General features: G+C 50.8%; 48 protein-coding genes, 2 tRNA genes, 1 other RNA gene and 3 pseudogenes (1 of these 54 running past the window's edge). 8 read left to right on the top strand and 46 right to left on the bottom strand.

All coding sequences use genetic code 11. From position 1 onward, the window contains the following. The 5 genes from lpxA to NT002_08290 all read right to left on the bottom strand — a co-directional run. Positions 1-243, bottom strand: the start of a protein-coding gene (lpxA, locus tag NT002_08310) for an acyl-ACP--UDP-N-acetylglucosamine O-acyltransferase (GenBank protein ID MCX6829267.1). Its footprint begins 531 nt before the window's first position; 243 of the gene's 774 nt are visible here — the first part of the coding sequence; its start codon is at positions 241-243; its stop codon lies off the left edge, out of view. Continuing rightward, complete coding sequence (locus NT002_08305; protein MCX6829266.1) at positions 240-1,631, bottom strand: bifunctional UDP-3-O-[3-hydroxymyristoyl] N-acetylglucosamine deacetylase/3-hydroxyacyl-ACP dehydratase; 1,392 nt, start codon at positions 1,629-1,631, stop codon at positions 240-242. Before NT002_08305 ends, lpxA begins: the two co-directional genes overlap by 4 nt. Positions 1,632-1,707: 76 nt before the next feature. Further along, positions 1,708-1,959, bottom strand: coding sequence for a hypothetical protein (locus NT002_08300; protein ID MCX6829265.1), 252 nt, complete (start codon positions 1,957-1,959; stop codon positions 1,708-1,710). A 1-nt stretch (position 1,960) separates the two neighbouring features. Next, positions 1,961-2,473: a hypothetical protein gene (locus tag NT002_08295; GenBank protein MCX6829264.1), complete on the bottom strand. Its 513-nt coding sequence runs from the start codon at positions 2,471-2,473 to the stop codon at positions 1,961-1,963. A gap of 204 nt (positions 2,474-2,677) precedes the next feature. Beyond that, on the bottom strand, positions 2,678-3,448 hold the full coding sequence (locus tag NT002_08290; GenBank protein ID MCX6829263.1) for a radical SAM protein: 771 nt from the start codon (positions 3,446-3,448) through the stop codon (positions 2,678-2,680). Between the two features lie 128 nt (positions 3,449-3,576). Here NT002_08290 and NT002_08285 point away from each other — a divergent pair, with 128 nt between their 5' ends. Then, positions 3,577-3,786 (top strand): DUF5668 domain-containing protein, encoded by a 210-nt coding sequence (locus tag NT002_08285; protein ID MCX6829262.1) that lies wholly within the window; start codon positions 3,577-3,579, stop codon positions 3,784-3,786. After that, positions 3,783-4,553, top strand: a complete 771-nt coding sequence (locus tag NT002_08280; GenBank protein MCX6829261.1) for a type II CAAX endopeptidase family protein — start codon at positions 3,783-3,785, stop codon at positions 4,551-4,553. Before NT002_08285 ends, NT002_08280 begins: the two co-directional genes overlap by 4 nt. On the opposite strand, the gene NT002_08275 is transcribed toward NT002_08280, so the two are convergent. From NT002_08275 to NT002_08210, 14 genes and pseudogenes are all read right to left on the bottom strand, one after another. Beyond that, positions 4,528-6,804: an FG-GAP-like repeat-containing protein gene (locus tag NT002_08275; GenBank protein ID MCX6829260.1), complete on the bottom strand. Its 2,277-nt coding sequence runs from the start codon at positions 6,802-6,804 to the stop codon at positions 4,528-4,530. The genes NT002_08280 and NT002_08275 overlap by 26 nt on opposite strands. 26 nt (positions 6,805-6,830) lie before the next feature. Continuing rightward, positions 6,831-9,587, bottom strand: coding sequence for a T9SS type A sorting domain-containing protein (locus NT002_08270; GenBank protein MCX6829259.1), 2,757 nt, complete (start codon positions 9,585-9,587; stop codon positions 6,831-6,833). A gap of 670 nt (positions 9,588-10,257) precedes the next feature. Further along, positions 10,258-11,568, bottom strand: coding sequence for an HDOD domain-containing protein (locus NT002_08265; GenBank protein MCX6829258.1), 1,311 nt, complete (start codon positions 11,566-11,568; stop codon positions 10,258-10,260). Positions 11,569-11,632: 64 nt separating this feature from the next. Beyond that, positions 11,633-12,844: a ribonuclease H-like domain-containing protein gene (locus tag NT002_08260; protein ID MCX6829257.1), complete on the bottom strand. Its 1,212-nt coding sequence runs from the start codon at positions 12,842-12,844 to the stop codon at positions 11,633-11,635. After that, positions 12,831-13,763 (bottom strand): HEAT repeat domain-containing protein, encoded by a 933-nt coding sequence (locus NT002_08255; GenBank protein MCX6829256.1) that lies wholly within the window; start codon positions 13,761-13,763, stop codon positions 12,831-12,833. Before NT002_08255 ends, NT002_08260 begins: the two co-directional genes overlap by 14 nt. Before the next feature lie 19 nt (positions 13,764-13,782). After that, positions 13,783-15,780: a hypothetical protein gene (locus NT002_08250; GenBank protein MCX6829255.1), complete on the bottom strand. Its 1,998-nt coding sequence runs from the start codon at positions 15,778-15,780 to the stop codon at positions 13,783-13,785. Positions 15,781-15,842: 62 nt separating this feature from the next. Further along, positions 15,843-16,616 carry a class I SAM-dependent methyltransferase gene (locus NT002_08245; protein ID MCX6829254.1) on the bottom strand — a complete coding sequence of 258 codons (774 nt, stop codon included), beginning with the start codon at positions 16,614-16,616 and terminating at the stop codon, positions 15,843-15,845. Then, positions 16,613-17,293: a methyltransferase domain-containing protein gene (locus NT002_08240; protein MCX6829253.1), complete on the bottom strand. Its 681-nt coding sequence runs from the start codon at positions 17,291-17,293 to the stop codon at positions 16,613-16,615. The genes NT002_08245 and NT002_08240 overlap by 4 nt, the downstream gene beginning before the upstream one ends. Beyond that, positions 17,274-18,449, bottom strand: coding sequence for a glycosyltransferase (locus NT002_08235; protein MCX6829252.1), 1,176 nt, complete (start codon positions 18,447-18,449; stop codon positions 17,274-17,276). Before NT002_08235 ends, NT002_08240 begins: the two co-directional genes overlap by 20 nt. Beyond that, positions 18,415-19,464, bottom strand: coding sequence for a glycosyltransferase (locus NT002_08230; protein MCX6829251.1), 1,050 nt, complete (start codon positions 19,462-19,464; stop codon positions 18,415-18,417). The genes NT002_08235 and NT002_08230 overlap by 35 nt, the downstream gene beginning before the upstream one ends. After that, entirely contained in the window at positions 19,457-21,526 is a 2,070-nt protein-coding gene (locus tag NT002_08225) for a DUF2723 domain-containing protein (GenBank protein ID MCX6829250.1), read from the bottom strand. Before NT002_08225 ends, NT002_08230 begins: the two co-directional genes overlap by 8 nt. 554 nt (positions 21,527-22,080) lie before the next feature. Further along, positions 22,081-22,185, bottom strand: a pseudogene (locus NT002_08220) (prepilin-type N-terminal cleavage/methylation domain-containing protein). 648 nt (positions 22,186-22,833) lie between these two features. After that, positions 22,834-22,968: pseudogene (locus NT002_08215) on the bottom strand (prepilin-type N-terminal cleavage/methylation domain-containing protein). A 173-nt stretch (positions 22,969-23,141) separates the two neighbouring features. After that, positions 23,142-24,512 (bottom strand): sigma-54 dependent transcriptional regulator, encoded by a 1,371-nt coding sequence (locus NT002_08210; GenBank protein ID MCX6829249.1) that lies wholly within the window; start codon positions 24,510-24,512, stop codon positions 23,142-23,144. Between the two features lie 178 nt (positions 24,513-24,690). Here NT002_08210 and NT002_08205 point away from each other — a divergent pair, with 178 nt between their 5' ends. Together NT002_08205 and NT002_08200 are read left to right on the top strand one after the other, a co-directional pair. Further along, the gene (locus NT002_08205) at positions 24,691-25,482 is read left to right on the top strand and encodes a DUF169 domain-containing protein (protein ID MCX6829248.1); all 792 of its coding nucleotides are present in this window, start codon (positions 24,691-24,693) and stop codon (positions 25,480-25,482) included. Next, positions 25,472-26,467 (top strand): hypothetical protein, encoded by a 996-nt coding sequence (locus NT002_08200; GenBank protein MCX6829247.1) that lies wholly within the window; start codon positions 25,472-25,474, stop codon positions 26,465-26,467. Before NT002_08205 ends, NT002_08200 begins: the two co-directional genes overlap by 11 nt. A gap of 9 nt (positions 26,468-26,476) precedes the next feature. On the opposite strand, the gene NT002_08195 is transcribed toward NT002_08200, so the two are convergent. Continuing rightward, complete coding sequence (locus NT002_08195; GenBank protein MCX6829246.1) at positions 26,477-26,866, bottom strand: hypothetical protein; 390 nt, start codon at positions 26,864-26,866, stop codon at positions 26,477-26,479. A gap of 188 nt (positions 26,867-27,054) precedes the next feature. On the opposite strand from NT002_08195, the gene NT002_08190 reads away from it, so the two are divergent. The 3 genes from NT002_08190 (at position 27,055) to NT002_08180 (ending at position 28,421) form a co-directional block, all read left to right on the top strand. Continuing rightward, a complete protein-coding gene (locus NT002_08190) occupies positions 27,055-27,210 on the top strand; it encodes a DUF5668 domain-containing protein (protein MCX6829245.1) in 156 nt (51 codons plus the stop codon). Further along, positions 27,210-27,593, top strand: a complete 384-nt coding sequence (locus NT002_08185) for a BlaI/MecI/CopY family transcriptional regulator (GenBank protein MCX6829244.1) — start codon at positions 27,210-27,212, stop codon at positions 27,591-27,593. The genes NT002_08190 and NT002_08185 overlap by 1 nt, the downstream gene beginning before the upstream one ends. Before the next feature lie 81 nt (positions 27,594-27,674). Continuing rightward, positions 27,675-28,421, top strand: a complete 747-nt coding sequence (locus NT002_08180) for a zinc ribbon domain-containing protein (protein MCX6829243.1) — start codon at positions 27,675-27,677, stop codon at positions 28,419-28,421. A gap of 5 nt (positions 28,422-28,426) precedes the next feature. Here the strand turns inward: NT002_08180 and mce are convergent, their stop codons facing one another. From mce to NT002_08090, 18 genes and pseudogenes are all read right to left on the bottom strand, one after another. After that, the gene (gene mce / locus NT002_08175) at positions 28,427-28,837 is read right to left on the bottom strand and encodes a methylmalonyl-CoA epimerase (GenBank protein ID MCX6829242.1); all 411 of its coding nucleotides are present in this window, start codon (positions 28,835-28,837) and stop codon (positions 28,427-28,429) included. 12 nt (positions 28,838-28,849) lie between these two features. Next, positions 28,850-29,353: a hypothetical protein gene (locus tag NT002_08170; protein MCX6829241.1), complete on the bottom strand. Its 504-nt coding sequence runs from the start codon at positions 29,351-29,353 to the stop codon at positions 28,850-28,852. Next, entirely contained in the window at positions 29,340-30,908 is a 1,569-nt protein-coding gene (locus NT002_08165; GenBank protein ID MCX6829240.1) for a methylmalonyl-CoA mutase family protein, read from the bottom strand. Before NT002_08165 ends, NT002_08170 begins: the two co-directional genes overlap by 14 nt. Further along, the gene (locus NT002_08160) at positions 30,909-31,427 is read right to left on the bottom strand and encodes a biotin/lipoyl-binding protein (protein MCX6829239.1); all 519 of its coding nucleotides are present in this window, start codon (positions 31,425-31,427) and stop codon (positions 30,909-30,911) included. 4 nt (positions 31,428-31,431) lie between these two features. Then, complete coding sequence (gene accC, locus NT002_08155) at positions 31,432-32,961, bottom strand: acetyl-CoA carboxylase biotin carboxylase subunit (GenBank protein MCX6829238.1); 1,530 nt, start codon at positions 32,959-32,961, stop codon at positions 31,432-31,434. Between the two features lie 9 nt (positions 32,962-32,970). Further along, on the bottom strand, positions 32,971-34,521 hold the full coding sequence (locus NT002_08150) for an acyl-CoA carboxylase subunit beta (protein MCX6829237.1): 1,551 nt from the start codon (positions 34,519-34,521) through the stop codon (positions 32,971-32,973). Positions 34,522-34,571: 50 nt separating this feature from the next. Beyond that, positions 34,572-35,405 (bottom strand): MBL fold metallo-hydrolase, encoded by an 834-nt coding sequence (locus NT002_08145; protein ID MCX6829236.1) that lies wholly within the window; start codon positions 35,403-35,405, stop codon positions 34,572-34,574. Between the two features lie 2 nt (positions 35,406-35,407). After that, positions 35,408-36,553 carry an acyl-CoA dehydrogenase family protein gene (locus NT002_08140; protein MCX6829235.1) on the bottom strand — a complete coding sequence of 382 codons (1,146 nt, stop codon included), beginning with the start codon at positions 36,551-36,553 and terminating at the stop codon, positions 35,408-35,410. 60 nt (positions 36,554-36,613) lie between these two features. Further along, a complete protein-coding gene (locus tag NT002_08135; GenBank protein ID MCX6829234.1) occupies positions 36,614-37,033 on the bottom strand; it encodes a cobalamin B12-binding domain-containing protein in 420 nt (139 codons plus the stop codon). Positions 37,034-37,121: 88 nt separating this feature from the next. Continuing rightward, a pseudogene (locus NT002_08130) lies at positions 37,122-38,699 on the bottom strand (methylmalonyl-CoA mutase family protein). A 193-nt stretch (positions 38,700-38,892) separates the two neighbouring features. Then, on the bottom strand, positions 38,893-39,846 hold the full coding sequence (gene meaB / locus NT002_08125) for a methylmalonyl Co-A mutase-associated GTPase MeaB (GenBank protein MCX6829233.1): 954 nt from the start codon (positions 39,844-39,846) through the stop codon (positions 38,893-38,895). 8 nt (positions 39,847-39,854) lie between these two features. Continuing rightward, positions 39,855-41,600 (bottom strand): single-stranded-DNA-specific exonuclease RecJ, encoded by a 1,746-nt coding sequence (gene recJ / locus NT002_08120; GenBank protein MCX6829232.1) that lies wholly within the window; start codon positions 41,598-41,600, stop codon positions 39,855-39,857. 22 nt (positions 41,601-41,622) lie between these two features. Next, an RNA gene (gene rnpB / locus NT002_08115) (RNase P RNA component class A) lies at positions 41,623-42,007 on the bottom strand. 44 nt (positions 42,008-42,051) lie between these two features. Further along, positions 42,052-43,518 carry an IMP dehydrogenase gene (gene guaB / locus NT002_08110; protein MCX6829231.1) on the bottom strand — a complete coding sequence of 489 codons (1,467 nt, stop codon included), beginning with the start codon at positions 43,516-43,518 and terminating at the stop codon, positions 42,052-42,054. 9 nt (positions 43,519-43,527) lie between these two features. Continuing rightward, positions 43,528-44,244, bottom strand: a complete 717-nt coding sequence (locus tag NT002_08105; GenBank protein MCX6829230.1) for a C4-type zinc ribbon domain-containing protein — start codon at positions 44,242-44,244, stop codon at positions 43,528-43,530. A 178-nt stretch (positions 44,245-44,422) separates the two neighbouring features. Next, positions 44,423-44,496 (bottom strand) — tRNA-Val (locus NT002_08100). A gap of 29 nt (positions 44,497-44,525) precedes the next feature. Continuing rightward, positions 44,526-44,599: transfer RNA gene (locus tag NT002_08095), tRNA-Ile, on the bottom strand. Positions 44,600-44,721: 122 nt separating this feature from the next. Next, positions 44,722-45,714, bottom strand: a complete 993-nt coding sequence (locus NT002_08090) for a 50S ribosome-binding GTPase (protein ID MCX6829229.1) — start codon at positions 45,712-45,714, stop codon at positions 44,722-44,724. A 557-nt stretch (positions 45,715-46,271) separates the two neighbouring features. Here NT002_08090 and NT002_08085 point away from each other — a divergent pair. Then, positions 46,272-48,512, top strand: coding sequence for a hypothetical protein (locus NT002_08085; protein MCX6829228.1), 2,241 nt, complete (start codon positions 46,272-46,274; stop codon positions 48,510-48,512). A 77-nt stretch (positions 48,513-48,589) separates the two neighbouring features. On the opposite strand, the gene NT002_08080 is transcribed toward NT002_08085, so the two are convergent. From NT002_08080 to NT002_08045, 8 genes are all read right to left on the bottom strand, one after another. Next, positions 48,590-49,741, bottom strand: a complete 1,152-nt coding sequence (locus tag NT002_08080) for a DegT/DnrJ/EryC1/StrS family aminotransferase (protein ID MCX6829227.1) — start codon at positions 49,739-49,741, stop codon at positions 48,590-48,592. A 1-nt stretch (position 49,742) separates the two neighbouring features. Beyond that, a complete protein-coding gene (locus tag NT002_08075; GenBank protein MCX6829226.1) occupies positions 49,743-50,825 on the bottom strand; it encodes a glycosyltransferase in 1,083 nt (360 codons plus the stop codon). An 85-nt stretch (positions 50,826-50,910) separates the two neighbouring features. Then, positions 50,911-52,455: a hypothetical protein gene (locus tag NT002_08070; GenBank protein MCX6829225.1), complete on the bottom strand. Its 1,545-nt coding sequence runs from the start codon at positions 52,453-52,455 to the stop codon at positions 50,911-50,913. A gap of 1 nt (position 52,456) precedes the next feature. Beyond that, a complete protein-coding gene (gene wecB / locus NT002_08065) occupies positions 52,457-53,551 on the bottom strand; it encodes a UDP-N-acetylglucosamine 2-epimerase (non-hydrolyzing) (protein ID MCX6829224.1) in 1,095 nt (364 codons plus the stop codon). A 48-nt stretch (positions 53,552-53,599) separates the two neighbouring features. Continuing rightward, positions 53,600-54,700, bottom strand: coding sequence for a DegT/DnrJ/EryC1/StrS family aminotransferase (locus NT002_08060; GenBank protein MCX6829223.1), 1,101 nt, complete (start codon positions 54,698-54,700; stop codon positions 53,600-53,602). Between the two features lie 19 nt (positions 54,701-54,719). Then, the gene (locus NT002_08055) at positions 54,720-55,478 is read right to left on the bottom strand and encodes a DapH/DapD/GlmU-related protein (protein ID MCX6829222.1); all 759 of its coding nucleotides are present in this window, start codon (positions 55,476-55,478) and stop codon (positions 54,720-54,722) included. A gap of 104 nt (positions 55,479-55,582) precedes the next feature. Continuing rightward, the gene (locus NT002_08050; GenBank protein MCX6829221.1) at positions 55,583-56,773 is read right to left on the bottom strand and encodes a Wzz/FepE/Etk N-terminal domain-containing protein; all 1,191 of its coding nucleotides are present in this window, start codon (positions 56,771-56,773) and stop codon (positions 55,583-55,585) included. Positions 56,774-56,777: 4 nt separating this feature from the next. Next, positions 56,778-57,671 (bottom strand): SLBB domain-containing protein (locus tag NT002_08045; protein ID MCX6829220.1); only part of this gene is annotated, 894 nt, incomplete at its 5' end.

Genomic DNA, 57,671 nt, shown 5'->3' with positions numbered 1-57,671 from the left:
AACCAGACGCGTTTTCTCGTCCTTGAATTTCAAATCCTGCGGGACCGACCCCAGAACCGCCCCATGGAACAACGTGACATTGTCGCGCAATTCGGTATAGCGCGCCACCAGGCAATTGCTCCCAATAGTTACATTATTTCCGATTATGGCTTCTGCTTCAACAATGCTATAGGGACCGATTTTGACATTTTCGCTAAGAATAGCCTTCTGGTCAACAATGGCGGTATGGTGAATCTGGTTCATCGGTCAAGAACCATGGCCATTAATTCCGCCTCGGCCACCAACACATCCCCGACAAAACCTTTGCCCTGCATTTTACAGGTGTTGCGGCGAAAAACCTTCATCTCCAACTCGAAGCGGAGAGTATCGCCCGGCCTGACCGGCCGGCGGAATTTTACCTTGTCAATCGATATGAAATAGACCAGCTTTTTCTCCGGCTCCGGAACTGCTTTAAGAAGAAGAATGCCGCCCGCCTGCGCCATCGCCTCAAGAATCATGACCCCCGGCATGATTGGATGGCCGGGGAAATGCCCCTGGAAAAACGGCTCGTTGATAGTGACATTCTTGATGGCCACAACCCTCTTCTCCGGCTCCATATCAAGCACTTTGTCTATTAGAAGGAACGGATAGCGGTGCGGCATGATCCGCATGATTCCATCAATATCGATCAGGGGCTCCCTGTTGGCTTTCTGATATTTGCTGGCAATTTTCTTCTTCTCATACAGCGCCCGAATCTTTTTCACCAGCGCTACATTGGCTTTGTGCCCGGAACGGGCCGCCAGAATATGCCCTTTAATCGGCACCCCGATTAAAAACAGGTCGCCGATAAGGTCCAGCGCTTTGTGACGCACCGGCTCATTATAGAAACGAAGCGGAATATCGTTGATGATCCCCGTCTTACCGACAAAAGCATCATCTTTCAAATTCAATACCTTGCGAATCCGGTCAACCTCAATCTGCCCCAAATCGGAATCATAAATGACAATGGCGTTGTTGAGACCGCCCCCCTTGATCAATCCCTGATTCTTAAGCATCTCCACTTCCGAAAGGAAACAGAATGTCCGGGCCGGAGCGAATTCCGTCACGAATTCGGTGTCAAGATCAATCAGCGTCGTATATTGCGTACCTAAGGCCGGGCTCTTATAATCAATCATAAATGTAATTCGGAACGTATCCGACGGCGTGACCACAATATCTATCGAACGATCCGGCTCGGAATAAGAAAGGGTGGTGTCAATTTCGAGATATTGACGGGCGGCATCCTGGGTTTCGATACCCGCCTCAAGAATTTTCTGCACAAAGGGAAGGGAGGAGCCATCGCCCACCGGCGGCTCATTGGAATCCAGTTCAATATCAAGATTATCCAGCTGAAGCCCCGAGAGCGCGGCCAGAACATGCTCCACTGTGTAGACCTTGGCATCGCCGTTGGCCAGCGTGGTTCCGCGGGCGATATCCACGACATGATCAATATCGGCCACGACCGAGGGACGGCCGGGAAGGTCGGCGCGGATAAATTTTACGCCGCTATCCGGGGGAGCAGGCTTAAAGGTAATTCGAGACAGGTTGCCGGTATGGAGACCGATACCTTCAAAAGAAATTGGGCTTTTTATTGTTCTTTGCTTCTCAAACATAACTTGCCTTATAGGACGGGATTATACGAATTATATCCCTGCAATTCAAGAGGAAAATGCTAACATCTTTATAGCCTTAGAGTTCCTTCAGATTTTTCATTTTCCTGAATCTCCGAAAAAGCTCAACATATTCCTTGACCATCATTTCCTCTGCCTCCGAAATTCCCTCCATTATCGGAATGCCAATTTTCAGCAACGCCCGAACCATATCGGCCATTGTTCGTTCGTGCTTCTCCGAGAGATCCTTCACTCTTTCCTTAAGCTCATAGGAGACATAGATATTTAGGCAATGCTCCCCCTTGGTTTTGTCCGGCATTTCGGCTTTCATTTCATGCTCCTTTGATATGACATTTCTGATGACCGATCAGCGCCTGCGGCCCCTTGACCGCCAATTTATATTTCGATTGGAGAATTCCAATAACACCTCTCCAGGTTTCCTCTTTCCGTTTAGTTCTTATGAGATTGTCTATTTCTGCCTGGAAAGGGGAGTGGCAGAGAGGACATTCTTTTTCCTGAAGAATCTCTATTTCAAACTCCTTTCGGACAAACTCCCCCAGTTCTTTTTTTAGTTTCACTACCACCCGACGCTGCAATCCTTCCACCCATTTGAGCGGCTTGCCCAACTCCCCGGCTATCTGAGTGCAGGACTCTCCCTGAAAATAAAACCGCTCAATAAATTTTCTCTCCGGGGCCGTCAGACGTGACAGCGCGGCCCGAACCGCCCTGTTTATCCGCTGATTGTATGGTGGACTGGCGCTGTCTGATAATAGAATCTCGCGGTGTTTCGGATCCACCCCGATATCGACAATCCAATTCTGAAAGACAATTTTCCTCTTCGGCACAGGCGCTCCTTTTTGCCAAAAAGGAAACTAAATTCCGCGCAGAATCTACCATATCAGCATCGCGCAATTTTGGTGCGATTTACAGGGGGACGAGTCACATGTGTCACATTGGCCAGCGGCACGCCCATACATGCTTCCGCAGAAATATCAATGGGGAGTGAAAGTTCTCCGGGGAATTTTGACCACCCAAGAATTTTGGAAAAATCAGAATATCCTGACAGGAATTCCCACCCGCTTTTCCGCCTTTGCCTTTATCTCTTGCAGACCGTTCCTATCAATCTGCATCAGGCTCCTGTCAGCCGCCGGACGGTCAAGCGAATAGATATGGCATTCCAGTGGTTTTATCTCGCCAATCTTCTCAATCCAGCTATCGATAGAACGCTTATCAAAGTTTCCACGCTCCCCTCCCGCAAAAAGTGATTGAATAATGATACTCTCAAGTTGCTTCAATCCCGATACTATTTTCTCAAGCGATATCCCTTCACGCGGGCAGTTGAATCTCCGGAAAGTCGCCTCGTCGCCGGTATCAAGTTTCATAAAACGGGCATCGAGCAGCGCCAGCCCCTCGCGGACTTCCGGTTTATATACTAATGCTGAGTTGGAAAGTATGGCCAGCTTGATTTCCGGATTGATTTCATTTTTCAGCTTTCTTACTTCCCTGACAATATTCAAAAAATCGGGGTGAAGCGTCGGCTCGCCGTTGCCCGAAAAAGTGATATAAGAAACGGAGGGATAATCGTCGTATGCCTCTTTCAACGCTGCCACAACCTCCTCGGCTCCCGGCATGTCGGTACCATCGGAATCAACAACATGCCCCATTCCGCCGGTAAATCCATATTGGCAATAGGCGCAATTGAATGGGCAGGCCTTATAGCCGGTCGGAAGAATATTCAGCCCCAGCGATGAGCCCAGTCTCCGGGAGTTTACCGGGCCATAGATTATGGTCTTCTTGAGTTTAAGCGGCTCACCTTTCAATATTTAGTTCCTTTTTTTCTTTTTTAATCCAAACTTTTCAATAAATTTACCATAAATGATTATAAAGTCAATTTGGCAATACTGTTTTGAGCCGAATCCTATAATCATTTAGCAGGAGGATTGGAAAGATGAACGACATTAATAGAGATTCAAAAGAGGATCGTTCCGGATTGCTCATTTCCGGCTCGATTCTGACCGGACTCGGCGTCCTTTTTCTGCTGATTACTTTGGAGGTCATCCCCGGATGGCGGCATATTTGGCCGGTCATTATCATCATAGTCGGCTTATCTCTGATAATCGGTGCTTTCAGCAAGAGGAAGAAGGAAGGTAATATTTGACCGATTTCCCTCCGAACGAAGAAAATCCCGAACGAATCCCGGTCGAACCATTTGAGATACCGGCGCTACAAACACCCGAAGAGCCGGAATATCGAAAAAGTCGGTTATCTTATTTGACCCTTTTCTTCCTTCTGATCTTTTGGCCTCTTTCATCGATAATTTTTGTCACCGACCCTTCCGAGGTACTGAAAGCCCTTTCAGTATCCCCCATATTTCTGGTTTACCTGCCGACCATGGTTATCCAGTGGCTCGTCTTTCTCTTAATATTCGTCACCACCTATCGGGAACAGACCGGACTCCGCAGTATCGGTTTCAAAAGGATTCGTGCCATCGATTTTCTCTGGGCAATAGCCTTTCTGCTCGCCTCCAATTTGATTCTTACTTTGCTCTCGCTCCTGCTTAAGACCGTGCACCTCGAAATCCCAGGCGAACTGGAATTGATTCTGCCCAAGACCGCCAACGAAAGAATTCTCTGGATACTTCTTTCCATAACGGCCGGCATTTGTGAGGAGGCTGCTTTTCGGGGATATCTTATTACTCGGATAAAAATATTCGGCAGGACCAAAAGCTGGGTCCTGCCGGTTGTTTTGGCCTCGCTGGCATTCGGTTCCGGACACGCTTATCAGGGACTCGGAGGCTTTCTTCTGATCTCCATCTACGGCGCCATGTTCGCGCTGCTTTTCCTGCGCACCGGAAGTCTCTGGCCGCCCATTATTGCCCATTTCTTCCAGGACTTCTCCGCTATATTTTTCCCTTTCCAGAAGTAACGGCCGCTTTCATCGGCGGCGGTCCGCCTCTATAAAGATAGTTTATCAAATAGGTGATATCTCGAATATTGATAATGCCGTCGGAATCAACGTCTCCTTCATATTGTAGCGGCGCCGGGCCTCCTTTATAGAGATAATTGATCAGAAAAGTAATATCTTTGATATTTATGAGACCGTCATGATTGGCATCCCCTTTCAGAACCGCTACATCGGAGATCGTCCCTTTTAGCACTGCCGTTTTGTACATGAGGTAGTCGGCATCAAAGCTCAAGTAGCTGGGGGGCATGGAGGTAGTGTCAAGATTATTCACCCCGCTTCCCGAAAGACGCGTGAAATAGATATTGATGATGCGCCCGTACCCCGGAGATAAGTCGGGTCGGGAAGTGAGAATGCTGGGCGTGAATGAGAATACCAGCTTCTGCTCTCCCGGGCTGTAACTCCCCATTTTTATCTGCTCAAAATAAGCTGTCCGACAGGAGTCGGTATCATGGCCGGCGTAACTCAATTCTATCGGGCCGCCAAAATGTATGGGAACTACAAAATTGTGCAGGACATGCGTATTCCGAAGATAGATTGGTACTTTGACCGTATCGCTCGAACCAAAGAAGACTTCCGGAAAATAAAGGGTATCGGCCAGCGTGATTACCATTTTCTTCTTGGTGCGATTATGCCGCCCGTCAAAAAGCGTATTCTCGAGATAAACATCATGCGTACCGCCGTCTCTGAAAACATGGATTGGATTTGCCTCCATGGCGCTGTCGCCGTCGCCGAATCGCCAGAGCCAATCCAAGGCCCCAACGGAACTGTCGGTGAATTGCACTTCAAATGGCGCCCAGCCGAAAGCGGTATCGGCGTAAAAATCGACATAAGGACGGCCATTGTTGCCGAAAGCCATGTTGTATGTATCCCAGTTGGCGACCGTCAGATCATTCTTGAAAGAATATTTGTAATAGAGAATAACGCTGTCAAGCGGAGCCTGTGCCAGCGACACCCAACCGTCAACAAGGTCAAAACAATAATCCGAAATACTCAGGATACTTCCATCGACCAGCACCGAATCGAGAGAAAAGAGTGGATGCTTTTTGACATAGAAGAGTTTCCTGCCCGATGATGCATAAAGCGTGTCGGCGCGCGCTTCCACCCCGTCGCCGTCAATATCCACCCAGGCCAGTTCTTCGACTACCGTGGAATAATTGCCCCGCCAATCAGGAGCGGCATTAAGCAGACCGCCGACATTTTCATAGACTCTTGGTCTGTCCCACCATCGGCCTGCCGCCAGGTCGAGATCGCCGTCATTATCAACATCATACAGCGAGACCGCCGAACCGTAGCCGCCGTCGGAGGATTGCCAGCCGTAATTGGGGTCAAGCTGTCCGGCTCCATTATTGAAATAGACACAATATTTTCCGGTGCCCCCGTTCTGATTATTGAACGCAATCACCAGGTCAAGCCAGCCGTCACCGTTGACATCGCCAAAGATAATAGTATTCCCCGGTTCATTATTGTTGGCCGCCCATGAGGGTGTCGTATCCAGAACCCCGCCGATATTGTAGTACAACCGTGGCGGATGGTCATCATAACAGAAAGCCAAATCCAGATCACCGTCGTTATCGACATCTCCCCAAGTCACATCCATCGCTTCAGTCACATCGGATGACTGCCACCCCGGCAGGGTCTGCAGGGTGCCGTTGACATTATAATAAATCCGGTCGGTCTGTTTGCGCGCGCCGTAAGGTTCACCGGTGGCAACCGCCAGGTCAAGATCACCGTCGCCGTCGACATCACCCAGCGCACACGAGAAGGTATAGATGCTGTCGGCATTGCGCCAGTCGGGAGAAGTATGCGGCAGTCCGCTGAAATTTAAATAGACATTGGAGAAATTCATGCTCCCGAATCCACCCGAGCCGAGGAAGTTGGACACGACGAAATCGGGGTAGCCGTTATCGTCCAGATCGCCGACCGCGCAATGGCCGGAATAGTCCGCATTGGCCGATGACCACGATGGGTTTACAGGCAGCACACCATAACGGGATTGGTAAATATGGTTGGCCGCCAGGGCCATATCGTTGCCGTTAGAAAAAAAGACATCAATATAGCCGTCATTATTGGCATCACGCCAGATCATCCCCGTGGAATAAACATTCTTCGGGGTCGACTGCCAGAATGTGGTGGTATTGAGCGGCACTTCCGCCCGAATGCCGGCGGCGGCCGCCAACATAGTGCAAAAAACAATAATTGATTTGTGCCTCATCTCCGGTTTCCCTCTTATTGATATGTCTATTTGATCAAAATCATTTTCCTCGTCTGTGCATATTCCCCGGCTTTCATTTTATAAAGATAGATTCCGCTGGGAACTGTCCGATCCGCTGCATCCCGCCCATTCCAGAGCAACTGATAATGTCCGGCGGCATAAACACCATCCACCAGTGTGAGTACCGTCTGTCCCAGTAGATTATAAACCAATATCTCCACTCGATCGCGGGTCGGTACGGCGAACTCTATGACCGTCGAGGGATTGAAGGGATTGGGATAATTCTGCTCAAGGAGATAGGCCGTTGGGAGAACATCCCCGGGATGGTCATTGACATCGGTCGGGTCATAAAACACCTGGCTCAAATAGACATTCAGGCCGCTGCTTCTCGGGTCAATCCAACTGAACCAGGCCCGCCCCCGGTATGTCGCTATTGATGGTGAGGCCATGAATTCGATGCCGCCTGCCGATGAGATCGGCGTATTGCCGCCGACCGCCGAAAAAGTCGGGTCATAGATTTGATAATAAACCGCCCGGTGTCCACTGCGGGAGTCGATCCAGGAGACAGTCGCAAAGCGATTGTTATCAACCGCAATATCAGGTTCCAGCGGCGCCGCATTGGCATTATTGGTAATCTCGAAAGTGGACTTCTTAATCGCCCCTGTTCTGGAAAAAACGGTCAGATAAAGTCGGCGGGTACTGCTCTCGCCCAGCCACAGAAGATAGATATCGCCCGAATCGCTGACTGCGGCGGCAATATCGACTATCTTTGTCCCCGGCATATTGCCATTAAAACTGATACGATCGATAAAATCACCGGAAGAATTATGGCGGGCGGCAATAGCGGCCGGGCTGCCAAACGCCCCGCGTGACAGCCAGACAACGGTGAAAATATCACTGCTGTCTCGGGCCACCGTTACATCATCATTATCGAAATCTATTCCCGATGTGGAAATTTGGAATTCATTCCCTTCCGTCACCCCCGGCCCCTTTACGAAACGCCCCATGATATGTCCCGTCCCCAGGCGGTAATCAGTCCAGGCTACCAGTGCTTTCTGGTTACGGGCAAAAGCAACCGCCGGGCCTCGCTTGGATGAAACATTTCCGGCATCGGAAATAACAAAATCGGAATCCTCCAATACTCCATTCAGCGAGCCGAAACGCCCGAATATCCTCTGTCCGGTCACTCCGGCGATGGCACGGCTGTCGTTCCAGACTGCCAGAAGCTGCGAGGTCCCCGCCGTCAGGGACGGTTCATTCTGCAGAACGGCGATGGTATCGGTGTTGATTTTCTGATTGACGCCAACCAGATTTCCGGCGACATCCACCAGTTGCAGGTAGATATCACCTTCATCGTGGCGGGCGCTGGTGAAGACTACACCGGCCAGAGTCCTGTGGAAAACAGCCAGATCCTGCTCGGCCGACTGTGCGCCGCGGGAATCATCATTGACTAATTTATCCGAGGTATATATCGGCACCCCCTGTGAAGTGAGCATTTCCAGATAGATATCGGGGTTTATGGCCCGATAATCCGTCCACGAGCAAAATATTTTATCCGAGCCGCCTATCGCCAGCGCCGTTTCCCATCGCCCCCTCTCGGTGAAACTATTGACAGTAACAACAGCGCCATCCGGCACAAAACCGGAGGTGAATTTTCGCAGAACGATATTTTCAGTTGCCCCCATTGAAGCCCAGGATGCTACCAGATTCCCGGTCGAGTTGACCGCCAGTGAAACATCCCAATCTTCCGCCTCTGGATCATCTTCGGAGATCTTCAAATTCCCGCCGACCAAACCCAGACCAGGAATCACTCTTTGCAGGAATACTTTTTGTGTTCTGTAGCGCCGGTCAAGCCAGGTCACCGCAAATCCATCGGCGGGTGAGTGCGCCACCTGCGGAAGATACTGCGCGGAATCATCGGAAGCCGCCTCCACCACGCCGAAATCGGCGCCGTTGGGTGTACCATCCTGGTTGAGAAGGCGCATGAATATATCGGCATTACCGTTGCGGTAATCTTCCCAGACCACCGCCATGCCGCCGGTCTTATTAACCGCCATCGAGGGCACCCAGCGCGAAACATCGGAATTATCTTCATTGACGATCAGGACACCGGTCAGCGGCACACCGAAAGTATTGAACAGACGAACAACGATGCTGTTGTTCAGATTGTACTGCTCCCAGACCGCGACCAGACGGCCATCGGGGTAGTTATCGATATCATACGGGCCGGCATATCCGCCCGCCAATGTATCATTGAATACGAAAGGAGAGGTCAGCACCGCTAGCGAGGAATTATACCGCCCGGCATATATTCTCCCGCTGTTTTCATCCCTCCAGGCCAGATAGAATCCGCCGGAGCCATCCGGCACCGCTTTCGGCTCAAGCAAATCGTATCCGTCCGCCCGGCCGATCATCAAGGCATTGCTCGATACCGCCGCTCCCGAGGCATCATAAATCTGCGCGAATATTTTATAGCTTCCCAGACGGTCATCCTGCCAAACCACCACCATCTTGTCCGTAGCAAGGCGGGCAATGGAGGATGATTTCTGATTGAACGCCGCCGGCGAGATCGTTTCGGAAATCAGCAGGTCATTGATATCGCCTGCTTTGAGATTGATTTGCGCCGTCTCAAACCGGGGCGATTCGGACGACTGCGGCCGGAAAATCTGCTGCTGATGTCTCATGGCGCGGTCAATCGGCCGCTTTGTTTCTCCGGCCAAAGACACCACTGTCACCAACAGCATTAATATCAAAAGGGTCAGGATATATCTCAAAAGATTCATGCTCTTCTTCTTACAGATAGTTAGTCGCCCCATATATACGCAAACCGTATGCCGTTTCCGCCGATAAAAGACCATATTAAACATCCGCAATCCGGCCGCTATCTATTTCCTTAACCTGTTTGCTTACTTGGCCTTGAGCAGCCGCAAAGGAAAGGCGGCGAACCTTTATCATCAACTCCGTGTCCTGAAACATTTCAAACAAGTTCTCTCAAGGCAATCGGTTTCATAATTCCTGAAACAAACGGCCAAATGCAGTAAAGGGCGTGAGGCTAGTGCCGCTCCCCCCGAGTGGCTGTTTCCGACCTGAATATAAACTAAAACCGTCAATCTGTCAAGAAGTCATATGTCCCGGTAGCGCGAAAGATTGCAGCACAAAATCCCGAAGGGTTTTGCGAAACTGAGTAGGCCCCATTCCCTGTAGGGGCGAACCGATGTGTTTTGTGGGCGGCCGATATCCACATCGGCCCCGGGGTCACTCTCTTGTGCATTTATTCTCTGGATGCTGGATCAAGTCCAGCATGACAATGAACGGGTATTGAGGCGTAAGAGCAAACACCCAGTTGCATGCCTCTGTAAATGTCATTCCCCGCTGCGGCGGGACATCCAGAAATTGTCCAACAAAAAATGGGGCGTATGCAATACGCCCCTACCGGAAATATGAAAATGCTTTCTAAACGCCGACCGGCGCTTTCATGCTGTTCAACTCTTGCAGCCGCTTGCGGATCTTATCTTCAACATCGATGATATAGGTGTCATCATGGTACAACGTCGTCTCGAAAGTCGTCATCTTTTTCAACTCATCCACAATCGTGGAAATAGTCTCGACCCCCTCCACAATCGTCTGTGCCGAGAGCGCCGCGATCCCCTTCTTATCGATAACATCGCCATTGGTGATCCCCATCTCAACCAATTGCGCCCGCCCCAAAATGGTCGTGGTAGCATTGTTGATATAATGGCTGAAAGTGGCCGCGATCGCCTTGAGCGATTCCAGCGCCGCCTTCTTCACCTGGTCGCGGGCGATCTGCTGCTGCATGATGCGGTTTTCGCGGAGAAGATTTTCCACGGTGAGAAATTGCTTGTAAAGAAGGTGGTTTGCCTCGCTGAGGATCTCTTCAATACTGCCGATTTCAATTTCCAGAAACTCCGATTGCTTGACCACCGCTTCCAGCAGATTCTCTTCGATTTTGGCAATGGCGGTATTGGTGAGTCCCAGATTGGCGGCGATAATATCCTTGTTTTCGAGCATCTTCGATTCCGGGGGCGGCATGTTGTAAACCCGGAATTTGGAAAGCTGATTGGCCAGATTGACAATCTGGGTCAGCTGGTTTGCGGGCGCCTTTTCACCATAGTTCATTACCAGATGGTGCCCGCCGACCGCCTCGCCGATACTCTTGGGTACGCCCCACTGGTCGAGCAGGAATTGTCCCACCCGGGCGTGGTTGGTACCCCAGGCGCGCTCTTCGACCACGGTCTGGTTCTCCCCCACCTCGACCAGTTTCCAGACCCGCTTGAATTCGGCCGGGAATGAGGATTCCAGTACGAGAGCGCCTATTTCATGAAGCAGCCCCGCCACAAAGGCCTCCTCGGCCGGCTCATAGCCGACCGCCTCGGCAATCATCCGGGCGCCCATGGCCACCTCAAGGGAGTGACGCCAGAACCGCTTGCGATCGATCGAGCCATCCACGCGATTGATTTTATCATAGATGGAACTCGAAAGAGCAATGGCGGTCACCGTTCTCTGCCCCAGTGTCACCACCGACTGATTAATCGTCGTGATTTTCTGCACCCGGCCGTAGAAGGAAGAGTTGACCACGCGGAGAAGTTTGGCCGTCAGAGCCGGGTCTTTCATGATGACTGCGGCCAGTTCGGAAGCGGATGAATCGGGATCGGAGGAAACGCGGAGCACCTCCACCAGCACCTGCGGCAGCGAGGCGAGTTCTTTATGGTCGTTTATGATCTTAAGGAAAATATCCTGTGTCATGGCGCCCTTATATTTAAGTTATATAATGATTATCGACCCCTTTTTAAAATTGTTTAGACGCAGCCTACGATGAAAGCTTTCTTTTCAGCCGGCCGATTCTCTTTTCCAGCTCGAGCGTCAGCCCGCGATGCCTCGGACACCGTTTTTCGGCCTGAACGGCGTGCTGCAGAGCTCGGGAGATATCCCTTGCCCGGTGTTCGTAGAATTTTGCCAGTTCGATGCCGGCAAAAAAAGCCTCGGGCGAATCTGTGATTGATATTTTCTTCCAGATTTCAACCGCCCGGAGAAAAACTCCGTTCCGTTTATAAGAGAGAGAGTGAAAAAAGAGTATGTCATGGCGTCCTTCATCCCAGAGAAGGGCGTGAAAATCCTCGATCAGCCGACACAGCCCCTCATGGTCGCCCTTCTTCTCAAGTAGCCGGGCAAGCGAATAAACATCTTCCGGCTCCTTTATCCGGGCCGAGGGGTTCTCCAGGATATCGGCAATATGATACAGGATGAAATAGAGCGAAACAATGTCGTTGAGATTATGCCGGACAACCCGCGCCAGCTCGCCGGTCTCCTGTGTGGCCAGCCAGTTGAAGTAAACCGCCGGCACCAGATACCCTGGGATATCATCATATCGGAAAAATTCCAGGATGGAACGTTCAACATTGCCAAGAGTGCAGTCTTTCAATCGACGCTTGTATAGTTTTCGAACAGGATGGAGAAGGTCGATATGATCGGCAATCTTGAGATTTCTTTCTATTCGATGAAGAATCAGACGGTCTACCAGAATCGGCAGGTCAAACGATTTACCGTTGTAGCTGACAATGATAGTTTCATCGCTTATCTCCGCGCGAACCGCCTCAAGCATGGCGGCCTCGTCAGGGTAGTCGGGCAAAAAATACTGCCGCACCTGAAAACGTTCATCGACCATCGAGCCGCATCCGATAAGAAAGGGCACTGTCCCCGAGCCACCGGAAAGGCCGGTCGTTTCCATATCGAAGAAAAGGAGTTTTTCCCGATCTATCATTTCATTGACGCGGGCATTGAGGAAATATCCTTTTCGAAGATCGGTTGGTTGAGATAATTCATAGAAGGTGGATCGGCCATGCGAATAAGTTGCCTCAAAATCGGTGACTATCTCAAGAAAAGTGCCGTCGGAAGAGGAAATGATTTCTCCTTGTAATGCCTCCGCCGCCCGAAGATATCGATCATCTTTCCGGGAATTGACAGACGATGGCTGCGGCCGCACGATTTGCGATGACAGCCGATTAAGCTTATCGCGTAGCATATTTGGCGAGAACTTTATCTATAAAGAAAATTACGGTTGAATCGGTTTCGTGCGGTTTCAATAGCTCCACATAACTGCAAGCAATCGGCGAGTTGGAAAGAAGCACGGCCGCGGCCGCCAATGCGCGCCGAATGGGCGAGGATGATTCCAGTTGCACCCCCAGTGCCGTAGCCACCGTATCACCGCCGATCATTCCCAGTGTGGTGCATCCAAGATTCCCTACCAGAGAGTCGGCCGAATAAAGCGAATCGGCAATAACTTTGACCGCCTCGGGGCCGAATTTAACCAGCGCTTCGGAGGCACACATCCGGGCGCCATAGAAGTTGTCGGCCAGCATATGCACCAGCATCGGCAGCGACTCTTCGATGTGCAGAAGTCCCGCCGAAACCGCCGCCGACTTGCGTACTATCTCCACTCGGTCGGAAAGGAGCTTCACCACGGTGCGGTCACTGTTCTTATCTCCGATTTTTCCAAGAGCACCGACCGCTTCGGAGCGTACCCGCCAATCACCATGAGCAGAGACCGAAATCAATCCCTTCACGGCCGCGGAATCCTTTATCTCACCCAGCGTGCTGCATATCCGTGAGACCTGTTCGGCATTGGGAAGATTCAAGGCCTCGACCAGATAAGGTACCGCCGGCTTGCCGATTTTGACCAGAATACTGTTTATGTTCTGTCGTTCGCGGGCGTCCTGCGTAACATATTTTTCGATCAGACGGGGAACGGACTTGGCCCCCATTGCCACAAGCGAGTCGGTGGCCGGTTGCACCATCCTCTGAAACATCACCATGCCCGAGGAAGCTATAATAAAAAGTGTATCTACCCTGCGATCGATATCATCCATCGGGACACTCTGGGAGAAGGTAACTCCCGTCAGGAGAAATATCAGTATCAATATCGATTTCAGGATTCTATTCATATTATTTCCCATCATACCATCATTTGGGAATCGTCATCATTGAATCCGGTTTTACAAATTCCCAATCCATTCCTCCCCCCCATTTGGAGGGACTTTGCCAGTAGTTCCGGTCAGCGCCGTTGCCGTCATATCTGTCGCTGCCGCTCAAATCAAGGAAAAGACCCATCGAGCCGAAATCGCGGCGGGCATCGCCGAACCCCTGGGTATTGTTCTTGCGCATTACATAGTAAGCATCATCACCGCGGTCATCGATAAGAATGCCGAATCCATTCGCCGACCCGGCCGCCTGCGAAAGGTCGTAGGCATGATAAATATCGTTACCGTTGCGGTCAAGCATGATGCCGCACGAGTAATCATGCCCGCAACCCTGCATCAATCCTTTTCCGAAATAGATATCATTGCCGCTCTGTTCCAGAAGTATCCCCAGGGTCATATGGGTGGCGGCACCCTGCGCATACTGATAAGAGATATACTGGTCGTTACCGGAGGAATCATAAATCAACCCCAGCGACCACCAGTAGCTTGTCCCCTGTGCGAAAATATCGGATATATAAGTGTCATTCCCGACAAAATCGATAATGGCGCCGATACCGCCCGACATATAGGGGCGAAAACCATAGGCGAAACCCTGTGAGAGCGAAAGATAGTGATCGGCATATCTCAGCACATCCTTGTATTTGTTTCCCGCCACATAGGTATCGTTGCCGCTATAATCGGCAATGACTCCTATCCCTTCAGGTGCGGCAAATCCCTGCGAATGAAGAGCCGCCGAATAAAGGTCGGAGCCGCCAGCGTCAATCAAAACGCCCAGTCCGAACGTACCGGCCGCTTCGGCATGCGTGTCGCCATAGTATTTATCGTTCCCCGAACGGTCATACAGAAAACCGAATCCAAAATACCCCGAACCGCACGAGAATTTATTTCCGTTATATATATCATCGCCGCCCATATCAAATAAGAGCCCGGCCGACAAACAGCCGGAGCCGATTGTGAAATCAGTCATGCCGCTATAAATATCGTTGCCGCCAAGATCGATGATAATTGTTCCGTGCGGCTTTTGCGGACTGTACGACAGATCATACCGGTCGTTGCCTCCCAAGTCGAGAATAAAATCATACTCCCCTTTATAATAATCATCCCCCGTACCGCCGATACGCCATCGTTTATCCTTGCCGAGAAAGGCGGTATTTTCGACCCGGGGAGGAAGAATAACCGTATCGCCCAGAACTGTGGCCGGGTCGATCCGCCCGGCGGCGACATCGGCGAGGAAAAGATTTATCTCACGGTGCAAATCAACGGCCGCTTCGATCCCGGCGGCGATAATGAAATCCTTGCGAATTCTGGTGCCGAATTTGACAAACCGTTTTATATACTCTTCCTCGGTCTTTGCGATTGAGTCGATCTGGTCAACCGTACGATACTCATCGGCGGTATCTTCCATCAAATTAGCTTTGAATTCGTTCAAGAGGAATCTCTTTTCGTCGGAGGAAATAAGGGAAAAAGTGGATTCGGCCGATGGGGGGAATACATTATAAAGATATCTATGTACCTTTGTCAGGAAACGGTTCAATTCACTGGATTTATAGAATAAATTCTGCCCGCTTTCGGGCTGTGCCCCTTTGGAGTTATCGATCGCCATTCCGCGCCAGGTTTGCCCTTCTTTGGCCAGATTTTCGTAGGCAAAATTGAGCAGCGGCTCAGGTTTGTCGAAAGTACAGTTATCCTTATACTGCTCCACAAATTCAACCATGCCGAAGGGGCGGCGCATCAGGCGGGCGATTGTTTCCAGTCGGAATGAGTCCTTGGCCGTGTAATCATCGCGGAAAGTCAAATCGGAAAGTCTCAGGTTCATCAACGCCATCAGCTTCTCCATCGCGGCCCTTTCCCAAACTGAATCGGGGGTGACCTGGGCAGAAGCTGGGCTGAAGAAGAGGATCAGGAGAATGACAGAAATAACAGTTTTCACATTAATAATAAAGTCGAGTTTATAAACAAGGTCAATGACTTTTTGGGTCATCGACGAAATCTATGATTGCCGCGGTCAGCGGATTCCAAATCGATTGGGAAGAATCGATACCGTCATTTCTTTCTAGTCAGCACCCAGACCCAGGCCGGGAAAAGATGGTAGGCAAGGCGATATAGCCAGCGGGGCAGCCGCGAAATTAGATTCCCCGGCCGGATTATGTCGTCGGCATGGAAGAGTTTCGGGTTCTCAAAAATCATCCCGGTATAATCGTGACACCAGAAATCTTTGGTCAGCGTCTTAAGTCTCCGGAGCGAGAGAAGCCTGACATCATATTTCCCCGATTTGCCGGTCACGAGCATATATATATCGGCCACCCGGTTCGGCAACCATGAAAGAAAAGGCAGGAAATAATGCCCTTCGATAACGACATACCGGTTGCCCGCTCCAAAATAGCAAAAACCGTCATATTTTAAGACCCGATAAATCTCCGCCATCAGGCCCGACTGATTATCGACATGCTCATAAATCTGATTGCAGATAACAACATCAACCGAGCTGTCGGCCAGCCCCATGGCGGTGCCATCGGAGCAAATATAATCGATATTGCGTGCAAGACTGCTGCTTTGGCCGTACCAGAGCCCCCGTTTGTCAATATCAAGGGCAATCACCCGTTTGAAATTGGCGGCAAACCGTTCGGTCATGATACCGGTTGATGCGCCCAGGTCAAGGCAAACCAGTTCCTCCAGCGGCCGCGGCGAGAAATGACGGCAGACGGCGATGACTTTATTCGCCTTCTTCTCCCGTCCGGCAATATCATACAGCACCGGGAAACGCTCCGAGAAAGTTCCCATGGTTTCGTTAACGCGGGTGCGGTCGGCTACTTTCATTTCTTCCTCAGGATGTATATCGATGACAGAGCAAACAGTGAAGGAAAAAGTTGCGCCAGAGGATGAAATATGCCCGCGAGAATTTTCCATCGCGGCGGCACAATCGCTACCCTGGCAGAGCCGGTTATTTCAAGGCCGGCATGATCAAGAAGAGATCTGTCTCGTGAGGGTGCAAAGAGCCGGATATGGGAATGGTCATAATGTCCCAGATGCGATCGCCCGAAAAGAAGACGCAAACGGGAAACAATATGAAATTCATTGGGAACCGACACGACCATTTCGCCATCCGCATTAAGGGCTTCTTTGAGTTTCAATAGAACCGAGAGCGGGTCATACAGTTGCTGAAGAACCTCAAGGCAGATGACAATATCATATTTCCCCGGAAGACTCCCCTTTTCCAGGTCGGCAAGACAGACGTTGTATCCCTCCTGTACCAGCTTTGCAACCATCAAGGGCGAAATGTCGGCGCCGCCGACATCATAGCCGCGGTCAGCAAAAAAACCGAGCGCCACCCCTCGTCCGCACCCGGCATCAAAGAGCGTCCCGCTTTTCTGCTCCAGAAGGTTATAGATGTACTCCGCCCTCTGATGAGCGCGCGGGTCGGCGATCTCGGCCCGCTGCTCCTGCCAGTACTGATCAAAATATGTTTTTTTCTCTTCAAGCCCGGGCATAGTCATAGTCAGGCACTTTCTCTTTCAGCGTCAATGTATCAAGCCATTTGGTAACTGCTTCGGCGGCGTTGCGGATATCCAGTATCTTTACTACCGCCGGACAACTGGCCGCAAAGTCGGTGCTTGCCCGATTCATCCAATCCATCCTTTCGGCCAGAGCGCCTATATCCCCTGCTGGAAAGTGATATCCGACCTTATAGCGGTCGACCAGATATGGCATATCGCCGACATCGGAGGTAATCACCGGCCGCCCAAGCTGCATCGCTTCGCCGAAAGTGAGCGGCAACGAATCGGAATGAGAGGGGATGATCACAGCCACGGCCAGTCGTACCAGGCGATTGAATGCTTTCCGCTCCAGATAACCGAAGCAGCGCACTGATTTCTCAAGCCGTTGTGATACTATTTTCCTCTGCAAATCATTTTCGGCCCGGCCGGCGCCGACATAGTACAATTTCCAATCATTATGACTGGAATGAAAAAGACGAAACGCTTCCAGCAGGTCGAAAACACCCTTGCCTTTTTCCACCCGGCCCGGGCAAAGAAAATATTTTTCACTGGATTCATAGGGGACTTTTTCGAATTCAATGGAATGGAAACTGGGGATGAAGCGGCAATCTTTATCGGACAGAGCCTGCACTTTCATGGCCAATTCGTACCCATCGGCGTAGAGGATATCGGCTTTCTTAAGAACACTGACGGTCAGCCGACCGACAAACGGCTTGGTGGCCCAGCAATTGATATCGGACCCGAGCGCCCAGACGGCATAAGGAATATTATATTGCCTCGAGAGACGGGAGGCGATATACCCCGATGGGAGCGCCCAGAGCGCCATTATGGCAGAATACTCTTGCTTATCCAAAAGCTTTGCCGCAGTCTTATATCCATTCCGCAGGTAGCGCCTCATTTTAAATAGACTCAAAGGATTATAAAGCGGCAATTGGGAAATTACCTTTCGGCCATCAGACCATTGAAACGGATGCACCCTGTCATCGATATAACGATAATCATCTCTCGGTGACTGATAATGTGGCGTGACAATATCGATCTCAAGTCCGCGCTGCTCGAGGGCCTTTCGGAAATCATAGACAAAGGGCGAAGCGGTATCATTCGGCCCCGCCGGGTAGCGGTTACTGATTAGGAGTAGGCGATTTGACGGTATCATGGCCTATCATCTCCGATAATTCATAACGGTCGGCGGCGGTATTCGATTTTTCCGCATTGGCGGTGCCTTCAAGACGATCCTCCAGCGTATGCTGGTTACGCTGAATTTTGTAGATTTCCTTGCGCAGACCAACCAGCTGGGTTCCGAGAAATCCGAAAAGAATAACCTGCAAACCCGACACCAGAAGAAGCACCATCAGAGTCATAAGGGGCCGCGCCGGATTGAGAGAGCCGGTTTGCCAGAGATAGATCATATATCCACCCAGTCCCAAACCGGTCGCGATGAGAAGCAAACCGATTATTCCAAAGAGAAGTGAGGGCCTTTCGAAAAAGGAGAATATCAAATGTGAGGTCGCGGTCGCCCGAAATTTGAATTTCGATTTCCCCTTTTTGCGCGATTGAAGAACCGCCGGAAACTCCAGCGGCCGGTACCCCGAAGCAAGCGCTTTGGAGAGAATTTCAAGGTGAATTTCTTTGCCGTCAGATTCCAGGTCGAGCCGTTTGACCGCCTCGGCCCGGTACCCGCGTAGGACGCCGGTCAGCGTCTTGATTTTCCCCCGCATGGCGGCCGAAAGAATGACATTTCCCAGACGCGAAATCGCCAGCCGCTTGAACGGCACCTTCTCGGTCCGGCCCTGATCCATATAAGGCGAACCGATCACAAAATCTGTCTCGGGATTGTCAATTAACAATTGGTACATCAGCGGAAGATATTCTTCCGAGTACGACAGGTCGCAATCGATGGTCAGAATATATCGCCCTCGCGCCGCTTTGATGCCGGTTCGAATCGCCTTGCCTCTCCCTGCATTCTGCCGGTAGCCGACATATCGTATCCGGTTGTCTTCGCGTGCGATCTGCTTGATCTTCATCGCGGTATCGTCCCTGGAGCCGTCATCCACAGGGAGAATTTCGAACTCTTTGCCGGTGACACCCAGGGCCGCGGCCATCCGCAAAAGGTTTCTCGGAAGGTTCTCCGATTCATTGAAAACCGGGATAACAACCGAAATCTCAATCATTGGCCGCCACCGTTCCCGATTTTTCCAGAGCTTTGACAATATGCCGCCCCAGCTCAAGGCTGTTCTTATCGTTGGGGTCAATTTCAAGGGCCTGTGAAATATATTGCAGCGCCTCCTTATACTTGCCCGCGCGCGCCAGAGCCGCCGCCAGCCGCACCCGCATATCGACATTCCCCTTATCAACATTCAGCGCCTGGTTGAATAGTTGCCAGGCCAGTTCCGGGGAATTCATACGTTCATAGTAAATGGCGGTGTTGAATAACCAGCGCCCGCAGAATTCGATGACTTGAATCTCCTGCTGATTCCCCAGCAGCAGTCTCTGCGTTAATTCCAGATGCGGCTTGAGATTCTCCTTGTCGATTTTTGCTTGACCATTCCCGCCGTTATATTTGAAAAGTATTCCTGATGGTTCCACCTGAGCCGCCTCGATACCGGGAACCCCAAATTGGATATAAATATCCCGCTTGGGCGCATTAAGGCGGCAGAGTGCCGCAACCAGACTGTCCGGCTTAACCGATGATTCATTGATAAAACCCGGCGGATAAATCAGAGCCGGATTGTGCACGGTTAGTTGCTTTCGATATTGAGGATTGATCATGGCCCCCGCCGAGATAATGTTCAACCGCGCGGCGGAGGATTCGACATAGGAATAGTACCAGAGCGGCAGAATAACATCATCCTCGGCAACAATTACCAGCGTGCCGGCCGGAAGTCCTCTGGTAATTTCACTGCTGAGAATTTCGGGGCCGTTCACTTTCGAGAAATCCGCCTTCGCATAATTGGAACCGGCATTCAAATATATGAAAACGCCGACCAGCACCGCCATGAGAAAGGAAGCCTGCCCGGCAACTATACGTGTTCTCAGAAGATAGAGCACCCCCGCCACACTGACCATCAAAATAAGTGCGGTCAGCGGAGCCAGATAATTGACCAGGTCATAATTCCTGGGATTGAAATCGGCAGCCCAGAGAACGATCGCCAGATTGAAAATTATCGCGAGCGGAAAGAAGAAAAACAATTTCCGCGAAACCTTGAAAGCACCCCAGAGACCGACAAGAGTCAGTCCGATCAGCGGCCAGCCGATCTGCCCGGCCATAAAATCGCCTATTTTCCGAAGACGCAGTAAATAATCCGGCGCCACCGTCAATTGAGAAAAATTGGCCATATCCGAGGAACGGGTCAGGGCGACGACAAAGGATTCCAGACTGTCCGGACGCCCCCAGTTGATGGCCGGATCAAGTGATGAACGAATCGGCAGATAAAAATATATCGAAAATGACATGGCAAAGAAGAGAAGCACCAGAGTTACTACCGCCGGCCGGAATCCAATACCGGAGAAATTGGCTATGATCAAATACAGGAAAGCCGGGGCAAAGGCCATGGCCAATAACGGATGATTAGCAAAGGTAAGCGCATAAAGCCAGACTCCCAGAAAAAATATCCGTTTTCTGCCTTTGGTAATTCCTATGAATGATATCCACACGGAAAGAAGCGTGAGAAAAAGGTGCAATGAGTACACCTCGGCACGGACTCCCGACAACCAGACCGGCAATGATATCGCATAGAGTGCCGTGGCCACCAAGCAAGGAAGAATAACCGCCGCCGGTTTGGAAATATTATCAACCTCCACAATCTGGAGCTGATTTTCGGCATCAGTACGACTGAGAATTATGGGGCGCTCGGCAAGAAAGGTTTTCTTGCGACTGGCCTGGATGATCGGCACTTCCGCCATTTGCTTGATCAGCAGGAAAAAGACCATGACTGATAGCGCCGCAAAGAAAGCCGACATCAAATTCGAGGCGAATGCCGGATCCATATGAGGGATCAGATTGAACAGCCTCCCCAGCATGGTATAAAGAGGAAATGATGGGGAATGTGGCAGGCCCAGAATGGAATTACTGGTTGCAAATGCGGCGGAATCACCCCAGAAAACCGAGGGAGCCATGGTTCGCAGAAAGAGAACCATCGCCCCGAGAAGGACCAGGACCGGAAGAACTATATCGGAATACCGCCTGAACCTTCCCGGTCTCGAATAAGTATAGCCCAAATCATGCTTTACCATATGATATTTTTCTCCTTACTTAGCCATGCCGTCGACAATCCAGGTGGGATATTCTGCAAAAGCCGGTCTCGCGGCATATAGCTATTGTCGGCTGATTGGGCCGAAATCTGAAATGCCTGTATGGGGATTCAGTCTGTCGTAACTGCAAAATTTCTAATCGATTACGCAGCCGCAGTCCATAAAAAAAGGCGGCCCTTCAGGCCGCCTTATGCAAAGACCTCCAGCTCTTAGCTGGTGGCGTCATCTGACGTGCAAATAAGCATTCCACCTTCGTTCATGGTCCAGGTATCAACCGTAGCATCATCGTCAAGATCAGAGCAGGTCGCCGTTACCAGCAGATTGGTGCCGTTGGCCGTGGTAATGGTGTAGGTATAACGGGCCGACGCCATGATTTCAACGCCAATGGTGGCAAAGGCGGTCTGAGCCGCGGCGCTGGCCACGGTACCCTGACCCCAGTAAGAACTGTTCTGCTGACGATAGGTATTCTCCATGGTGTAAATCTGCTTCAGAATACCCTTCGCTTCAGACTGTTTGGACTTGGTGGTAGCGGCCATAAAACGCGGAATGGCCAGAGCGGCCAAGATCCCGATAATGACCACCACAATCATCAATTCGATGAGGGTGAAACCTCTCTGACGATTATGGAATTTGGAAAACATTCGGACCTCCTATAGGTTTTTTTGGGTTCTCCGTTCTTATTTCCGCAGTTGATAAGCGCAAATCGTCTGCCATCGACCAGCCATTCAAAAATTTGTTGTGTATGGGGAACATAAGCGGCTGAAGGACAACAGGAAAAAAATCTGGCACCCCCTTCTATGTGGCCTTCTCCCAATAGGTTTTGGCAACTCCCCATATCTGTCCCCTTAGCTTTTTGCGATGATCCTCGCATAATGCAATAAGTCAGGTATGGCCTCTTTCCCATATAGATTTTCTGCTCACAGGGTCTTCTCTAAACGGCGAGGAAATAAAAAAAGGGTGTCAGTACTTCCTGACACCCTTCGTGAATATTCCGAGAATATCTACAATACCGCATCATCCGAAAGACAGGTCATCACTCCGGTTTCGTTAACCGTCCATGTATCCGAGGCGGGGTCGTCATCAAGAATTCCCGACGTTGCTGTAGCCGTAAAAGAGGCGGCATTGCCGACAATCGTATATGTATAACGGGCGGGCGGCATGATATCAATCCATATTCTGGCGAAAGTCTGCGGCGCGGCTGCGTTGGCCGGCCCGGGCGGAATCCAATATCCAATCCCCTGCTGACGATAGGTCGTTTCGTTGACATATATCTGTCGCAAAATAGCCTTGGCCTCCGATTGCTTACTCTTCGTAACTGCCGAATAATAGCGGGGTATCGCCATCGCAGCCAGTATTCCGATTATAACCACCACAATCATTAACTCGATTAAAGTAAAACCTTTTGCATATCTACATTTTCTCACGACTCACCTCTCTGGGATTGTCTGTTATATTCATATTCAACGGATATCAGTGCAAACCACGTTCCTACCAGACTCAGTCGGATATTTAAGTTTACAATGGAGCAAAAATAGGCCGGATCGCTTGAAGTTGTTCAAAATATGAGCTTGCGAATGTCCCAAAAGATGGCCGATTTTCAGGTCCCTTTGACCTTCTCTCCCAGTTTGTACCGCTCCAGCTTCCGATACAATGTGGAGCTGTCGATGCCGAGCATTTCCGCCGCCTTCGATTTCTTCCCCTCCGCCTGATTCATTATATAATATATATAGGCCTTTTCAATTGACTCGAGCGTCGGGGTTTCGGGAGTCTCGGGAGCAATGATTGACGAGGGCTTAGTTTCAAGAATTTTGGCGGGAAAATCGGCCGGTTCGATTATCTCGCTTCGACAAAGAAGCACCGCGCGCTCAATGCAGTTTTCCAGCTCCCGGACGTTACCGGGCCAGTCATATTTATGAAGCGCCTGCATCGCCTCGGGACTAATGGTCTTCAAATCCACACCGTCCCGCCGACAATACTTGGCTACAAAATGGTTCACCAGAAGTGGTATGTCATCACCTCTTTCGCGAAGCGTGGGGATATAGACCGGTATCACGTTCAGCCGATAGAAAAGATCGGAACGAAAACGACCTGCTTTGACATCCTCCTCCAGATCAGCGTTGGTGGCGGAAATTAACCGAACATCCACTTCGATTGGTTTGGTTTCGCCGACCGGAGTGATGATCTTGTCCTCAAGCACTCGCAATAATTTCATCTGTATGGTCAGTGAGATATTGCCAACCTCATCGAGAAAGAATGTGCCGCCGTCGGCCACCTTGAACAATCCCTCCTTGTCCTTAATGGCGCCGGTAAAGGAGCCTTTCTTATATCCAAAAAGCTCCGACTCCAGCAATGTCTCGGGCAGGGCGGCACAATTGATCGTCACAAAAGGCCCCGCGGCCCGGGGCGAGGAAGTATGTATGGCGCGGGCGATAAGATCTTTCCCGGTGCCCGACTCCCCTCGAATCAGCACCGTCGAGTCGGTTCCCGATACCCTCTGAACCAGCTTCTTGAGTTCTATTATCTCCGCCGATTGTCCGATGAAATTCTCAAGAGAAAAATCCTGCTTCAACTGCTTCTTAAGACTCTCATTTTCTTTTCTCATCTTCTTCCGGTTGATCGATTTTTCAATGACCAGCTTTATTTCATCCACTTTGAAGGGTTTGGAAATATAATCCAGCGCCCCCTGTTTCATCGCTTCAATAGCCGTATCGACCGAGGCGAAAGCGGTCATGACGATAAAATCCAGTTCCGGACGCCGCCCCTTAATCTCTTTGAGAAGCTCCAGACCACTCATTTCCGGCATCATCAGGTCGGCAATAATCAAATCATAATTCCGGTTGACTGTTATTTTTACCGCCTCCAGTGGGGAGATAACCGTATCGACCTCGTACCCTTCTTTGGATAACATGATTTCCATGAAGTCGCACATCGACTGCTCATCATCCACCACCAGTATCTTTCCCGGCATTCATGCTCCTTTATAAAGAGTATTGCAGGATATAATTTATCATATTAGTTTTCGGCAGATAACCGGATTGCCTGAACGGCTCCAGAGGGCGCTGTTCAGATATTAAGCAGCTAAATATCCATTCTCCGGTGGCCGTATAATATTATGATCTAAACCTCTCGACTTTAAAGGAATTTATATGTTAAAAGAACTGGATGAAGCTCTGGTAACTTATGTTCGACCCGGTTCCTTTCCCCTGGCGGTCAGGCTGGTCAAAGAGGGCGAAGAAATTTCTGAGCGAACAAGATATCCCCACCGGGATTTGAATACCCAGGTAGCCATCTGCCAGACTTTCTCGATCGCCCGACGTTATGGTTGGCAAATGGCGGTCGGCAAAGAGGACATCAATTGTCCTCTGGCGCTGACCGCATTTGGATTCAAGGAGGAAATCGAGACTTTTTCCTGCGGGGAGATGTGCGCCGGGATGTTTACGGAAACTAAATCGGCCGGCGCAAGAACCGAAGCTCAGGTGGCGAAGTTCTCCTTCCGGGAGTACAAATATATCCTGACGGCGCCCATTTCACGGGCCGACTTTGTCCCGCATCTGTATCTGGTATACGGCAATTCCGCCCAGGTAATGCGGATGCTGGCCGCCTGCCTCTATAAAACCGGAGGGTATTTGACCAGCCGCTTCTCGGCCCGCCTCGATTGTGCCGATATCTGCGTCGAGACAATGCGAAACGGGAAGCCGCAGATTATCCTTCCCTGCTATGGCGACCGGGTCTTCGGGCAGACACAGGATGATGAAATGGCCATCACCTTCCCGGCTGGAATGGAGGCCGATTTGATTGCCGGTTTAGAGGGGACTCATATAGGAGGAATCCGATATCCTGTCCCGTCGTTCCTTCGCTATACCCCGCAATATCCGAAACACTACTACCGACTCTTTGAAGATTGGGAGAAAAAGGAGAAACCAGGGCATGAAGGATAAATTATCGCATCGAGAGCGCATCGAGGCTATTATGCGGGGCGAGACTCCGGATCGCCCGGCAATCTCGCTCTGGAGACATTTTTACCATCTCGAATCGACCGCCAAAGGGCTGGCTGAGGCGATGCTGGAGTACCAGAAAAAATATGATTGGGACTTTATGAAAATCAATCCCCGAGCCAGTTATCATGTGGAAGATTGGGGAAACAAACTCGAATGGTCAGTCCGGGAATTTGATAAGCACCGCAAGGTAAAGTTCGCGATAGAATCAGTTGAGGACTGGGATAAGATCGAGATTCTCTCCCTCACGGCCCCGGTTCTGGCGGAGCATCTGAATGCGATCAGACTAATCAGGAAAGGCTCTGGCAAGGAATTACCGCTGCTGATGACTGTCTTCACACCATTATCCATCGCCGGGGATTTGGTGGCCAGAGAGAAAATGCTTTTGGAGCATCTGGCTCAGGACCCCAAAAGGGTAATTCGGGCTTTGGAAAATATAACTGTCACTTTCGAGCATTATGTGAAAGAAATCCGAAATGCCGGTGCCGATGGGATATTCCTCGCCACTACCGAATGGGCAACCTCCGAGATGATGAGCTACTCCCAATATGCCGAATATGCCCGACCACTCGACTTGAGAATATTGAATGCAACCGGCTCCAATGCCCTGAACCTCCTTCATGTCTGTCGCGGGAGTAATTACCTGAAAGAGCTTTCCGACTATCCCGTTCAACTTGTTAATTGGGATGCTTCGGATCCGACCAATCTTCCAATAGACAAGGGGGCTGAATTCTTGAAAAATATGATCGCCGTCGGGGGCATTGATCAGACCGGCTGGCTCTGGTATGCGACCCCGGGGGAAATAGCCGAGGAAATGTCCAAGATAAAGGGACGGATGGCCGGGCGGCGATTTATATTCGGCCCCGGCTGCACCTACGACCCGCAGGTGCCTGATAAGAATATTCGGGCGGTAAGAGCGGCTGTTTGATTAGGGACTCTAGGCGCTGGGTTTCTTGCCCGGCTGAGCCGATTTCTTTTCTGATGAGCCTATCGACACTACCAGCGTCAGGTCGTTGGTGCTCATCAGATCGTTGTAAAGGGGTTTCGTATCGCACGGACGGCGAATGCCGATACATCCCAGGGTTCCGGTCACGCCTCCATCCGGGTGAATAAGCAATCCAAACCGTTCGGTACTGAAGTTCGGTTCCAGCCGCGCTTTCCATCCAAATCCGTTTGAGTCTTTCATGGAAGGCTCGCTGGTAAGCATCGGCCTCTGAATCGTGTATGTCCCTGCGGGAAGCGCTCCCCTACCCCAGGGACCGCTAATCGCCGGCCAGGAGCGCCCGGTGGGGCTCCAGAGTCTCCCCGACATGAATCTCCATGGCATCTTCTCTTCCTCCTATATCTCGACACGGCATAATTTCCAATTTCGCTATTCCAATATAGATCGTATGATGTCGCCAGTCAACGAATTCTCTCATCAGACGACTGCTCCCGCAAGGGCATTGGATTTTATGTTGACAGTTGAAATTGAGAAAATCATATTCCTGCATAAATTTTGGAAAGGATTCTTATATGTTTTGGGGAATCGCCTTTATTATCGCGGGGTTACTGCTACTCCTGTCACAGTTGCATGTTATCGCGGGGGATTTCTGGGATTATCTTCTGCCGATTGTTCTGATCGCCCTGGGCGCCAAGATGATGTTTGACCGCAAACGCCACCATTATTGATGAGCGAATTAAGAGAGCCAATCATTATTTTTCGGCCTTCCGCCCCCGGTCTGCAGAAATTTATGGGGAAATTGGAGGCGGATCTGATGGAAATTGTCTGGGAAAACGGCCCGTTAACGGTCAAACGGGCCCTCTTTTTTATCAGCCACAAACATCATTATGCCTATACGACGATTATGACCGTGATGAGCAAGCTTACCCAAAAAGGGATGCTCTCAAGAGAAAAGTCGGGCCATTCGTTTGTCTATTCGGCAGAAATGGGAAAAGAGCAGTTTCTTACATTCGCAGTCGAAAAAGTAATTTCCGGTCTCCAAAGCGATTTCGGAGCAATTGTCTCCTCTTTCCTCGCCAGCCCGTCCCGCTCTCGCAAAAAGGGAAAATGAGAACCTCCTGGCTTTAGAGACTTTGGCTGAGGCTGTTCAATTTTCATCCTATTTTCCGATAAGGTATATATGAGGAAAATTGTGCTGTTGGCGTTGCTCTGCCTGCCGATCGTGACCGGCGCCGAAACAGGGTCAAGCTTTTTATCCGACCAACTTGCCTGTTTTGTCATTGTTCCCCCGGGATGGGCGATTGATACCAATCAGGCTGATGAGATTGTGCTGACCGATAGATTTGATAGTGCAAATTACATTTCGGTCAAAAGATACAACATTGAGCAAACCAATCAGATTCGCTCCGAAAGCGACCTCCGGGATGCAATAAGCGGCCTCTACCGAAAGATGGGTATCGAGGGCATTCCGGCTAACTTCAAAATCATCGAGGGGAAAGCGGTTTTTGAAATCGATTTCGAAACATACGATATCTCGGGAATCGCCTATCACAAATTTCTCCGGGGAACCATTTGCCGAAAAGCCGCCGACGGGCAGGTTCTATACTTGATAATCGGGGCGGCGCCCAGTAAAAACTATGAGGCCGTTTTGCCGCAGTTCAAGATAGTCGGTTCGGCCCTGCGGATAACCGAGGAACTATCGCCCGACCTGTTTCCGAGCCAGAACCTGTTCAAGTATTTTCTTATTCTGGTGGTGATCGGACTCAGTATATTCTTTTTCGGTCGGAATCGTCGCGTGCAGAAATCGCGTAATCCTCTGGGGCGGGATAGCGTCAACTTCTGGCGCTGCGGATCTTGCGGAAGGGTGAATCACAGCGAAACGAGATTTTGCCATCGCTGCGGTGCGGAAAGAGTCGAAATAAAAATCCCCCGGGGATGAACCTGCTACTCCTCCTCCAATTCCACCAGAACCCCGGATAACGACGAGGGATGAATAAAAGCAATTTTATGTCCGCCCGCTCCGATGCGCGGGTTGTCATCGATTAATCGATATCCCTGCTCAGCCAGCTCTTTCAGTTTTGCATCAATATTGGAAACCTTTATACAGAGATGGTGAAGACCTTCCCCATTTTTCTGAATGAATTTTTTAACAGTACTCCCCTCACCGAGCGGGGCCACCAGTTCAATGTCTCCGGAGCCGCCCATACCGGGGAAAAAAGCAATTTTGACTTTCTGGGCGGCAAGCTCACTGATCTGTGAGGGCTTTGACCCCAGCAGTCTGGTAAAAACATCAATTGCCTTTTCCATGTCGGCCACGGCGATGCCAATGTGCGCGAGCCGAAAACCATCATTCACGGTATTGGCCTCCTATTGGCCTGCGGTGACAGAATCATAAACCCTTTTCTGCTCCAGATAATCCAACTCCTTATCCCACCTGGAAAGATACGGCCGCACCCACCTCCCCGCATCACGATACATCCTGATGTTGGCCGGCTGCTCTTTAATGGAACCGTCCGCCGACTCAAATTTGATCCGGCTGTGAACCCGAGCGGAATCACCAAAGAATGAAATCGAATCAATTTCTATTCCAATCAGGCTGTCGGCGCCATACCCGCGGACAGCTTTGAGCTCCAGATATTGCGATAAGGAAACCTCCAGATGGTAATAGCTCAATTCATTTTCATACATGACCGTTTTGTCGCCTTCTTTGATCCGGTCAATCGATTCGGTCAATAAGGCTCGCAGGGCAGCCTCATCGGCGCCGGCCGGTTCCTTTGCAATAGTCGGCTCTTTTGAGGTCTGTTTACTGCTGCCGCAACCGATTAACAGCACAAAAAGCAACAATAAATGTATCAGTCTATATCCTTTCATGGTATTCTCCCCAGATTCTCCTTAAGGTATCGGATATTTCTCCCACGGTGGCATAATGCTCGACCGCCCTTATCACCGGCTCAACAATATTGGTGTCGCTCCGCGCGGCATCATCAAGAGCTTGCAACGCCTCCTTAACCGCGGCGTTGTCGCGCCGGCGGCGAAGTTCTTTCAGACGGGCAATCTGCCTGCCTTCCAATTCCTGGTCAACTCTCAAAATGCCCGGAACCTGCCTGGCCTCAGATGCAAAGCGATTGACCCCCACGATAACCGCCTCGCCGGCTTCCACCTCTTTCTGGCAGCGATACGCGGATTGGGCGATTTCATTCCTGAAATAGCCACTTTCAACACATTTAATAGCTCCTCCCCGGCGTTCAATTTCCTGCATCAGTTCATCGATTCTACCTTCCATCTCCCCTGTAAGATACTCAACAAAATAGGAACCGCCAAGAGGATCGGCCGAATCGGCCGCACCCGATTCATAGCCGATTATCTGCTGCGTGCGCAGGGCAATTTCGGCCGATTTTTCAGTCGGCAGAGCCAGGGCTTCATCAAAAGCGTTGGTGTGCAATGATTGTGTCCCGCCGAGAACCGCCGCCAGCGCCTGAAGCGTTGTGCGTACAATATTGTTTTCCGGCTGCTGGGCGGTCAGGGTGGAACCGCCCGTCTGCGTGTGAAAACGGAGAAGCAAGGATTTATAGGACTTGGCCTGGAATCTCTCTTTCATGGTCGCCGCCCAGATCCTTCGGGTCGCCCGGAATTTGGCCACCTCCTCAAAAAGATTATTGTGAGCGGCAAAGAAAAAAGAGAGACGCGGGGCAAAATCATCAATCCCCAGCCCGGCCTTCAGGGCGCTTTCAACATAAGCAATACCGTTGGCCAGAGTGAAGGCCGCTTCCTGCGCGGCCGTGGCGCCCGCCTCCCGAATATGATAACCGGAAATGGAAATCGTATTAAATTGCGGCAGATGCTTCTGGGCATAACCGAATATATCGGTGATTATCCGCATTGACGGCTCGGGAGGGAAAATATAGGTGCCGCGGGCAATAAATTCTTTAAGAATATCGTTTTGCACCGTCCCGGAAATCTGCTCGGGCGCAACGCCCTGCTTCCCAGCGGTCACAATATACATGGCCAGCAGAATTACCGCCGTGGCGTTGATCGTCATCGAGGTCGAAACTTCCCCAAGAGAAATCCCGGCAAAGAGTTGCTCCATATCCTCGAGCGAATCAATCGCCACCCCGGTTCGTCCGACCTCGCCATGCGCCAGAGGATGATCCGAATCATACCCGATCTGCGTGGCCAGGTCAAACGCCACCGAGAGGCCGGTCTGCCCCTGTGAAAGAAGGTAACGGAAACGCCGGTTGGTCTCCTCGGCGGTCCCGAATCCGGCATACTGACGCATGGTCCAGAGCCGACCGCGGTACATATCTTCATAGATGCCCCGCATATATGGGTAAGTGCCGGGGCGCTCCGATCTTTCCGGAGATGCCTTTCCCGGTTCGGCCACAACCGGAATTTCAATGCCGGAGGTCGTCTTTTTCTCGCGGCTCATCTATTCCAATTCCAGCAGTTTTTCGTTTTTATCTACCGCTCGGCCGGCCGATACGAATATTTCGGTGACCACTCCGTCTGTCGATGACTTTATCATATTCTCCATTTTCATGGCCTCGATAATGGCCAGCGTCATTCCCTTTTTCACCGTATCCCCCGCTTTAACTGCTACCGAAAGCACCAGACCGGGCATCGGCGCCCGAATAATCTTATCCTCGGTTCCAGTTAGCGCCGCTCCGGTTCTGCGTCGCAGTTCGGCCAGATTGTATGGTTCGACCTTGACCTGCATCTCCTTCCCCTCGAGAAATATATCCAGGCCGTCGCCGTCACGGCTGATATCCACTTCAGTGGAGCCGTTATCGATTTTAAGAAGAAATTTCTTTTCCGTCAGTTTATCAACAGCCACTCTGTGGGATGCGCCATTGTATTCAATCGCAAAATCCGAACCGCGGTGAGCCAGCCTGATATCATACTCGACATCATCGACAGTGACAATATATCTGTCTTCCAAATCAGCCATGCAATCACTTGACCTTATTCAGACGATTGACTCCCTGAGTGCGATAGTACTGCACCCAGCCGGCGCGGTTTTCTGCGCCGCGTTTGAGCGTCACCGATACTTTATGGCGCTCCAGATGATTGAATATCACCGCTGCAAATGCCGCCTTTTTCGCCTGTCCCGCCGCCGGGCTTTCAAAAGCCCGATCGGGAAATTCTTTATCAATAAAGCCCGTATTATAATCTCCGGACTGGAAACGAGCCGAGCGCATGACCACGCCGGCAAATCCGACCGTGGTATGCAATCCCGATATGCGGTACTCGGTCAGGGCCCGCTCGGCCCGCTTTATCGCTTCAGAACGATCTCGCCCCCAGACAACCAGTTTGGCAATGATCGGATCATAGTACACGGGAATCTCGGAACCGGATACCACGCCGGAGTCAACCCGCACACCGGGGCCGGAAGGCTCCCGATATTCCGAAATGACGCCGGTTGAGGGTAGGAAGTCCTGATGCGGGTCCTCGGCATAGACACGGCATTCGATAGCATGGCCGCGCGGCTGCACATCTCCCTGTTTGATTGACAGCGGCTCCCCCTCCGCAACCCGTATCTGCTCGCGGACCAGATCAAACCCGGTTACCATCTCGGTCACCGGATGCTCCACCTGAAGGCGGGTGTTGACCTCAAGAAAATAGAAATTCATCTTCTCATCGACCAAAAATTCCACCGTCCCGGCGCCGAGATACCCCGACTCTTTCGCGAGACTGACCGCCGCTTTACCCATCCGCTTACGAAGCTCAGGGGTCATCATCGGTGAAGGAGATTCCTCTATCACTTTCTGGTGCCGTCGCTGGATTGAGCATTCTCTCTCACCCAGATAAACGGCATTGCCGTGCGCATCGGCCAGAATCTGCATTTCGATATGACGGGGATCAATCAGGTATTTTTCGAAATAGACACGACCGTCGCCGAAAGCGGAGCCGGCTTCGCGTATGGCCGATTCGACCGATTCTTCCAGATTTTCCTCGGAGCGGACAACCCGCATCCCTTTGCCCCCACCGCCGGCGGCAGCTTTTACCAGAAGCGGAAAGCCGATTTTTCTCCCTATGCTCTGAATGTCCTTCTTATCATTCATATCGAAATCGGTTCCCGGCACAACCGGGAGACCTGCCTTGATCGCAGTACGGCGCGCTTCCAGCTTGTCCCCCAGATGAGCAATCGTCTGCCATCTGGGGCCGATGAATACGATGCCGTTCTCCTCACAGAGACGCGCAAAATCGGCATTCTCTGCCAAAAATCCATAACCGGGATGAAGGGCATCGGCGCCGGACTGCTTGACCGCCTTCAGAATATTTTGCTGATTGAGATAACTGTCGCGGGCGGGTGCCGGACCGATGTTGTACGCCTCCTCGGCCAGCCGGACATGATAGGCGGTCTTATCAATATCGGAGTAGACCGCCACCGATACTATTCCGGCATCATGGCAGGCGCGGATCACCCGGATGGCAATCTCTCCTCGATTGGCAACGAGGATTTTTCTTATCTTGTGGCCCATTGTATAATCTTACAGTGGTATATTTCCATGCTTTTTGGGCGGGTTAGCGTCTTTCTTGGTCTCCAGCATCTGGAACGCCCGTATCAATCGTCCCCGTGTCGTTTTCGGCTCGATCACATCATCAACATACCCATACGCCGCCGCAATAAACGGATTGGCAAATTTCTCGCGGTAATCGTCGGTCTTCTTGCTCAGTTCTCCCTCGGGATCGGAAGCCTTGTCAATCTCCTTCTTGAAAATTATCTCCACTGCTCCCTTGGGACCCATCACCGCAATCTCGGCGGTCGGCCAGGCATAGTTTACATCGCCGCGAATATGTTTGGAATTCATGACATCGTACGCTCCGCCGTATGCCTTGCGGGTAATAACAGTCACTTTCGGGACGGTCGCCTCACAATAGGCATAGAGCAATTTGGCGCCGTGTTTGATAATACCGCCATGCTCCTGATCCGTTCCCGGGAGAAATCCGGGAACATCCTCGAAAGTAAGAATCGGGATATTAAAAGCATCGCAGAAACGGATAAATCGCGCCGCCTTGATCGATGAGGCAATATCGAGCACACCGGCCAGCACCGCTGGCTGGTTGGCAATGATGCCGATCGAGCGCCCCCCCAGGCGGGCGAAGCCGACCACGATATTCATTGCGTAATCGGCATGCACTTCCAGAAATTCGCCGTCATCAATTATATGATGAATGACATCCTTGATGTCGTATGATTTGTTCGGATTGTCCGGAACAATCGTATTGAGAATCTCATCCTCGCGGTCGGAGGGGTCGGCGGTTTCACGGAACGGCGGATCCTCAAGATTATTTTGCGGCATATAACTGATGAGCTTACGGAGGGTGCTGATCACCTCGGCCTCGTTTTCGCAGGCAAAGTGCGCCACACCCGATTTGCCGGCATGCACCATGGCGCCGCCCAGTTCCTCGGAAGTTACAATCTCATGGGTGACTGTCTTGACAACATTAGGGCCGGTGACAAACATATAGGAGGTGTTCTTGGCCATCAGAATAAAATCGGTGATGGCCGGGCTGTAAACCGCACCACCGGCGCAGGGCCCCAATATTACCGATATTTGCGGGACCACCCCCGAGGCAAGCGTATTGCGGAGGAATATTTCGGCATAACCGCCCAGCGACACCACTCCTTCCTGTATTCGCGCCCCCCCGGAATCGTTAAGACCAATCACCGGCGCCCCCACTTTCATCGCCTTATCCATGATCTTGCAGATCTTTTCCGCAAGGGCGCCCGATAGCGATCCGCCGAAAACAGTAAAATCCTGTGAGAAAATGAAAACCAGGCGGCCATCGATAGTGCCGCAACCGGTCACCACGCCGTCACCCAGCACCTTCTTATCGGCCAGCCCAAAATCGGTACTGCGATGCGTTACAAACATATCGAATTCCTCAAAGGAATTCTTATCCAGCAGCAGGTCGATTCTTTCGCGCGCGGTCAGTTTCCCTTTCTGGTGCTGGGCATCGATTTTATCCTGGCCGCCACCGAGACGCGCCTGCTGCCGCATCTCTTCAAGCTTCTTCAGTTTTTCTTCAAGTGACATAAATAACGAAAAGCATAAGGTTTAATCCCCTCGATGAATGCCCTGATGAATTACTCAACCCGGTTAACGATTATTTTCCCCTCCCGTTCAACAAGTCTTCCGATTTTGATATTTGTATCATGGTCAAAAGCAATCGCCGTCTGCTCTTTCAAAAATTTATCAACCAGCTTCCGCTTTACTTCCATCGTCTTTACCGGATCGAGGTCGACCGCCGCCACATAAGGGATACGGATATGGTGCGATGATGGAAAAATATCCGCATAATATGCCGCCGATGCCCCCTCTGAGACTGCCTCCACTCCTTGATGCCCCGGAGTATGCCCGCCGGTTCTGAGCACCCGGACACCCGGGATTATCTCGGTATCGCCGTCAACCAGCTCAAGTTGACCGGCCTTCTCAATGACAGCGAGCCGGTCGGAAATATAAACCGCGGCGGTTCGCTCGTTCGGATTCATGGCCTCATGCCATTCTATCTTCTGCACGATGTACTTTGCCTTCTTGAAACGAGGCACCAACGCACCGTTTTCATTCCTGACCGCCCCGCCCGAATGGTCGGTGTGGAGGTGAGTCAGAATGACAAAATTAATATCTTCCGTCGATAAGCCAAACGCAGCCAGGCCGCTTTCGATATTGGTCTGACCGGAGGCGGCATAGACTTTTTTCTCGACCGGGCTGATACAATCTCCTAATCCAGTGTCGAGAAGGAAATTCTTTCCGCCGGCCTTAAGAACGAAAAGATTGGTTTCCATGGTTATGAGGTTATCCTCATCGGCCGGCATCAATTTCCCCCAGATCTTCTTGGGGATAACACCAAACATTGACCCTCCGTCGAGCCGGAAAGCCTGCTCGACGAAGGGGATTATTTCAAAACGACCGAATTTCAAGCCTACCTCAGATAGTTACCGGCAATCACCAGCCGCTGCACCTCGGAGGTTCCTTCATAGATTTCGGTGACCCGCTGGTCGCGGTACAACTTCTCGATGACCGAGAACTCGCCGATATAACCATAACCGCCGTGAATCTGCATCGCTCTATCGACACAGAAACGGGCCGCCTCAGTAGAAAACAGCTTAGCCTGCGCCGCTTCCACGGAGAACTTCTCACCCTTATCCTGAAGCATGGCCGCCTTGTAGGTCATCATGCGGGCCGCTTCCAGCTGGGTCGACATATCGGCAATCATCCACTGAATCGCCTGCAGCTTGGCAATCGGCGCCCCGAAAGCGATACGAGTCTTGGCGTAATTGACCGATTCGTCGAGCGCTCTCTGGCAGAGTCCAACACCCTGCGCCGCCACACCGATACGGGCGCCATCAAGCGTGGCCATGGCATACCGGAATCCCTTGCCGATTTCGCCCAGCTGATTCGCGACCGGAACCCGGCAATCTTTGAGTTCGATCCGCCCGGTGGTAGCCGCCCGCATACCCATCTTGTGTCTCAGCGTGAATCCTTTAAAGCCGGGCGTGCTCGCCTCGACAATAATGGCCGAGACCTTGGGACGTTCCGAGGCTTCCTCGCCGATACGGCAGAATAAAACCGCTACATCGCAGGCATCGCCATGCATGATAAAAATCTTCTCGCCGTTGATGACGAACTGATTCCCCTCAATTTTGGCAATGGTCTGCTGGTTGGCGGCATCGGAGCCAGCCAGCCTTTCGGTCAGCGCAAACGCCGGAATGCTTTCGCCGGTGGCGCACTTGGGCAGGTACTTTTTCTTCTGCTCGTCCGATGCGAAATGAATTATCGGGTAAACAGCCAGTTCCGGCACCGCCGCCAGAAGAGCCGTGGCGGCATCATAAAACGCCAGCTCTTCAATCAGCGTGATATACTCGATATTGGAATTCCCGCCGCCGCCGTACTCTTTCGGCATGGCAAAGCCGATCAGGCCCGCTTTCCCCAGCTTGTGATAATAATCGATCGGAAACTTTTCCGGAGCGCGGTCCAGTTCTTTATAAACCGGAAGAATCTCTTTCTCGGCAAAGTCCTTTACTCGGTCTCTGACAGCCTGTTGTCTTGGATCAACGTTATATCTCATCTCTCCTCCCGAGACTATGACATGGTTTATCTTCAATTGCCGGAGCAATCAAAGGATTAATTAAATTATTTCCTCATCTCGATGCCGTTTGGCGACCGCCTCGCGAAGGTAGTTTATCGCTTCTTCGGTGGTGGCGCCGGGGGTAAACAGCTTGTCGATCCCCATTTTCTCCAGCGTCACGACATCCTCATTGGGGATAATCCCGCCGCCGAACAGAATCATATGTTCGGCTTTTTTCTCATTGAGAAGATTCCGTATCGCCGGAAAAAGGGTCATATGCGCGCCGGAAAGAATCGAGACGCCGACCGCATCGACATCCTCCTGTATGGCGGCATTGACAATCATCTCCGGTGTCTGCCGCAGGCCGGTATAGATAACCTCGAACCCGGCATCGCGGAACGCGGCGGCGATTACTTTGATTCCCCGGTCGTGGCCATCCAGCCCCGGTTTTGCCAAAAGTACTCTGATTTTTTCGGACATAAGTTTTTCTATTTCAATTATTTCTTTAATCAGATTCAATGTCGAAACCGCTGGGGTTTCGACCTATTAGTGCCAGTTATCACTCCATCTAAATAATCGGCGGCTCAATATACTCGCCGAAAATCGGGCGAAGCGTGTCGATTATCTCGCCCTCGGTTGTATATACCCGCACACAATCCAGAATCGCTTTCAATGTGTTGCCGGTACCATTTGCCGCCACCGCCAACTCCTCAAGAGTTCGTTTCACCTTGTCGTTGTCGCGCTCGGCGCGAAGCTTTTTTATAAAAGCGGTCTGCCCCCGCTCCACGCTCTCATCAATTTTCAAAATCGGGATAGTGATTTTCTCGTTTTCGAGAACATAATCATTAATCCCAACTATTATCCGATCCTTTTTCTCTATCTCTTTCTGGTACCTATAGGCCGCTTTGGCTATCTCTCTCTGGAAATACCCTTCTTCGATCCCTTTCAGCACGCCGCCGCGCCGGTCGATTTCTTCGAGATATTTTTCCGCATCGGCCTCCATCTTGTCGGTCAGCGCCTCTACAAAATAGGAACCCGCCAGCGGGTCGATCGTATTGGCCACGCCGGTTTCACAGGCGATAATTTGCTGGGTGCGAAGTGCAATGAGCACCGCTTTCTCGGATGGCAGCGCCAGGGTTTCATCCATCGAATTGGTATGGAGCGACTGGGTTCCTCCCAGCACCCCCGAGAGTCCCTCGAACGCCGTCCGGACTATGTTGTTTTCGGGCTGTTGGGCCGTAAGCGAGCACCCGGCTGTCTGGGTATGGAACCGAAGCAGCCACGAGCGCTCATCTCTGGCATGATATTTCTCTTTCATTCGGCGGGCAAATATCCTGCGGGCGGCCCGGTACTTGGCAATCTCCTCAAAGAAATCCTGGTGAGCGTTGAAAAAGAAAGAGAGCCGCGGGGTGAATTTGTCGACATCCTGCCCATCGGCAATGGCCGCCTCGATATAGGTGAAACCATCCGCCAGCGTAAAAGCCAGTTCCTGCGCCGCCGTCGAGCCTGCCTCACGGATATGATAACCGGATATCGAAATCGTATTCCACTGGGGCACATGGTCGGTGCAGAAAGCCATCAGGTCGGTAATCAGCCGAATAGATGGTTTCGGCGGGAAAACCCATTCCTTCTGAGCAATATATTCCTTGAGAATATCATTTTGTAGCGTGCCGCGAAGCTTTTCAAAAGGCACCCCCTCTTTTTCCGCCACCGCCAGATACATCGCCAAAAGTATTGAAGCCGGGGCGTTGATGGTCATTGAGGTGGAAACCTGGCCGAGATTGATACCGTCAAAAATAATCTCCACATCGGCCAGCGTATCAACCGCCACGCCGCATTTGCCGACCTCACCCAGCGAACGGATATGGTCGGAATCGTAACCCATCAGAGTGGGAAGGTCAAACGCAACGGAAAGGCCGGTCTGGCCATGATTCAGAAGATAATGATACCTTTCGTTGGTTTGCCGCGGGGTGCCCATACCGGAAAATTGCCGCATCGTCCATAAGCGGCTCCGGTACATGGTATGATGAATCCCCCGGGTATAGGGGTATTCGCCGGGAAATCCGACTTTTTCCGAGAAATTGGCGCCGTTGACATCGGCCGGGGTATATAGCTCGTTAACCTCTTCTCCCGAAACGGTTATAAACCGGGAAAATCAAGCCCTAAAGCAGGATAAGGGAAGGTTCCGTCAAACCGCTTTCTTTTTGATGGCCGCAGTTTGTCCCTTTCCGGATAAGGAAAACAGGGGAAAAGCAAAAAATCATCAAAACGAGGATTATTTCAATCTCTTTTACCCCTGATTAACGCGGCTTTTCCGGGAGTATCCAAGCCGTAAATCACTATTTCCGGTCGGATTTCAAATCCGAGAGTTCCAGCAATTTTTGACTGATAGTATAGGGATCGCTTTTCCCTTCATAAATATCGGAAACGATTTTATCCAAATTGACCAGGCCGTTCAGTTTGTCTTTGATCAGGTTGCTCAGATGATACTGAAGGATGCTGTAAATTTTCTTTCGTATCTGCTCCCGGCGGCGATTCTCAAAACGGCCGGAGGATTTTTCATATTCGATATGGGCACCGATTTTTTCGAGAAGCCGGTCGGTATTCTTATTGTTAATCGCCTCGGTGGCTATCACCGGAAGTTCCCAGTCGATCTTTTCTCTCTTAATCTCCAGAATCATATTCAACTCGGCGACAATATTCTCCGAGCCGGGGCGATCGGCCTTGTTTATCGCAAAAATATCGGCGATCTCCATCAGCCCAGCCTTCATCGCCTGAATAGCATCCCCCGATTCCGGCACGAGCACCACAATGACAGTATCGCAGGTATCGATAATATCAAGTTCCACCTGCCCCACCCCGACCGTCTCAAGAAGAATATAGTCGAAGCCAAAAGCGTCGAGGGCGATGGTAACATTGCCCGTGGCGGCGGCCAGCCCGCCGGTGGAACCGCGGGTGGCCATGGAGCGGATATAGACCGAACCATCGATCGGCATATCGATAAGACGAATCCGATCGCCCAACAATGCTCCGCCGGTGAACGGTGAACTGGGGTCGACCGCGATCACGCCCACTTTTTTACCGGAAGAGGCCAGAATTCTGGTGACATTGTTAACCAGCGATGATTTCCCCGCCCCCGGAGGGCCGGTGAACCCGATTTTAATCGCTTTCCCGGAACGAGGATAAAGACGGGAGAGAACTTCCTGGTATCCCTCACCTCTGTCTTCGATAAAAGAGATTATCCGGGCCAGCGCCGCCTGATCGCCTTCAAGAAACTTATCAAGGACAGTCATGTGACCTATCAATAATGTCCGATATCACCCGCCGCCAGTTTCATATCTTTCAATCGGAGCTGTATCCGGGTGTGGTCGTTCCAGGAATTATACTCCACCACATAAACCAGATCAACCAGATTTCCCCGCCCGGAAAGGTTGCGCACCCAGTCGCCAAATCCGAAACCGATAACATCAAAGACGGAATCCCCTTTTCGTACTTTCATCTTCAAATGATTTTTGCCGACGCAGTACGGTTGTCCCAAAATTTCACAGTTCCGGGTCAGGAAAACCGGCCTCATGTTCTGCGGTCCGAACGGCGCAAAGGTCTCGAGAACATCCAGAAAGGCGTCATTGATTTGCGACAACTCAATTTCGGAATCAATATAGAGTTTTGCCACCAGATCGTCATCGGTCAGAAGACGGCGCGAAACTTCTTTCATACGATCCCTGAAAGCGGTGATTTTGGTCGGATTGATGGTCAAACCGGCGGCATATTTGTGGCCGCCATATCGCAGCAGAAGATCCTCGCACTCTTTGAGAGCATCGCAGAGATGAAATCCGGGAATTGAGCGCGCCGACCCTTTCCCCTCACCGTTATCGATGGCAATCATGATGGTTGGTAAGTGGAATTTCTCAACCAGTCGGCTGGCCACAATTCCGATTACTCCCTGATGCCACCCCTCGGAGGCCAGAATTATGGCCCGGTCATTCTCCAAATCAACCGACTGCCGAATCTGTTCCAGAGCCTCATTAAGGGTTTTCTCATCGATATTCTTGCGGCGCTGATTTTCACTATCCAGTTTGCGGGCGATTTCGGCCGCCATTCTTTCATCCTTGGTGGTGAGCAAACGTATCGCCATCTCGGCATCACCCAGACGGCCAATGGCATTAATACGCGGCGCCAGAATGAAAACCACCTGCCCGGTGCCGATATCTTTTCCCATCAGACCGGAAACAAAGGTAAGCGATTTCAATCCCGGCTTGTTGGTCCGGGAAATCTGCTTGATGCCAAACTTGGTCAAAATGCGGTTTTCGCCGACCAGGGGGACAATATCGGCCGCAGTCCCCAGCGCCACCAAATCAAGATGCTCCTCAAGCTCGGCCTGGTCCTGTTGCAATCTCTGGTATAAGGCCTGAGCCAGCTTGAAGGCCACCCCGACTCCCGAGAGCTCCCCGCCGGCATAAGTGCAATCTTTCTGCTTGGGATTGACTAACGCCACCGGGTCGGGCAGGATCTCCCCCGGCTCGTGATGGTCGGTCAGGATGCATTCGATACCAAGCGAACGGGCATATTTGACCTCCTCCACCGCCGTGACGCCGGTATCAACCGAGATAAGCAATGAGATTCCCTTGGCCACGGCCTCTTTGATCCCATCGACGGACAGGCCGTACCCTTCCACCAGACGATTGGGCAGATAATAATGAACCTGCGCGCCCAGCTTGTTAAGAACCATATAGAGAAGAGAGGCGGCCGTGATACCATCGACATCATAATCGCCATAGACCATGATTTTTTCGTTGTCGCGGAGAGCATTCAGAATCCTTCCCACCGCCTTTTCCATTCCAAACATGGTAAAAGGATCCAGCAGATCGGACAAGGAGGGATGAAGGAATTGTCTGATGGCTTCGACGTTGTCAATCTGGCGATTGAAAAGAATTTTAACGATTATTTTATCAAGTCCGACTTTACCGCTTATGTCCTGCAGCAAGTCGGGATCAGGCTCAGGAGCCACCACCCATTTCAACGGGACGGATTTGGTTGCCCAATTCATTGCGGCTTCCTTTTTCAAGAAGCCAGAAAGAGAGAAATAAGCCGAGTTCTGTTTTCCCCCGTTTTAACGGGGGAAATACGGTCATTTATCTTGACCGGGCAGTTGCCTGCCGGTTCCATGCGGCCTACCCGGGAATCAGAAGGGGCGAGCCAGCCCCTTTTCCCCTATTTGGCCTTGCTCCGGGTGGGGTTTACCCCCGTCAGGGTCTCCCCCGACGGGCGGGGTCTCTTACACCTCGTTTTCACCATTGCCTCTATCCACCGCAAAGCGGATAGATAGGCTGTCTGTTTTCTGTGGCACTTTCCGTCGGATCACTCCGCCCCGGCGTTACCGGGCACCCCGGCTCTGTGGAGCTCGGACTTTCCTCACTTTAAGTTTTCATAAAGCGCGACCGTTTTTCACTCTTTCTGTGCTTACGTTTAGAATCTATAGTTAACACTCATAATCAATATCATATCATCCGGCGATAATTGGGGGCTTCCTTGGAAATCGCCACCGAATGCGGATGAGATTCAATTACTCCGGCCTGGGTTATCTTTACAAATCGGGCTCTTTTATGCAGCTCCTTGATATTCGCGGCGCCGCAGATCCCCATCCCGGAGCGAAGCCCGCCGACCAACTGATAGACCGAGTCCGCCAAATCCCCTTTATAGGCTACTCGTCCCTCAATCCCTTCCGGGACAAATTTAGAAACATCTTCCTGATGCTCCTGAAAATACCTGTCGCGGCTGCCGGCTTTCATCGATTCCAGTGAACCCATGCCGCGATAGACTTTGAATGTTCTTCCCTCATACAGAACCGTCTCTCCCGGAGATTCTTCCGTGCCGGCGAACAGTGAACCTATCATAACCGAATCGGCGCCCGCCGCCAAAGCCTTGGTTATATCGCCCGAATAGCGGATTCCTCCATCGGCCACGACCGGAATATCATGCTTGCCGGCCGCTTCGACGCTCTCCATAACCGCCGTTATCTGCGGCATGCCGGCGCCGGTAATGACCCGAGTGGTGCAAATAGAGCCGGGGCCAATCCCAACTTTGACGGTGTCGGCACCGGCATCAATTAAGGCCTGTGCCCCTTCCCTGGTGGCAACATTCCCGGCCATTATCGGTTTATCGGGAAATCTCTTTTTCAAATATTCCACCGTCTTAAGGACCCCGACAGAATGACCATGCGAGGAATCAATCACCAGAATATCCACTTCGGCCTGAACCAGAAGATCGGCTCTTTTTTCGCAATCGGCGGAGACACCCACCGCCGCCCCCACCCGAAGCCTACCCCGTTCATCCTTGCAGGCATTGGGATATTGAATCTTTTTCATGATATCCTTGACCGTGATCATCCCCTTAAGGTTGTTTTCATTGTCAACAATAAGCAGCTTCTCAATCCGGTTTTTGTGCAGAAGTTCCTGAGCGGTCTCAAGGTCGGTTCCCTCCGGGGCGGTAATCAGATTGCTCTTGGTCATGACCTCTCTTATCAGCAGATTACCTTCTTTATGAAAGCGCAGGTCACGATTGGTCAGTATCCCTACCAGTTTGCCGTTTTCGGTGATTGGAATGCCGGAAATGGCAAACTTCTTCATCACTTGAAGAGCCTCGCCGATCGGGCGGTCCGGCGGGAGCGTGATCGGATCAACGATCATCCCCGATTCGGAGCGCTTGACCTTATCAACCTCGGCCGCCTGTATCTCGGGCGCCAGATTCTTGTGTATAATCCCTATTCCGCCCTGCTGGGCCAGAGCAATGGCCAGTTTATATTCGGTGACCGTATCCATTGCCGACGAAATAATGGGGATGTTAAGCGCTATGGCCGATGTCAGCCGGGTGGAGACATTAACTTCCCGCGGTAGAACATCCGATTTCGACGGCACCAGAAGAACATCGTCGAAAGTCAAACCGTCTTTATGAAAAAATTCGGCCATGATAATACCTTATTCGCTTTCCCCATCGTGCCAGATAAGCATTCTTCCGCAGTTGTCACAGGTAATAATTTCATCGCCTCGCTTGATTTCCTGAATCCGGTGCGGCGGAAGACCTTTATAGCAGGCACCGCAGGATCGTTTTTTTACCGAAACTACGACCGTGCCTCCACGGCTCTTGCGCACCCGCTCATAAACCGACATCGTTTTCTTGGGAATTCGGACCGTTATATTGGTCCGCTCATCCTCCTTAATAGCAATCTTGCTCCCGACCGAATCCATTTTCTCCTGAAGAATCGTCAATTCCCTGGTATTCCTCTCCTTGGCCTCTTCCGCTTTCCGTTTAAAATCCTGAATATCAACCTGAAGCTTTTCCACTTTCTCAATCAGTTCCAGCAGTTGTGTTTCTTTCTCGTTTATGGCTCCTTTAACCAGATCAATCTGAGAGACCAGAGCGTCATACTCCCTATTCGTTTTAATGGCCATCATTTGTTCCTGGAGCCTTTTCAAATCAGTCTGTTTGGAGGAAAGATCCAGTTCCAGAGTCTTCTGCAGCAATCTGGAATCAGTGAGTTCTTTTTCGACATTACGATAGAGATTCTCCGTTTCATCCACTTCGCGCCGCAGATTCTCCATCATATCGGGAAGATATTCTTTAGAGCGCTCTAATTCTCCGAGATCATAATCGATTACCTGTAATTTTAAGAGCATCTCGAGATCGCTTTGCATTACTCGCTCCTTACTTTGTTCCATAGGCATATAAATAAAAAGGCGCAGTCTTAATTTGGCTCAAGACTGCGCCGTAATTCTTTCCTCACTTATCCCAATTCCGGCTTTATCCGCCTTCCTTGTTTTCAAAGGCAAGTGCATACTCTTTCTATCGGCTTTCTCCGACATCTTCTTCATCTGGGCAATACTGGACTCGAACCAGTGGCCTCTCGGATGTGAACCGAACGCTCTAACCAACTGAGCTAATTGCCCAAAAATCAATCTTCACCTTTCAATCATCCTGGGCCCACCAGGACTTGAACCTGGGACCCGCTGATTATGAGTCAGCTGCTCTAACCAACTGAGCTATGGGCCCGATAGTTAAAGCTTATTAAAATAATCATGCAAGCCTCAACCGTCAAGACCTTTGTAAAAAAAACAGCTATTACCTGCGAATGTTCCCCCCACTTTCAGGCCTGCAATCTCCCTCCGGGCTGATCAGATATGAAACTCGATGATATCCTTGTCCTCTAAGATAAAGGTATTCTTTACCTTTTGACCTTCGAATCGCCCGGGACGCCAAACCTTGGCAAACAACAACTTCTGGGCAAAATCCTTGTGGATGGTGAGCGCCGCATCCTCCACCGTCCCTTCCAGAGGCAGGACTATTGGATCGATCAAAACCGGCTCCTGACCGATCTTCTTGGTATAAACTCTTATGATTTTCAGTGACTTGAATATGGCTGACCGCAACTTCAAAAGAACCTCGTCGTCAAGAATGGTCGAAGGAATTACTTCGAGCCCGGGGCAGAGCTTTCGCAAATTCTCCATATTCTTCTCACAATCATCCTCAAAGCATTTATGAGCAATGACAAGCGTCTTCTTTATCGAATAGCGGGGATCATCAGTCTCCCCGCTTTCCGAACTCAGTATTATTCTCTTCTCCTCCAACAACTTACGCGTGATCGCCACCTCTGCCTCCAGACCGGGGGACATAATATCCAAAACAAGCAGAGCAACATCGGCCTGCCGAATCAGGTTAATAAGGTAGCTCTCAAATTGCTCTTCAGATACGGGGGGGGTGTCAATGAGCTGGATCTGAACTGTTTCGAAAGTCATCATCCCGGCCAGCGGCTCGCGGGTCGTATAGGGATAATCGGCAATCAGCGGCTGGGCATGGGTAAGCGAGGCAACAAGTGATGATTTTCCGGAATTGGGCGGGCCAATCAGGATTGCCTGCCCGGCTCCCTCTCGCTCGATATGGTCATGGGTCTCGGCCGTCCTGGCTCCATGCTTCTTTTGCCCCCCCTCGATTTGCTGCCGTAATTTGGAAATTTTGGCTTTCAGTTCGGCCTGAAGTTTATCGGTACCCTTATGTTTGGGCATCATGGCCAGAAGCTCCTGAGCCAGACGCAGCTTTTCCTTGGGGTCCTGCTCCCTTTTAAACTCTCTTTCCAGTTCGTAATATTGCGGCGGAAGGTTGGCCGGCATATCATTCCTCCATTTAATTTTAATCATTGCCGGCCGAAAATTCAAGCAAAATTAAATGACACCATTCACCGGTAAATGCCTTTGAGGCGAAAGCATGTCGACGCGATCTTCTAAATTATCTTATTAATCCGTTTAATCCCTCGCCTCTTACGACCTGATTACCACTGTTCTTGATTGTATTCTGAAGCCCCAATTCCAATCATTAATCCACTGCCTGCCTCCGCGCGAAGCGATGGCGCCATCCCGCCGCTCTGATATCGGATGACATTGATATGCATTGGGGAATAATATTTAAGAATAGTAATTGACATATGATCATTGATTTCATTATACTGAGATCAGCAAGGGATGTGATATCATCTCGCGGCATTTGCAAAAGACATATTAGTTTCGATTTTTCCTTTTAGGGAGAGGCGAAGTGTCTTGTTTTCTGCGCATGGATTGCCGAATCCGGCCTCCACCGGTACCGGCAGGGACACATTTCCGATTGTACTCTTTTAGGTTCCACTTTAATAAAAGAGTAAACTAACAATTTAGACATCGATAACAGGGAGGTTATGATGTTGATCTCTAGAAAAATATCAATATTATCATTTATCTTTGCATTTCTATTCTTCTATGCAATTCCGGCCATGGCGCTGACACCCATTGAGGACGGAGATCTAAACTTCAAACTGGGAGACACTTCAATTTATATCATCTGCACGGTTGGCGACGGCGACACACTCACAAATATACCGCTGCAAGTATGGTACGAGGAGGCAGCCCCTATGCAAGACATCCATGAGATAAGAGCCGCCATAATTTTCAATAGTGGCAAACTATTTTTTTATGATGCCGTAAAAGCTGCGGCATGGCCCGGCGATTTGTCTCATTCCGTCTCAGGTGATACCCTCTTTATCACACTGGATAATGGTACGGTTTCCCCCCAACTATCGCCCACAACCTATGCCTACCTGCAATTTACGGCTTGGTGCGGTGTGCCCTCGACCGTGGACCTGGACCTCAAACAGGGAGAGAATTACACTTATATTTTCCTGAACTCCCGGCATTATCCGCCGCAGGGCAATCTCGACGACGGCTCAGTCACGGTTATTGATAACTATAATGAAACCTACTCGATCCATGACACAACGATTACCGGCGGCGCTTTACAGACCAAAATTCATATCCCGGTCTATGTAAGGACAAACTACCGTTTCTGGGGAACTTATACTTATTTTAGATTTGACACAACTTATCTTCAATACGATAGTTTCTACGTAGCCGATCAGAATGAATACTACATGATTAAGGATTGCACGCGCAATAAGGACACTCTCAAGGTGCGGGTCTATGAGTACTTGAACATTTTTCATGATGAATACTCGAGTGAGACAAAGCTCTATACCCTTGTTTTTCAGGTGAAAAACGCCGCCCAGGGCAACACTGCCCACATTGATTTCATCGGCGATAGTTCCTGGTCGGTGCCTTTTGATGGATTCTCGGGCTGCTTTGACGTCAGGCAAATGGATACTTTGAAGAACGGTGTCATCACCATACCGGCCTACGCCGATACGGCGAAACTGGAATTTCATTGCAGTACATGCGATTCGATGGTTGGCCTGAATGATGACGATTGCTCGGCCATGATAAAGATGAAGAACAATTTCGCGGCCGGTGACGTCACCAAATCGATCACTCTCAATTACAATACGACCAACTATTTGACCGTGACAGACGTCGATGCTGCCGATGCTCAGGCGCTTGATTTCGATTATGCCTCCTATTCCTCCGGCGGAACCAAGCAGGCATCGGTCCGACAGCTTTATGATGCTAATCTGACCAACCATGTCCACGCCGTGACTGATTACGCCGATTTGGCAAAGATGACCTTCGACTTCAACGACGGCTCTTATTCTCCGAGCAGTTATGCTAACCGCTATTTAAAAGTCGCTTTCAAAGGGAAATATGACGACAACAATGACCTTTCCCAGGTTTGGGATACGCTCAATGTAGTTCGCTGCGACACGACAAACAGTAAATTGATCAATGGCGGTAACGACTCGGTGGAAATCAGAATGGGCGAGATTAATCTCCCCGGCACCAGCGGGACATGCCACGTGCATCAGGAGGTTAAGCTGCGCAATAATTTCAGCCTGGATCATTTTGGATTTACAGTCACGATACCCGCGGGAGCAGAAATCCGCACTATTGATACCGGTTATACGGCCGGTATTAGATATACTAAGATCAGTGGTACCCAATATCGTATCTATGGCAACTCGTCCACCGGCTTCAATGGCATCTCACCCAATGGAAACAATTACACGAAAGTCGCGGAGGTGATGATCAGATACTGCAGTCGGTATGGAAGCGTCTCCGGAACACCGACGATTTCCAACGATACGATGATTTCCAGTTCATCAAGACAATATGTCAACCGAGACCCTCATTCCATCACAATATATGGATGTCTCTGCAACATCGATAAACTTAATGAGTTTGCTTCCGAAGAGGCGGCCGGGCCGGCTCTGCCGACCGACTTCAAGCTTAATCAGAATCACCCCAATCCCTTCAATCCCGAAACGATTATTTCCTATGATGTGCCCACTCTTACTCGCGTTAAGATCGTGGTTATGAATATTCTCGGGCAGGTGGTGGCGACTCTGGTTGACGAACCGAAGTCACCCGGCCGATATGAAGTTATCTGGCGCGGCACCGATTCCTATGGTGCCAGGGTATCTTCAGGTATTTATCTAACAGTCATGCAGGCCGGCAGTTACTCCGGAACGATCAAAATGTCGCTTCTGAAATGATGTATTAAAAAACCGGCGAGAAAAGCCGCTCCTCTTTACGGGGAGCGGCTTATGATTTGCGGCGAAAATAATGCCCGCTATTTCCCGAATTTCACCGCCAGAGCTTTTATTGTGCGGCATACATATTCTATTTCTCTGGCGTTCAGGTCAAAATAAAAAGGAAGCGAAATCACTCTCTGGAAGCTCCAATCTGCCTGCTTCAAATCCGCTTTTTTAAATTTTAATGCTCTTCGAAAATATGAAAAATGATGCACCGGGATGAAATGCACCCCGCATCCGACACCCTTCCTCTCCAGTTCCGCAATCAATCGATCCCGGTCAATCCGCCACATTCCAGGATTCATTCTTATGATGAACAGATGCCAGGCATGCTTCGAATTCTCATCCAGGTACGGCAATTCCAGATAGTCGGTCAGATCTTCCAATCCCCGATAGTACAGCCGCGCCAGCCTGTGCCGCCTCTGCTGCATCGCCTCGAAACGGCTCAGTTGTCCCAGTCCCAGTCCGGCCGCCAGATCGGAAAGATTCTCCTTGTACCCCAGTTCCGTAATATCGTATTTCCAGCCGCCGCCGGCATATCTTTTCCACCCCGAGGAAGTCATCCCGTGCAGCGAGAGATGACGGATACGTTCCGTCAGCTTTTTCGAATCTGTGACCACCATTCCCCCCTCGCCGGTAGTGATATTCTTGGTCGAATAGAAAGAAAATACCGTGGCATCGGCCAGAGAACCGATTGGCCTTTGCCGGTAAGACGCCCCCAGGGCATGAGCGGCATCTTCAATGAGATACAGATGATGCTTCCGGGCGATTTTTCTGATCTTATCATTTGCGCACGGCCAGCCGGCAATATCAATCGGCAGTATTGCCTTTGTCCGTGAGGTAATCTTACCCTCAATGCAGTCGGGATTAATATTCAGCGTCACCGGGTCGATATCGGCCAGAACCGGTTTTGCGCCGGTATAAAGAATGGCCTCAACCGTGGCCGCCATGGTGAATGGCGATGTAATCACTTCATCACCATCACCAATACCAAACGCCCTCAGCGCCAGATGTAACCCGGCCGTGCATGAGGAAACCGCCACCGCATATTTGGCTCCCGCAATTGCCCTTATCTTATTCTCAAATTCCCGTGCCTTCGGGCCGCTGGTGACCCACCCGGATTTGAGAACCTCAAGAACCGCCTTCCTTTCGGAAGAAGTAAACTTCAATCTGAAAAAGGGAACTTTCATATTATGCCCTCTTCCTCATCATCAATCTTTCGTAAAGCTGCACCATTTGATCAATGCTTGCCTGCCAGCGATATTTCCGGCCGACCATTTCTTTTCCGGCTTTTCCCATTCTCTTTCTTAATTCGACATCAGAGGCCAATTTCATTATTGCTTCAGCCAGACTCTCCGGGTCACCGGGCCTTACCAGAATGCCGGTCTCGCCGTCTTCCACAACCTCCGGAATACCGCCCACATCTGAGGCAATGACCGGTAATCCCACTGCCGCCCCCTCCAGAGCCGCCACACCGAAAGATTCGGCCAATGACGGCATCACCATAATATCATGTTCCGCCAGAATGGAAGGCACCTGATCATTTTCTATATATCCAACAAATTTCACCCTGTCATCAAGCAGAAATTCATGCACCATGCTTTTCAGATCATCGGTCAATTCACCCGTTCCGGCCATCGTCAGCACTATATGCTTGCCCCTGTCCGATAATAGATGCAACGCCTTTAATAGAATATCGGGACCATATTTCCTCTGATGCGCCTTCATAAAAATAAGTCTGACTTCGGCCGATTGCCTGGGCGAACGAGCCGGAGGTATCTCCACCCCGAAGGGTATGACCGCTATCCGCGAGGCTGTCTCCGGAGCCAGCATAAGCGTCTGCGATTTCAGGAATTCACTGGTGGCCGTCACATAATCGGCGGCGAGTAGAATTCTTCGGAGCCCCCATCGCTTCAAGCCGTTGGAGGGAAATTCTACGATATCCGAGCCCCATACCGAAATGATGAATGGGTGAATATCACTGTATTTCCCCCACAGGCCGTAGCCGGTGGCGTAATGACTGTGCACCAAATCAGGTGCAATCTTTCGTATCGCACGCCTCACCATAGAAAGCAGGCCGATATATCCCAGCCTTTTCCCGGTCTGACCGCCCAGCAAAATGGTTTCAATCCCCTCTATTTCCTTTCCGCCATAGGAAATAACGGTCACTCCCAGTCCGCTATCGGATATGCCTTTGGCCCAGCGCCTGATATGCACTGAAGCGGCATTCCCCAGAATGACAATTTTGCGATTTGTATTAATTATTCCCGGCATATTCTCAATAATCCATTTTTCGCTTCCAACTGCGGCCGCATATCTTTCCTACCGTCACTTTGATAGCTATAAGCTGCAATATCGCTCATGCCCGCCATTTCCTCCAAACACTATCGACCAGATCTTTTATCTCGGGAATCCTTGTCAGGTATCCGATTATGACAAAACCTGTTGCCGATAGAATGAAGGCCGGAATAATACGAAATCTTGATATCAAACTCAAACCGACACTGAAATCGGGCAGATTTTTATAATAATATCCAATCGCCGCCATTGGCAGCGAGGCCAGAGCGACCTTGCCTGAAACCAACAGATGTGTCCTGACACCTGCAATTTGCCCATCACGAGCCAGAACCAGCATCAACATGCCCAGGGTCAGCACTTCAACAACCGACGTGGCCAGAGCAATTCCGGGATAATCAAGCATACCTTTAAAAAGTCCGGTCAAACCGAATTTAAGGATCACCGCCACTGCGGCGATCGCCAGTACATATCTCTGCCGTCCCGAAGCATAGCATGCTTGCATCAATAAACTGTAGAAAAAGAGCGAAACCAGATGGGGGACCAGAAAAACCAGAAGGCGCGAGGTCATGGCCAGAGACTCCAGATCGAAGGCCCCTCGGAGAAAAACCGCCGCCGTCAATTCACGTGCGAAAAACAGATAAAATATCCCGCACGGCACTCCTATCACCAGTGACAGCTGAATTGTGGAACGCAACAGCTCGGCGAAACGGCCCGGCTGATTTCCGTGCAGACGATCACTGAGATATGGAAAGGTCACATTGGCGATCGCCAGGCCCGCCACGCTTACCGGAAGCATCACCAGAAGACTGCCGTAATTGAGTGCCGATACAACCCCCGGCGCCAGGTCCGAAGCATAGAAACGGTCAATCAGAAAATAAGTGCGTGATATAAGTTCGACAATGATTATCATACCGCCCACGGCAAGAAGCCCTCTGGCATCGGCATCAAAAAGAGTCAGATGGAAATATCGGGTGACCTTGAAGCCGAGGAGTTTAAGAAAAAGAAACAGAACCTGACAGAATGAACCAACCAGAAGCCCGATCAAAATCGCCATCACCGACATACTGCCCGAAAAAAGATAGATGGCCGAAATGGCGATGACATTCAATATGATGGAGCCGGCTGCCGGATAAACGAACTCCTTCCTGACATTCAAAGCCGACCTGAAAAGAGATTCGAGGAATCCCAGCAGGACCAACAGGGAAATTATGCGGCAATAGAAAATGCCGTTCTGCAAATCATCTCCCGCCAGCGATGGACCAACTATTTTCACCAATAATGGAGCCGCGGCAATTATGGCCAGTACCAGCAATATCACGATTATTAAAAGGGAATTGGCCAGGCTCCAGAAACTGCGCCAGCCGGAATTTGATTCCTGCGACATTTTTTTCGAGAGGAACGGCACCACCAGGAAATTGGTGGCGTTGACCAGAACCAGATTGAAAAAAATGGGGGCGGCAATACCGATGAGAAGAATATCATATTGCCGCGAGGTTCCGAATCTTTCGGCAATGACCATTTCGCGCAGGAATCCGAGCAGTTTGGACAGAATGGCAATACCGGACACTCCGATGATGGCCTGTCGTATTCTTGCTTCGGTCGGCAATTTAGAAATCCTTGAAATAACTCAGTATGGCCGCGGTGATGATATCCGAGGGCAATTGACCCCTGATTTTGAGAGGAACTTGCTTGCGCGGACGCGAGAGCTTTTGCAAGTGTCGGGATATTTTCCTGAAGGATAGCCCCACGAGATGATTCCCCCAGTCAAGAGTCTCGACCCATTCGGTCTCATCACGCAGCGTCAAACAGGGGCTGTTGAGAAAAACCGCTTCCTTCTGCACGCCCCCGGAATCGGTCATAACGGCGCCGGCGTTGGCGGTCAATGTCAGACTGTCGAGATATGAGACCGGCCCGGTCAATATTATATTCGGCGTCTTCTTCAACCGGCCCAGCAGGTTGAAACAGCGAAGATTCTTCATCGTCCGCGGGTGCACCGGAAAAATTATCTTGCGGTCAAGGCGGCCGATTATATCCACAATTTCCCCGAGAACATCGCCGTCATCGACATTAGCCGCCCGGTGCAAGGTCATCAGAAGATACTCGCGCTGTATCAATTGAAAACGGCGAAGCACTTCCCTGTTTCGAGAAATTCGATTGCGATATTGATCGATAAGCTGATACATCAGGTCGCCCGAGTGAAAGACCCCCGCCGTAATACCTTCCTTCTTAAGATTCGAGATGGCCTGTCGCGTGGGGCAAAAAAGAAGACCTGAAATATGATCGGTCAGCCGGCGGTTGATTTCCTCGGGCATGTCCATTCGATAAGAGCGCAGACCCGCCTCGACATGACCGACCGGAATATTCAGCTTGGCGGCGCAGAGCGCTCCGGCCAGAGTACTGTTGGTATCACCATAAACCAGCACCAGATCGGGCTGAAGCTTAAGAAGCAATTTTTCCAGACGGCTCATTATCGCGGCCGTCATCTCGCCATGATTCCCGGACCCGACTGATAAATTGTAATGAACTTTCGGGATGGCCAGTTGCCGGAAAAAGATATCCGACATCATATGATCATAATGCTGGCCGGAATGGATAATGACATGCTTGAACCTGGCGGAGAGCGCCCGCGCCAGGGGGGCAAGCTTGATAAACTGCGGACGAGCTCCGACCAGCGACAAAATCAGCGGCTTTTTTCTTCTCATTGCTATTATATGCCCTTTACAGAGTATCCCTCTTGCTGCCGTTCCCTTCTAACCCGAAATCTCTTTTACAGCGGCAATCACTTCTTCCTGCTCGGCCGCGGTCAGTTCCGGGTATACCGGAATAGAGACTACCTTCTCGGCCGCTCTCTCTGTCGCCGGAAAAGAGCCCGGCCGGTACCCCAGATCGCGGAAACACTCCTGAAGGTGGAAAGGCACCGGATAATAAATTTCATGGCCGATTTTGCGTTCTTTGAGCGCCCGCATTAATTCATCGCGATTATCCACGGCAATGGTGTACTGATTGTATATATGATAAGAGTAGTCCCTGGCGATGGGAATCCCGATTGCCGTCCCCTTGAAGGCGGCATCATATTTCCGCGCATGTTCCCGGCGTTTCTCGCTCCACTGGGCCAGATAATCAAGTTTAACCAGCAGGACCGCCGCCTGGATGGTTGACAGCCGTGAATTGTATCCGATAACTTTATGGAAATATTTCGGATCAGCGCCATGCACCCGCAGAATTTTCACAAATTCGTAGCGCTCTTTGTCATTCAGAATGATCATCCCGCCGTCGCCCGCGCCGCCCAGATTTTTCGAAGGATAAAACGAAAAACAGCCATAGTGCCCTATAGACCCGGCCTTTTTTCCTTTATATCCCGCGCCGATCGCTTGTGCCGCATCCTCCACGACCACCAGATTATGTTTCCGGGCTATTTCCATGATCGGGTCCATATCGGCCAATTGCCCGAAAAGATGCACCGGCATGATAGCTTTGGTCTTGCTTGTAATCGCCCTTTCGATTTTACCCGGGTCGATATTGTAAGTATCTTCCTCGATATCGACAAAGACCGGTCTGGCGCCCAGGCGCGATACGACTCCCGCCGAGGCAAAAAACGAGAAATCCGAGGTTATCACTTCATCCCCCGGTCCGATTCCCGCCCCTCGCAGGGCAAGCAATAGTGCATCGGTGCCCGAGGCCACGCCGATTCCAAAGGCAACCCCGGACATCTGCGCGATTCTTTGCTCCAGTAGAGCGACTTCCGGCCCCAGAATGAAATGGCCGTGGTCGAATACCTTGAGAACCGCTGCATCCATGCTCTCTTTTAGGGCCAGATACTGCCGTTTTAAATCTAATAACGGGACTGCCATCTCCTACTCCTTCACTCCTTCACTCTTTCCACCCCTGGTTCTCCAGAAGCTGTTCCTTGGGGACATCACGCATCACCTTCGCCGGAATCCCCGCCATGATTTTCCGGTCCGGGCAATCGGTCGTCAGCACCGCCCCGGCCGCCACCAGGCCATCGGCGCCGATCGTCTTTCCGGGAAGAATGGTGGCATTGACACCTATTCTGCCGCCCTTTCTGACAATCACTCCTTTGAAGTGCTTGAATCTCTCCTCCGTCCGTCCGACATAGTTATCGTTCGACGTGGCGGCGCAGGGGGCCACAAAAACCCGGTCTTCCAATTCGGAATAGGCGGTGATATAGACATTCGTTTCCAGCTTGCAATAGCGGCCGATCTTGCAGAAATTTTCTATCGCCACGCCGCGGCCGACAATCGTAAAATCTCCCACGGTGACATTCTCGCGAACCGTCGAAAGATCGGCAATAAGCACTTTGCGGCCGATTCTGCATCCCCGGTAAATCACCACATTGGTCCCGATAATGCCGTCGGAATCAATTTCAGCCGGCGACAATTCCTGCTCTTTGGTGGTGGCCGAGTTGGCCGCCCGCATGGGAAATTTGCCGATAATGGTTCCGTCATCAATACGAACATTGTCACCGATTCTCGTCCCGGCATGTATGACAACATTATGACCGATAAGACAGCCGCGGCCAATATTCACTTTCTCTTCGATTACGGTAAAATTGCCGCACTTCGTACCTTCCCCGACCGTGGCGGTTTTGTCAATAATCGCATTCGACATAAAATCCTCTTTTCAGGTAGATATGAATTTCCGCGGCGCCCGATATGGAATTCGCCTAGTATTGAATCGGCCGGTTATCGTGTGAATTAGCGGATTCCTAATTCTCAATTTCCGGAGCGCGGAAACCTCCCTCTCCAGATGCCCAAAAATAATCGCGCCCGTTTATAATCATCGGGAGAGTTTCTCTCCAGATTGGCCAGATAGTTCATGAAAAGAGCCAGGAATATCGCCACGATAACGGCCATACCCGCCGAGACCAGAACTATAATAGTCTTCTGAGGCCGATATGGCAGTTCCGGCGGCAAAGCCCGGTCCAGTATGGAAAGGGTCGGCGTATCCATCTTCTCCTGAATCTTTGCCTGTTCATATTGTTCCGAAAGCACCTGATATAATGTTTCGGATACCTTGAGACGGCTGGTCAATTCCGCCAGTCGTATCTTCAGCGCCGGCACTTCTGATACGGGAAGATTGAAATATGAGCTGTCCCCCTTGCCATACTCGAGCGCGCTGATCTGGTCTTTGATTTCATTTACTTTTTGTCTCTGGCTGATCACCTCCGGATGAGTCGGGGAAAGAGATTTTTCCTTCACGTTCAGCTCGATTTCGTTTTCCGCGAGAGCCACTTTCAAATTCACTGCCGATTGTATCGCCAGTTGTGTCTGCTGATCCAGGTCGACCGCCTTATATCGGGACTGAAAATCTCTCAGCGCCGCCCGGGTCGAATCCAGCTCGGCGGCCACCTCTCTGAGCCGGCCGGAAATAAATTCCCGGGTAGTTTTGGCACGGGAACTATACAACTCCCGATTCAGCCGATCCAGTTCATCCGCAAAGGAATTGGTGATTTGGGCCGCCATGCGGGGGTCCTTATCAACGTACGTTATTTCCAAAAGGCCTTCCTCGGTCACCCCGAATTCTGCCTGCCGGTCTATTTTCTCCAGAATATCAACCGTCGAATTCAAATGATAGTAATCCTTGAGATTATTGACCGCGATCACCCGCTCGGCGACGCTGCGGCTTTTCAATATGCGGGCATAAACATCGGAAGGAGTCGCCCGAATCGGAAGAACCAGCCCTGAAGTAAGCGAAATCATATCCTCCGCGCCGCTCAATTGTCCAAGTTTCAATCCTTCGTCTTTGGGGGGAAGCAGGAGCGTGGAGGCCTTGTACCATTTGGGCAGAAGCAGTGCCACCACCACCGATATAATCGTTACAATTAATACAAAAGAGACAATGAATCTAATCCTGAGCGCAATCACCTCAAGAATTTTCCAGAAATTGAAATCCCTGTTATCCATATAATCAATTCGCCAAATTATCAATGGCCAAATAAGCCGCACCCAGACCACCCAAAATCAAGGAGATATCTTTCAATCTGTCCCAGGTGCTTTTTTTCTGCCGGTTTTCAGGTATTACGATTATATCACCATCATAAATTTCCGTACCGCCCGAGGCTCTTATTTTCATTCCCGAGGATTTGCGGATTACGTCGGCCGCTCTTTTTTCCGCCCCCTCGGCATATCCCCCTGCTTTCTTCACCAACGATCCCAGCTTCATCGTGGACCCCGAAAAATCAATCATCCCGGGTTGTCTGACCATACCAAAAACACCGGCCGCGCCGGTCAGCGCCGGGATAAAAATGGAATCTCCCGGCAGTATCTTTATCTTTCCGAGTTTGTCAGGGTAAAACTGTCCGATATCCAGAGAAACCGGCTGCCCGATAGCATTAAAGGCGAGATTATTGAGGTCGATACCCTTGAGCAACCGGGCGGTTCCCGATTCCTTACGAAACTGCGCCTTACGAAAGATGACGGCAGAGTGAATATCTCCCTTGGGAGCGAGCCCACCGGCTATCTTAAGAGCCGTTCCAAAATCCGGTTGATTTCCATACGGGTAACGTCCCGGGACCAATACTTCTCCGGAAATAGAATAATATTCCCGCTCCGGAATATCATGTTTTCGAACAACGATAATCTTATCTCCGGGTTGAATGACCATAGCAGTATCACTCGGAATTGTCGTCAGAATATGACTGTTCCGGAAGATCAATACCGAATCTCCCTGAAGCCCGGTCAGACCCAGGCCGAGATCAATCATCGTCCCCAGATTATCTCCCTCTCGGAATTCAAAACCTCCCGGACTCACCACCTCACCCGATAACTGCACAAAACTCGAGGAATCGGTAATCAACGGGAT

Source organism: Candidatus Zixiibacteriota bacterium (assembly GCA_026397505.1).
Lineage (GTDB): Bacteria > Zixibacteria > MSB-5A5 > GN15 > PGXB01 > JAPLUR01.
The sequence above is the reverse complement of the archived record's forward strand: the minus strand, read 5'-3'. Positions and strand labels throughout refer to the sequence as shown.

Excerpts from the sequence above, each read along its gene's own strand:
- NT002_08305 (MCX6829266.1), bottom strand. The coding sequence starts at position 1,631 with ATGTTTGAGAAGCAAAGAACAATAAAAAGCCCAATTTCTTTTGAAGGT.
- NT002_08300 (MCX6829265.1), bottom strand. The coding sequence starts at position 1,959 with ATGAAAGCCGAAATGCCGGACAAAACCAAGGGGGAGCATTGCCTAAAT.
- NT002_08285 (MCX6829262.1), top strand. The coding sequence starts at position 3,577 with ATGAACGACATTAATAGAGATTCAAAAGAGGATCGTTCCGGATTGCTC.
- NT002_08275 (MCX6829260.1), bottom strand. The coding sequence starts at position 6,804 with ATGAGGCACAAATCAATTATTGTTTTTTGCACTATGTTGGCGGCCGCC.
- NT002_08270 (MCX6829259.1), bottom strand. The coding sequence starts at position 9,587 with ATGAATCTTTTGAGATATATCCTGACCCTTTTGATATTAATGCTGTTG.
- NT002_08265 (MCX6829258.1), bottom strand. The coding sequence starts at position 11,568 with ATGACACAGGATATTTTCCTTAAGATCATAAACGACCATAAAGAACTC.
- NT002_08260 (MCX6829257.1), bottom strand. The coding sequence starts at position 12,844 with ATGCTACGCGATAAGCTTAATCGGCTGTCATCGCAAATCGTGCGGCCG.
- NT002_08255 (MCX6829256.1), bottom strand. The coding sequence starts at position 13,763 with ATGAATAGAATCCTGAAATCGATATTGATACTGATATTTCTCCTGACG.
- NT002_08250 (MCX6829255.1), bottom strand. The coding sequence starts at position 15,780 with ATGACCCAAAAAGTCATTGACCTTGTTTATAAACTCGACTTTATTATT.
- NT002_08245 (MCX6829254.1), bottom strand. The coding sequence starts at position 16,616 with ATGAAAGTAGCCGACCGCACCCGCGTTAACGAAACCATGGGAACTTTC.
- NT002_08240 (MCX6829253.1), bottom strand. The coding sequence starts at position 17,293 with ATGACTATGCCCGGGCTTGAAGAGAAAAAAACATATTTTGATCAGTAC.
- NT002_08235 (MCX6829252.1), bottom strand. The coding sequence starts at position 18,449 with ATGATACCGTCAAATCGCCTACTCCTAATCAGTAACCGCTACCCGGCG.
- NT002_08230 (MCX6829251.1), bottom strand. The coding sequence starts at position 19,464 with ATGATTGAGATTTCGGTTGTTATCCCGGTTTTCAATGAATCGGAGAAC.
- NT002_08225 (MCX6829250.1), bottom strand. The coding sequence starts at position 21,526 with ATGGTAAAGCATGATTTGGGCTATACTTATTCGAGACCGGGAAGGTTC.
- NT002_08210 (MCX6829249.1), bottom strand. The coding sequence starts at position 24,512 with ATGCCGGGAAAGATACTGGTGGTGGATGATGAGCAGTCGATGTGCGAC.
- NT002_08205 (MCX6829248.1), top strand. The coding sequence starts at position 24,691 with ATGTTAAAAGAACTGGATGAAGCTCTGGTAACTTATGTTCGACCCGGT.
- NT002_08200 (MCX6829247.1), top strand. The coding sequence starts at position 25,472 with ATGAAGGATAAATTATCGCATCGAGAGCGCATCGAGGCTATTATGCGG.
- NT002_08195 (MCX6829246.1), bottom strand. The coding sequence starts at position 26,866 with ATGCCATGGAGATTCATGTCGGGGAGACTCTGGAGCCCCACCGGGCGC.
- NT002_08190 (MCX6829245.1), top strand. The coding sequence starts at position 27,055 with ATGTTTTGGGGAATCGCCTTTATTATCGCGGGGTTACTGCTACTCCTG.
- NT002_08185 (MCX6829244.1), top strand. The coding sequence starts at position 27,210 with ATGAGCGAATTAAGAGAGCCAATCATTATTTTTCGGCCTTCCGCCCCC.
- NT002_08170 (MCX6829241.1), bottom strand. The coding sequence starts at position 29,353 with ATGAAAGGATATAGACTGATACATTTATTGTTGCTTTTTGTGCTGTTA.
- NT002_08165 (MCX6829240.1), bottom strand. The coding sequence starts at position 30,908 with ATGAGCCGCGAGAAAAAGACGACCTCCGGCATTGAAATTCCGGTTGTG.
- NT002_08160 (MCX6829239.1), bottom strand. The coding sequence starts at position 31,427 with ATGGCTGATTTGGAAGACAGATATATTGTCACTGTCGATGATGTCGAG.
- accC (MCX6829238.1), bottom strand. The coding sequence starts at position 32,961 with ATGGGCCACAAGATAAGAAAAATCCTCGTTGCCAATCGAGGAGAGATT.
- NT002_08150 (MCX6829237.1), bottom strand. The coding sequence starts at position 34,521 with ATGTCACTTGAAGAAAAACTGAAGAAGCTTGAAGAGATGCGGCAGCAG.
- NT002_08140 (MCX6829235.1), bottom strand. The coding sequence starts at position 36,553 with ATGAGATATAACGTTGATCCAAGACAACAGGCTGTCAGAGACCGAGTA.
- NT002_08135 (MCX6829234.1), bottom strand. The coding sequence starts at position 37,033 with ATGTCCGAAAAAATCAGAGTACTTTTGGCAAAACCGGGGCTGGATGGC.
- meaB (MCX6829233.1), bottom strand. The coding sequence starts at position 39,846 with ATGACTGTCCTTGATAAGTTTCTTGAAGGCGATCAGGCGGCGCTGGCC.
- recJ (MCX6829232.1), bottom strand. The coding sequence starts at position 41,600 with ATGAATTGGGCAACCAAATCCGTCCCGTTGAAATGGGTGGTGGCTCCT.
- guaB (MCX6829231.1), bottom strand. The coding sequence starts at position 43,518 with ATGGCCGAATTTTTTCATAAAGACGGTTTGACTTTCGACGATGTTCTT.
- NT002_08105 (MCX6829230.1), bottom strand. The coding sequence starts at position 44,244 with ATGCAAAGCGATCTCGAGATGCTCTTAAAATTACAGGTAATCGATTAT.
- NT002_08090 (MCX6829229.1), bottom strand. The coding sequence starts at position 45,714 with ATGCCGGCCAACCTTCCGCCGCAATATTACGAACTGGAAAGAGAGTTT.
- NT002_08085 (MCX6829228.1), top strand. The coding sequence starts at position 46,272 with ATGATGTTGATCTCTAGAAAAATATCAATATTATCATTTATCTTTGCA.
- NT002_08080 (MCX6829227.1), bottom strand. The coding sequence starts at position 49,741 with ATGAAAGTTCCCTTTTTCAGATTGAAGTTTACTTCTTCCGAAAGGAAG.
- NT002_08075 (MCX6829226.1), bottom strand. The coding sequence starts at position 50,825 with ATGCCGGGAATAATTAATACAAATCGCAAAATTGTCATTCTGGGGAAT.
- wecB (MCX6829224.1), bottom strand. The coding sequence starts at position 53,551 with ATGAGAAGAAAAAAGCCGCTGATTTTGTCGCTGGTCGGAGCTCGTCCG.
- NT002_08060 (MCX6829223.1), bottom strand. The coding sequence starts at position 54,700 with ATGGCAGTCCCGTTATTAGATTTAAAACGGCAGTATCTGGCCCTAAAA.
- NT002_08055 (MCX6829222.1), bottom strand. The coding sequence starts at position 55,478 with ATGTCGAATGCGATTATTGACAAAACCGCCACGGTCGGGGAAGGTACG.
- NT002_08050 (MCX6829221.1), bottom strand. The coding sequence starts at position 56,773 with ATGGATAACAGGGATTTCAATTTCTGGAAAATTCTTGAGGTGATTGCG.